We start from the raw sequence: 43,195 nt of genomic DNA on the forward strand, positions 1-43,195 counted from the left end.
CCGATAGCAACCTTCAGCACCCCGAGCGCCGACCGGGACGCGATCGCGTCGACCACCCACCCGTAGTCGACGTCCTCACGCCACCAATCTCGGAGCAACCGCAGACCAACCCGCATGTACTGCCCCCTCGGCGCCGGACGAACCCTCCTGCACTGACGACCTGCACACCGCCGGACACCCCGCTCCAGCCGTGTAATGCAGTCTATTCAGCCATAATGCAGCAACCGCATGGACTGTAATCCATGTCACTCCACCGGCCGGCGCAGCCGGGCCGCCAGCCAGAGCACCACGCCGTAACCGAATGCCGCATCGGCATTCGACACCAGCGCGGAGGACGGGAAGACGATGGCGTGCCGCAGTCCGGCATCGGCCAGCGCGCGCACGCGGGCCAGCACCTCCGCGGGCGTACCGATCACCAGCCATTCGTACAGCACCTCGTCCGGAACCTCTTCGATCGCTTCCAGCACCTCGGCTCTGGTCAGCTGGTGCGGCATCAGATCGATCAGACCCCGAAAGTCCTCTCCGAAAGGATGTTTCGCGCCGCAGCGCGTCCACACCGCAGCGGGAGCCATCAAACCCAGATAGCGAACCGACGGATTGCGCAGCAGCCGCCGGATCCCCGACTGCGTGCGCGCGGTGACGATCGAGAGCATCAGCGCGGGAACGATCGCCTCGGGATCGCGCCCGGCCTCGCGGGCCGAGGTGCGGACCAGACCCAGTCGCCGCTGGTACTCGTCCGGCGACATCGACTCCCACGGATACCACCCGTCGGCATATCGCCCCGTCAGTTCCAGCATGCGCGGCCCGTGCGCGCCGATCCAGATCTGCGGCATCCGGTCGGCGGGCGCCGTCAAATCCATTGGCGCCCTGTCGATTTTGTAGTAGCGACCGGAGAATTCGATGGGCTCCGTCGCCGTCAGCGCCGCGCGCAGCACCTGCAGCGCCTCCTCCAGGCGATCCACCGGACGATTCCAGGTGAACCCGTACGGATCGAGGTTCTCCCGCTCGCCGGACCCGATGCCCAGGATGGGCGGCACTTTCGTCATATGCGCCAGCGTGAGGAACGTCTGCGCCAGCAATACCGGATGTCTGCGATGCGGATCCGTCACGCCGACCCCCAGCTGCACCCGGCCCGCCCCCGCGGCCAGATGCGCCAGCAATGGTGCGTAATCGAACTGCTCGTCGGGACTGTTGATCGCCTTCGCCTGCGCGGTGAAATCGCTGTCCCACACCGAACGTGGGAACACACCGATCAAATGATCCGGCGCCAGTACCGAATCCAGCCGCCCGAGCCGGGCCATCCGCACCACGAAGCGCGCGGCGGCCAAGGGCGGGTTCACACCGGCTAGGGTGCCTACCGCGAATGATTTCTGCTGCGAGTCCGACACGATGGTCTCCTCTCGACGGGCACACCGGAATCGGGCCCACGCCGATTATCGCGTCGAGCCCCGTACCTCGTGCGGTGATTGCGGGCATCGGTCCGGCGCTCGTACTCCGCGAAAAGCCATATGTCCAGCGGTAATCTGGCCTCGGACCGCGACACTCGCTATGGTTCGGCGATGCAGAGCGCAGAGTTCGTCGAACGCGGCAGCACGATCATGGACCGGGTGACGTCCACGCAGTCCGCGCAGCCGTGGCAATTGGTGGTCGGCACCGGAGTTGTCGCGCTGCTGCTGGTGGCCTTCCGCCCGACCTGGCGGATTCTGCGCAATGTGGTGACCATCGCACACGAGGGCGGGCATGCGTTCACGGCGCTGCTGACGGGCCGGCGCCTCAACAGCATCCGATTGCATTCGGACACTTCCGGACTCACCGTCTCGAGCGGAAAGCCGTACGGGCTCGGCATGATTCTCACCAGCGCCGCCGGTTATCCTTCGCCCGCACTGGTGGGTCTGGGCTATGCGGCACTGCTGGGCGCACATCGCATCACGCTCATGCTGTGGCTGACGATCGCACTGCTGGCCGTCCTGCTGCTGAAGGTGCGCAATGGATACGGCCTCCTGACGGTCTTCCTGACCGGCGGGCTGATCTTTCTGGTCTCCTGGTTCGGCACCGACGCCGTTCAGGCGGCAGTGGCCTATCTGGCGGCGTGGTTCCTGCTGCTGGCGGCGGTGCGACCGGTCATCGAGTTGCAGCGTAATCGCCGGAACGAACCCAATTCCGATGCCGATCAACTGGCGCGCCTCACTCGCATACCGGGACTACTGTGGGTATTGGCGTTCGGAGCGGTAGCCCTGTGCTCGCTGGTGCTGGGCGCCCGGCTGTTGCTGAACGACGTGACCGGAGTGTGTGTGCCGCCGCTCACTCACAACACGTGTTCCGTGTCCGCCGAGCGGTGACGATCCTCGTGCGACATCACGAGATCGATGCCGCTACAAGATTTCTGGAGAATGCGGGCTAACATTCGCGGTGCACCGTCCGGGTGATCGGGAACACGGCGAAACCCCTTCATCGATCGTCCGGCCGGGTTCGATCGTGATCGCAGGAGGGTGTGGGATGGAAAGACCGGCATGGGCCCCGGAGGGCGTGGACATGGCGCAGGCGAGCCCCGCTCGCATGTACGACGCGCTACTGGGTGGCTCGCACAATTTCGACATCGATCGCCGCGCCGCCGAAATGGGCAAGGCGCTCGTACCGGATCTGCCGCGGCTGGCCCTGAGCAATCGCGCGTTCCTGCGTCGCTCGGTGCGCTTTCTGGTGGATTCGGGGATCCGGCAGTTCCTGGATATCGGTTCCGGCATTCCGACCGCGGGCAATGTGCACGAGATCGCCCAGGAGATCGACCCGACCTGCCGCGTGCTGTACGCGGATATCGATCCGGTGGCCGTCGCGCACGCCCGGGCCATCCTGCAGGGCAATACCGGCGCCGCCGCCATCGAGGCCGATCTGCGCAAGCCGGTCGATCTGCTCGCGGCGGCCCGCGAGACCGGCATTATCGATTTCGAGCAGCCGGTCGGCGTGCTGCTGTTCGCCGTCCTGCACCTGCTCGGCGACGAGGACCGTCCGGCCGATACCGTCGCCACGCTGCGCGCCGCGGTGCCTTCCGGCAGCTTTGTCGCCATTTCGCACCTCACGTCGGCGAGCCGGCCCGAGGACGCCGCCAAACTCGGCGCGAATGCGGCCGGCAAGAGCAATGTCGGTATCCATTTCCGTTCGCACGAGGCGATCAGCAGCTTCTTCGAGGGCTGGGAGCTGGTCGAGCCTGGAGTGGTCGAGCTGCCGGTGTGGCGGCCCGAATCCGAGCGCGATCAGCACGAAGCACCGGGCCACTCACTCGGTTTGGCCGGTGTGGGGCGCAAAGGCTGAGTAGGCGTAGGACTTTCGGGGCAGGGGGTTAGCGGTGGGTGCGGCACACGAACTGGCGGTGCGGTGGGCAGCCATGCTCGACGGCGCTGTCGCGCCGACGCTCAACCGCACCCAGGTCGAGGAGCTGCTGGATCCCTATGCCGCCGGACTGATCGAGGCGGTGCGCGGGACCGGTGCGACAACGGTGGCGGCCGCGGCGGCCGCGGCGCTGGTCGCGGCCAATTACCGTGACCCACTGGCAGTGCACCGCTCGGTACTGGTGCTCTGCAAGGACCTCGTCGACGCCGTCTGCCCCGATCCCGAATGCCGGGATTTCGTTGCCGTCCGCGACCGCGCCATCGAGGTGGCCGCCGAATTCGCCGCCGCGTTCACCGCGGGCCTGCGTTATGCCGCACTGGCCGAGCAGGAGAGCACCATGGCCGCCGTCCTGACCGCGGCCCGGGAGGCGGAGGCGCGGCGGCAGCTGTCGGAGGCGCGGTTCCAGGCTATTTTCGCGGGCGCGTCGGTGGGCATCGGCACCATCGACATCACCACCGGCCGGGTCGTCGATGTGAACAATGCGATGGCCGAAGTGCTCGGCGTCCCAGCCGAATCCATGCCGGGACGCTCGGTGGCCGACATTCTCGGGCCGATGAATATCGGCGACGCCTTCGCCCGTTTCCAGCAGCTGTTCTCCGGTGAGGTGGACAGCTTCCGCATCGAGTCGGTGCACACCCGCCCGAACGGCACCATCACGATCATCGACCTGTCCATGTCCGTGGTGCGCGACAGCGACGGCAACCCCCGCTTCCTGATCGGGGTCACCGTCGATGTCACCGAGCGCAAACAGCTGGCCGATCAGCTCTGGTACGACGCGCACCACGATTCGCTCACCGGTCTGCCCAACCGGCTGCTGTTCTTCGACCGGCTCGCGGCCGCCGACGGTCAGGTCGGCGTCTGCTATCTGGATCTGGACGGCTTCAAGGAGATCAACGATCGTCGCGGCCATACCGCGGGCGACCGGGTGCTCTGCGATGTGGCGCAGCGATTGCGCGCCGTCCTGCCGGAGAAGGCCGTCGCGGCGCGGCTGGGCGGCGACGAGTTCATTGTGCTGGTCGAACATTGCTCGGGCCGAAGTGAATTGACGGAAGTGGCGGACAGCATCCTCGGGGCGCTGCGCCAGCCGTTCGATGTGGCGGGCCTGTCGGTGACGGTCGGCGCGAGCATCGGCACCGCGCTGGTGGATACCCATTCGACCGCCATCGACGAGCTCATGCATGCCGTGGACACCGCCATGTACCGCGATAAGGCCGCTAGATCACGAAGGGCAGCAAAGCTTTTCGCTCCCCCGGATACTCGCTGAACTTCTCCCGGTACCACTTGTGCGTCGCGAAGGCGCGCGGCACCAGATTGCCGAAGGTGATCAGGAAGATGACCACACCCGGCAGCGCCCAGGTGAGCAGCGCGAAGCCCGCCCAGGCCAGCAGCTCACCGAGATAGGTGGGGCTGGTGACGAATCGGAAACCCAACCCGAACGGGATCTTGTATTCCGTTGCGCCCGGGTTGTTCTTGTCCCGTAGATTGCGAACGATCCACTCGGAGCTGACCAGCAGCCCGAACCCGCAGAGGTACACCACCAGGCCGATGATGAAACGCGGATCGGTCAGCCAGCCGGTGCCGTACTGCCCGAGGTAGTCATGGCTGAACAGCGCACCGTTGAGGTACCCGTGCATGCAGGTCACGAGCATGCCCATGCCGAGCACCGAGACATTGAAACTGCTTGTCTTGCCGGGCACTTGGCGGATGGACAGCGGGAAGAACCAGCCGCGATTGGCGTAGTGCAGAATCCAGATCCCCGCCAGCACCAGTGAGGTGGGCTCGAACCGGTGCGGCCCGGTCAGGTACGCGACCGCGAACACCACGGTGGCCGGAATCTCCATGAGCCACCACCCGAGTTTCGGGTTCAGGTTCAGGCCGAGCTTGGCGGTGGCGAATCGGCCGTAGGGGCTCTGCCCGAACAGCCCGCCCACCAGCACGAACGCGGCGAATGCGAACGCGATCGTGAGTACGGTGTCGTAAACGGTGTTGCCGGTATACCAGTTCATTCACGGTCCTTCGTAGTAAAACTAGAACAGGTTCTACCACGCCGGGCCTACGGTTCGGTACCCATACGCGGGCACGGCACCTAACCGCCCGGTAGGTTGGCGGGAGCCTGGAGGGAGGCGTAGATGGGTGCAGAGGGCTGGGATGTACTGCTGAAATGGATGCCGTCCTTCCTGGAGGAGGACGAGGAAGCGGCCGATCGATTCGGCCTGGAGTGGAATCCGCGATTCATTCAGGTGCGCGACGAAAGCACCGGGCGCCATGCGCATTTCGCGCAGCAGGGCACTGAGATCGAGGTACTGATCACCGTCCCCGACGATCCCGCCGACGCCGAGCGACTACGCACCGCGCTGCGAGCACAGCCGGAGGGCACCTGGGATCCGTGCCCGCTGCCGCTCGAATCCGATACCGCCACACCGGATCCGCAATGGCGAGCGGTGCAGCGAGTTCAGGAGCAACCGGAACTGGCACGCGAATGGGCCGCCGGCTGGCGGCGCGGGTCGCCGCTCGAGCAGCGCAAGCAGATCGCGGAATCGGTGGTGGCGGTGCTGGACCGGGGTCTGGCCATGACACCGGATCGGTTGCGCTTCAGCGCCTGGAGTCTGGACGCGCCCGATACCGTCAGCGATTACGGGCTGCCCGCCGATCGGCCCAGTGAACGCAATGCGACGGCCCAGTGCGCCGACTGGGCCGATTTCGAGACCCGGCTGGCCTGGGCGCTGACCACACTGCCATGGGACGGCGTGATCAATCTGAGCACCCCGCATCCCGGACCCGATCCGTGCTTCGTGCAATTCCTGCACGGGCGGCAGCTGTTCAACGAGGCCAGCGGGTGGGATGTCGCCGGGCTCGGTGCGAGCGAATTCGACCGGCGCATGCGGGATCTGGGCTGGAGCTTCGCACCGCACAGCGTGCCGGGTGGCGCGGCGCTCATCTGGGAGGGCCCGCTCGCCAAGGCCGGGCATAATCCGCGATTACTGAGTGCGCCGCAGCGGACGGTGACGACCTTCCAGGAGGTATTCGCGGTGCAACACCCGCAGGACTTGGTGTTCCGGGCCTTCCGCAACGGCCGGCGGCGCGATCCGGAGCTGCGCTATCTCGATGCGGAGCTCGGGGTGCCACGCGACGTACGCTGAGCCGCACTCCCTTTCAGCCGGATTAGAGCCGTTGCAGGTGGATGGGCAGCCCGTCGGCGGGCTTGGGACCGGTACCGGCGACCAGCGGCACCTCGTAGCCGGCGGGCACGCTCCAGCGATATTCGAGCAGCATGCGGTGCAGGACGGCCTTCACCGTCATGCCGCCGAAGTACCGGCCGATGCACTTGTGCGCACCGCCACCGAACGGCGGCCAGGCGTAGCGATGCGATTTGTCCTCCGCACGTTGCGGATCGAAGCGCTCGGGGTCGAAGACGTCGGGATCGTGCCAGTTCTCCTCGGCGCGCATCATGGTGTACGCCCCGGCGATGACGAGGGTGCCCGCGGGAATGAAGTATCCGCAGATATCGGTGTCGGCGATGGCCTGCCGCACGATCTGGCCGACCGGCGCGTACATGCGCAGCGTCTCCCGGAAAGCCATGTCCAAACCAGTGAGCCGGTCCACATCGCCGTAGTCGAGCGTGGATTTGCCCAGCGCACGGGACTCCTCGCGCAGGCGGTCCTGCCATTCGGGGTGCCGGGCCAGCTCGTAGGCCAGCATGGAGATGGCATTGGTGCTGGTGTCGTGCGCGGCCATCATGGTGAAGATCATGTGGTCGACAATGTCTGCGTCGGTGAAGGATTCACCGTCGTCGGTGGTAGCGCGGCAGAGCACACTGAACAGATCGTCCCCGTCGCCCGCGCGCTTGGCGGGGACTTCCCGGCGGAAGTATTCCTCCAGCGTCTGCCGCCCGCGCAGTCCCCGATTCCACACTCCCCCGGGCATATTGGTGCGAATGGCGGCCTGCCCGCCGCGCACCGCATCCTCGAAGGCGTGCGCCAACTGCGTTCCCTCGAGGCCGAGTTCGGCCCCGGCGAACACCACCGTGGCCTGCTCCAGGAGTAGCTGTTTGACATGGTCGTAGAGCAGAAAAACGGGCCCGGGCTGCCAGCCGTCGACAGCGCGGACGATTCGGGGCGTGGTGAGGTCGAGATAGCCGATCAGGCGCGGGCGAGTGAACGCCTGCTGCAGAATGCGACGGTGGTAGGTGTGCTCGTCGAAGTCGCGCAACAGGATTCCGCCCCGGAAGAACGGTCCGATGAGGAATTCGTAGCCCTGTTGCGCCGAGTACACATGCTTACGGTCCAGGACCAGCTCCTCGACGGCCTCCGGGCTACTCACCCCGACGATGCGGCGGCCGAACGCGCCCGTCCACTGCACCGGGCCGTAGCGGTGCATCCGCCGGCGCGAGAAGGCGAGCGGATCGGCCAGCATGCTCACCATGTGGCCGATGCCCGGCGCACCGTAATCACCCATGACAGGTTTGAGCCCGCTACCGGGCGGCGGGGTGGCCAGGGCCCGGGACGCGGACGGATATCGCTCCAGCACCCCGGCGGCACGACCTTGAATTCGATGGTTCAGCACGGCTTTACGAGGCACCATGCATTCACGTTAGCGGAAACACATGTTTCCGTAAACGTTCGTTTCCCAATATCTGTGCAAAGCTGTGAAGGTGACGCGCGCCTTCAGCGGGACCTATCGCGGAACCTCCACCGATGAACGTCGCGAACAGCGCCGGCGGCGGCTCCTCGAGGCCGCACTCGACATTGTCGGGACCCAGGGTCTGGCCGCGCTGACCGTGCGCGGGGTGTGCGAGCAGGCCCGGGTCGGGCCGCGATTCTTCTACGAATCGTTCCCGGATCTCGATGCGCTGGCGGGCGCCCTGCTCGACGAGGTGCAGCAGGCGGCGTTGGAACAGGCTCAGATCACCATGGCCGAGACGCCCGGCGAACCCGAGGACAAGATTCGGGCCGGTGTGGCCGCGCTGATCATCGCCATGACCGATGATCCGCGGCGCGCGAATATCGCCTTCGCACAGGCCTACGGCAGTGAGGCCCTCATGCGGCGGCGCTTCGCGGGCATGCGGAAGGTGGCCGAGACGATCATCGAGCAGACCCGCATGCTGCTGGACATCCCCGAGGGGCAGGACACCGCGCTCACCGCGCTGGCCCAGCTCATTACCGGCGGCGCGGCCGAGTTGATTCTGGTGTGGCTCGACGGCGGACTGAAGGTGGAGCGGCCGGTGCTCATCGAGATCGTGGCCGATTATGTGGTGGCTATGGTGGATCGGCTACCCGGGACAGCCGCGAAGCTGCGCTGAGAATCTTGTCCACCACGATCTTCGCGGTTTCCGCGCATGCGGTGGTGCCGCCGTGCGCGTATTCCTTCACCGCGTCACCGACATTCCAGAGGTTCGGGATGGGGGTGTCGTGCGGCAGGTCGTAGCCGGAGACGGTGCGCTGTGGCGGCCAGTCGTCACGAGTGACGGCAATGGACAGGATGCGCGCCCGATCGAAGCCGTCGATCTCCCGGCTGAGATCCTGTAGTACCAGGGCGGTTTCGGAGTCGGTATCGAAATCACCGACCGAGGGTTTCGGCACCCCGGTACCCACGTAGAGATGCCAGCCGTCGGGCGCCATTTCGGGGCAGGTGGCGGTGAAATCCGCTACGTAGCAAAGCCGTCGGGTGTTCACGAAGCTCAGCAGCCCCGGCGCGTCGACGAGAGGTTCACGGCTGGCGAAGTTCACCGAGATCATGGCGCTGGGCAGATCACCCTGCAACACCGTGCCGATGTAGCCCGGTGAGAAGTGTTCGGGCCCTACCAGATCCAGAGTGGCCGAGGGACCGATGTCACTGATCGCGAAATCACAAGTGAGCTCGACGGTTTCGCCATTGCGCAGCAGGCTCGCGCCTGCGATGCGGCCGTTTTCGACGCGCAGCCGCGAGACCTCGGTGTCCAGCCAGACCTCTCCCCCATTGCGTTCCACCACTTCGGTGAGTGCGCGCCACAGGCCGATGGTGCCCTCCGGGCAGAAGCCGAAGTTTCCGAACGTCAACTCGGCGAAGTGGGTGAGGAAAACCCGCGCGGGCAGTTCATCCGAACTGACCGCGAAGCCCGCCCCGCACATGGCGCGAAAGACGCCCTGCACCGCAACATTTTTCGTATGCCGCCGCACCCAGTCCGCGGTGGACAGCTCGCGATCCAGAATGCCGTGCGGGCCACCGCCCTCGCGTTCCATGGTGTCGTTCAGCAGAGGTGCGCCCTGCCGGATGAGCTGCGACAGCAGCAGACCCCAGCCGCCGCTGGTGATATCGACGGTGCGGCCGCCGATGCGATAGAGTATCGACGGATTGGCCGGGCGCACTTCGAATTTCGCGCCGACATCGGTGAACGTCTGCTCGGTGCTACCGCCCAGTTCGACGACGATCGCACCGGTATTGATTTTGAATCCGTCGATCTCCTCGGTGGAGGCACGACCACCGACCCGGTCCAGACGCTCGACCACCAGCGTGCGGTAGCCATGGTGCGAGAGCCGGGCAGCGGCGCAGAGCCCGCCTGCCCCCGCTCCGACAACCAGTGCGTCCCAATGGTTCTCGCTCATGGCGAGGCTCCCTAGGAAAGGCTCAACCGGCGGGGTTCACCCCGGGTTGAGCGTCGGCCATATCGGTGATGCGACTCCAATTCTCCCGTACCTCATCGATACTCGGGACATCCGGGAACAACACCGGCTTATTGGCGAACAGCTGTACACGTTGTACAGAACCTCCGCCCACAATCAGTACGACACCGGTGTCGTCACACTCCTGGCTCAGCAGATAGCCGACTACCGGAGCGACATGCGCCGGTGGAAGCCGTTGCAGCAGATCGGCAGGCGCGACATCTGTGGTCATGCGCGTGGCGGCCATCGGGGCGACGGCATTGACGGTGATGTCGTACTTGCCGCCCTCGATGGCGAGGGTATTGAGCAGGCCGACCAGCCCCAGTTTGGCTGCGCCGTAATTGGCTTGGCCGAAGTTCCCGAAGAGGCCGGAGGTGGAGGTCGCCATGACGATCCGGCCGTGACCCTGTTCGCGGAAGTGCCCCCAGGCCGCGTGCGTGACGTGGTACGCGCCGAACAGGTGCACCCGCAGCACAGCCTCCCAATCGTCGCGGTTCATATTGGCGAAGCTGGTATCCCGCAGGATCCCGGCGTTGTTGAGAACGCCGTGTATCGCACCGAATTCGTCGAGCGCGGTGCGGACGAGGGAGGCGGCGCCCTCTTCGGTGGCGACACTGTCGTAGTTGGCGACAGCCGTTCCGCCGGCCGCGCGAATCTCGGCTACCACGGCATCCGCCACGGCAGTGCCGGATCCGGTACCGTCGCGATTGGCCCCTAAATCATTGACGACAACCAGTGCGCCCTCCCGGGCCAGCAGCCGCGCGTACTCGCGACCCAAACCACCGCCGGCTCCGGTGACGATGACAACTCGATCGGTAAGCCCGGGCATGATGCTCCTAGGTGAGCAAGGGCGAAGAACTCCGAACTTCATTCGCCACGTGTACGGTCGCCGCTGCCCGCCACCGTTCATTCTACGCGGCCTAAAGGTGCTGTTGACGGTGCAAATGAGCGAAACGCCTGTGCGCGCCCGCAATTCGGCGTGTGCAGGGGTGCGAAGCGGGCCCACGCTGGTATAGGTACCGGCCGGTCGATACGTTGAGGGTGTGACACCGCACCTCCATCAGCTGTTTCCGGATCTGACCGGCACCGTCCCGCATATCGCGCTGGGGACGAGCCCGACACCCGTGCGGCAGCTGTCCGCGCTCGACACCACCGGCGCGGACCTGTGGGTCAAGGACGACAGCGTCTTCGGGGCGGGCGGCTGGGGCGGCAATAAGGTGCGCAAACTGGAGTGGTTGCTCCCCGATGCCCTGCGGCTCGGGCGCCGCACCATCGTGACCGTGGGCGGACTGGGCACCAACTGGGGGTTGGCAACGGCGCTGTACGGCCGCGAGCACGGGCTGAAAACCGTTCTGGCACTGGTCGATCAGCCGGTCGACGAGCATGTGCGCCGGCAGCTGGAACGCCTGCGCGCGTCCGGGGCGGAACTGCATTTCACGCACACCAAGGCCCGCACGATTCTCGCCGCGCCATTCATTCTGGCCCGCAACTTCTCCGGTCGGCGGCCGCCGTATCTGCTTCCCGCGGGCGGGTCCTCAGCGGTCGGAGTACTCGGCTATGTCGAGGCCGCGCTGGAGCTGGCCGCACAGATCCGGGCCGGTGAGCTGCCCGAGCCGTCGCATATCGTGACCGCCGTAGGCTCCGGTGGCACGGTGGCCGGGCTGTCGCTGGGAATGCGGATGGCGGGGTTGTCGACGCGTGTGGTCGGGGTTGTCGTGAACGACACGCTGCGCCTGGACGAGCCGACATTGACCCGGCTGGCCGATCGCACCGTGCGCCTACTGCGCGACAGGGGTGGCCGCCTGCCCGAGAACGTCTCCCCCACCGGCAATCTCGATATCGTGACCGACTGGATCGGCCCCGGCTACGGCTTTCCGACCCCGGAAGCCACTACCGCCCAAACACTTTCGGCGAATCTGGAGCACCTGAATCTGGAGCCGGTCTACACCGCCAAGGCCATGGCCGCCTTGATGGACATGAACGCGCACGGCCGGTTCGGGCGCGGCCCGGTCGTCTTCCTCAATACCAACGGTCCACGCTGACACGGTCCCGAAGCCGGGCGGCGACCTCGTCCGCGGTAACGGCCTGAGATGCGCCGGTGGGGGCCACTGCCTCCGAAACGGTACGTGCGGGCGCACACCACAGCCCGCCTCGTACGCTGTCCTCATGTCGGATTCCTCAGTGGAGCGGCTGCTGGAGCTGCTCGCCGGCCGCCGAGTAGCGGTGCTGACAGGTGCGGGCATCTCCACCGACAGCGGTATCCCGGACTACCGCGGCCCGAACACACCGCCACGCAACCCCATGACCTATCAGCAGTTCGTCGGCGATCCGGTGTTCCGGCAACGCTATTGGGCGCGCAATCACGTCGGCTGGCGGTATATGGATTCGGCACGGCCGAATGCCGGGCACCGCGCGCTGGCCAGGCTCGAACGCAGCGGCGCGGTGACCGGTCTGATCACCCAGAATGTGGACCTGCTGCACACCAAGGCGGGACAGCGTGCGGTCATCGATCTGCACGGGGTCTACGCCCGGGTGCGATGCCTGGAGTGCGCGGGGCTCACCTCGCGCATGACCCTGGCCGAACGATTGGAAGCAGCGAATCCAGGATTCGCGGAGGCGTCCACCCTCAGTGGCCTGGAGGTCGCGCCCGATGCCGATGCGGTAGTCACCGAGACCGCGAGCTTCCGTATGGTCGACTGCGACCGGTGTGGCGGGATGTTGAAGCCGGACATCGTCTACTTCGGGGAAACCGTGCCGAGGGATCGGGTGGACGAGGCCTTCGAGATGGTCGAGGAGGCGGAGGCCCTCCTGGTGGTCGGGTCGTCGCTGACCGTCATGTCAGGGCTGCGATTCGCGCGGCGCGCTGCGAAATCCGGCCGCGATGTCGTGATCGTGAATCGGGGCGCGACCCGCGGCGATGAGCTGGCCACACTCACCGTCGACGCGAATTGCTCAACGGTGCTCACCGCACTGGCCGATGCTCTAGCGCCGCGTCAAGTAACTGCAGGTAGTGGGCTACCGGTTCCAGGGTGATCAGACCGGTGCCCGCGCCCGCGAGTTCGGCCGCAGCAGGCAGCAATCGGTCGTGGACGCTGCGGATCAAGGACTCCTCGTCGAGTTCGAGGGCGGCACGAGCGATCAGGCAGAGCCGCAGCTCCAGCAGGAGGTCGGGAGGCGGCGCGGGCAGTGTCAGCAGGGCCTTACGCGCTTCGTCGCGGCGGTTCTGCTCCAGCAGCAGCAGCGGCCGTACCCATGGCTCGTGCGAACCCCAGTCGGTACCGCTGTCGAAACCGAGCGGCTTGCCGTGGCGCAGGCGCACGCACAGCAGTGCCATCGAGAGCAGGCCGCGTTCCAGTCCGGGCATATCCGTACCGCGCAGGGCTGCGGCGACGGTCCGGTAGGCGGCTTCGGACTCGGCGTGGGATGCGGAAAGCGATTGCCGTAGTACGGAATACCACTGTGTGAAGACGGCGACGAGTGGGAGTCCGTAACGCTGGGCCAGAGCATCCACCGCAGCCGCGTGCTCGTCCGCCTTGTCGAAATCGGCGGCGGCGCTGTGGGCCTGGATGAGTATCAGGTGACCGAGCACCTCGAAAGTCACCAGGCCGGCGCCGCGAGACAGGGTGGTCAGGTCGAGGCCGAGGCGGGCGCGCTCGGGGGCGAGACCAGCGCGGTAGAACGTCTGCATGAACCGCGCATCGAGCGCGAGTGCCAGCAATGCCGGGTCATCCAATTGCCGCGCGGTCGCTTCGGCCTCCGCGGCGGCCGCACGACCACGTTCGCCATCGGCATTACGCAGTTCCAAGGCGATGGTGGCCAGCAGTCGGCAGCGCAGTTCCCGCTCATCGCCGGGCAGTCGGCGCAGGGCGAGTTCGGCGGCCTGCGCGATCCGGCGAGCCGACTCCGGGTCGTCATTGTCCGTCCATACGGCAGGTACATCGAAGGCCACGATCAACCGGGCCGATAGCTCCGGGTCGTCCAGTTCCATTGCGGTCCTGAGGGTTTCCGACCGGAGCAATCTGGCCTCCGCGAGCCGCCCGGTCACCGCCAGCGCCCGCACCAGACCCATGGTCGCTTCGAGCCGGTCCCGCACCGCGCCGACACGTTCGCAGGCCACCACGGCCTGCTGCCACAGCCGAGCGGCTTCGTGCGGCGCGAACTCCCGCTCGGCCGCCAGAGCCGCGTCACGCGCGTACTTCCCCGCACGCGCCGCCGTGGCCCGCGTTCCCGCGCGACCGAAATGGTAGGCCAGCACGGCGGAGTCGACACCGGCCGCGTCCAGCAGCTCACCGACCGCCGCATGCCAGGTGGAGCGGCGGGGTGCGGAAATCTCGCCGTAGACCACATCGCGCACCACGGCGTGTGTGAAAACCACACCGGCGGAGTCCGACTCGTACAGGAACCCGGCCCGCAGCGCGGCATCCAGTGCCGACAGCACCAGGTGCTCATCCCCTGCCAGCTCCACCAGCAGCTCACGGTCCACCTCGCCGCCGATCACCGACGCCTGTTGCAGGACAGTCTGTTCGGACAGCGGCAGCGCGCCGAGCCGGTGCCGCACCACATCCCGCACACCGGCCGGAACGGCGTCGAGCGCCGCCTCACCTTCCTCGCGCAGCAGCCGGGCGAGTTCGCGGGTGAAGAAGGGATTTCCGTTCCCGCGCCGATGAATTCGGTCGATGGCGGTACTGCCGACATCGGCCCCGGCGAGTATCCGGACCAGCTCGCCCGTCTCGGATTCGTCGAGCCCGCCGAGGTGCACTCGCACCGGCTCCCGGTGCGCCATTCGCGCCAATGCGGCGGTCAGATCCGTGTTCAGGTCGGTACTCCGATAGGTGCCCACCAGCAGCACCGGCCCGGCCACCGGCGCGATGACGAACGCGGTCAGCAGCTCCAGCGTCTCCTCCCCCGCCCAGTGCAGGTCGTCGAAGACCAGTGCCACCGGTCCGCTGCGCGCTACTTCGGCGAGGTAGCCCACCGCAGCCTGCCGCGCCAGGAACCGTGCCACCGCCGGATCACCATTCATGCTCTCCGACAACAGTTCCGGCTCCACCTCGCGACCACCGGCGGCGAGCCCAGCCACCATCCGGGACCACGGCCAACTCGGCGGTGTACCTCGATCCGCCGGACTCGCACCCCACGCAATCGTCCACCCCTGTTCGGCGAGCGTGGCGGTGAATGTTTCAGCGAGAGCACTCTTCCCGGCGCCCTCAACCCCCGAAATCAAGACCAGCCGCGCCCTGCCCAACTCCACGCACTCCTGCACGGCCCGCTCGAGCCGACTCAACTCACCTGTCCGCCCCACGAACAGACCTCGGCCCGGGCGCGCGCCTTCCACCCCTGCCCACCGGCCCGGAATCGGCTCGCCCGCAGCTGAATTGCCGCGCTGACCAGCACCGCGCGCAGACTGTGCGGTAAGGGGACTCGCAGGCGCCAGCTGCCCGGAAATCCGCCCCGGGATCCGTGCGGTGCCTCCCGCCGGGTCCGCCGAATCAATGCCAGCGGGCACGATTGCGTGCCGGATCGATTGTCCAAGGACAGAATTCCCCTGTCGCGCGGGCATGAGGTGCGGTGCGTGTGCGAGCATGGCGCTTTCGATCGCACGCAGCTCCGCGCCCGGGTCCACGCCGAGTTCGGTGCGCAGGGTTGCACGTACGGAGCGCAGCGCTGCGAGTGCGTCGGCCTGGCGGCCGGAGCGGTACAGGGCCAGCGCCCGAAGTTGCCACGCCTGTTCGCGCAGCGGATGGTCATGCAGGTGTGCCTCGAGCATCGTGGCCGCCTCGGCGTCGCGGCCGAGCTCCAACAGCACCCGAGCTCGCTGTTCCATTGCCAGGAGCCGCAATTCACCGAGGCGGACGATCTCACCGCGAGCCCAGCGCGCGCCCTCGAATTCGGCATAGGCGGGGCCGTGCCACAGCACCAGCGCGCTGTCGATCATGCGCAAGGCCGTGCCGAGGTCATGTCCGGCCCCGGTGTTCGTCGGCGCCGCATTGTTCGTCGCGCTCCGACCTGCCTCCAAATGATCTCCCGCATTCCGGACGAGCGCCTCGAAACGTTCCGCGTCCACCTGTTCCGCATCGACCCGCAGTGCATAGCCGGGTGCGGCGGTCACGAGTATTCGGGCCGGTTGCCTGGGCGCACGATCGGGTTCGAGCGCGCGGCGCAGTGCCGCGACGAAGGTCTGGATCGTTCCCACCGCATCGCGGGGCGGCTCGTCCCAAAGATCATCGACAAGCTGGTGCACCGGCACCACCCGGCCGCGCGCGGCCAGCAGCCGGGCCAGTACCGCGCGGTGACGCGGCCCCTTCAAGGCCACGGGACCGTGCTCGTCCGCGGCCCACAGCGGGCCGAGAACTCCCAGGGTCAGCATGTCCGGATCACGATGATCGATGCTAGCGCTCAGTCGCTGCTGATCGATTGCTCAGTGCCTCGGGTGAAGCTCATCTGGTTCGACGAGCACCCGGTTCGACGAGCACTCGAGAGGAACATCATGGCTGCGCGTATCCCCGGTTTCGACTATCAGCGTGTCGCCGTCGCGGAGGGCGTCACCCTCAATGTCGCGGTCGCCGGTTCCGGCAGCCCGATCGTGCTGCTGCACGGCTTCCCGCAGACCCACCTGATGTGGCGGCACGTGGCCGCGGATCTGGCCGCCGATCACACCGTCATCTGCCCGGATCTGCGCGGCTACGGTGACAGCGACAAACCCGCCGACACCGATGGCGAGACGTACTCCAAACGCACGATGGGCAACGATATCGTCGCTCTCGCAGCGGCTTTCGGCCACGAGCGTTTTATGCTGGCCGGGCACGACCGCGGAGCGCTGGTCGCCATCCGCACGGCCTTGGACCACCCGGAGCGCGTGACCCGCCTAGCGTCACTCGACGTCCTGCCGACCCTCGACATGTGGGATGTCATGCACGGAGCCAGCGCGGCAATCGGCTTCCACCTGTATCTCATGGCCCAGCCGGTGGGCCTGCCCGAACAACTCATCGGTGCGAGCCCCGACGCCTTCTTCGGACATTTCCTGGATATCTGGACCCGCGATCCACAGGCCATCCCCGCCGATATCCGGGACGCATACCTGCGGGCCTGCCGGGAGGCGGTTCCGTCGATCGTCGCCGACTACCGCGCCTCGGCCGGGATCGATGTGGATCACGACCGTATCGACCGGGCAGCGGGCAATACCCTGCCCATGCCCGTGACTGTCCTGCAGCAGGATTGGGGATCCTTCCTCGGCTTCGACGCCGGCGCGCTGTGGAGTGCGTGGGCCCCCGATCTCACACACGAGACGGTCACCTGTGGTCACTTCATGGCCGAAGAGTCTCCCGCCGAAATCGTCCGCGCGCTGCGGGAACTGGCGCAGCGCTAGTCGCGCAGTTCGAGGCGCCGGACCATCGTGACCAAGCCCGATCGCATAGCCGCCGGGTCTTCGGCGTCGGCTCCCAGCAGCATTCGGACCACCTGGGGTACGGAGAACCACCAGGCGGCGAGGGCAGCCACCGCGTACAGCAGATAGCCCGCCGGCACGTCATCGGGAAGTGCGCCCGCGCGCTGGGCGGCCGCCAGCGACGCCACCTTCTCGGCGTAGTGGGAGGCGCGAGCAGACTCCGCCGGTAGCTCGCCGCCCTGCGCCTGCAGCCCCTCCCAGTGCAGCAGCCGCAGGAATTGGGGGTGGGTGCGGTGGTAGTCGAAGACGTGCCCCGCGTACTCGGCAAGGTCTCCCGCCTTGTCCGCGGAGAGTGGGCTGGCGGCGGCGAGCTGGGCCAGCTGGTCGGTGAGCACGGCCTCGAACAGGCCCTGCTTATCGCCGAAGTACTGGTAGATGCGCTCCTTGTTGATGCCTGCGCGGGCCGCGATCGCCGCGACACGGGCGCCGTCGGGCCCGCGCTCGGCGAACTCCTGCACCGCGGCCTCCAGCAGCCGCCGCTTGGTTCCTTCGGTATCCCACGCCATGGGGTCTATCCAACCATCTCCAACCGTGCGGTTGCGGATTAGCCATCCGGTGTGGCAAACTCCAACCGCACGGTTGCAATTACTGCGGGAGGTGGCGTCATGCCGGAATTGCGTTCACGCACGGTCACGCACGGCCGGAATATGGCAGGAGCTCGCGCGCTCATGCGGGCCAGCGGAGTGCCGTCAGCGGATATCGGCCGCAAACCGGTGATCGCGATCGCCAATAGCTTCACCGAGTTCGTGCCCGGGCACACCCACCTGCAACCGGTCGGGCGAATCGTCTCCGAGGCCGTGCGCGCGGCCGGGGGAATTCCGCGCGAGTTCAATACGATTGCCGTCGACGACGGAATCGCCATGGGGCACGGCGGAATGCTGTACTCACTGCCGTCCCGGGACCTGATCGCGGACTCCATCGAGTACATGGTGAACGCGCACTGCGCGGACGCTCTGGTGTGTATCTCCAACTGCGACAAGATCACTCCTGGCATGCTCATGGCCGCCATGCGGCTCAATATCCCGACGGTCTTCGTCTCCGGCGGCCCGATGGAAGGCGGCAAAGCCGTGCTCGTGGACGGGACCGTGCGCAGCCGGCTGGATCTCATCGTCACCATGTCCGAGGCCGTGTCACCGCTGGTGTCGGACGAGGATATGGAGCTCATCGAGGAGAACGCCTGTCCCACCTGCGGTTCCTGCGCCGGGATGTTCACCGCGAACTCGATGAACTGCCTCGCCGAAGCACTGGGGCTGGCCTTGCCCGGCAATGGCACCACCCTGGCCACCCACACCGCGCGCCGCGATCTGTACGAAGCAGCCGGGCGCACGGTGATGGAAGTGACCCGCCGCTACTACGACGAGGACGACGCCCGCGTGCTGCCGCGTAACCTCGCTTCCCGCAAGGCATTCGACAACGCCATGGCGCTGGACCTGGCGATGGGCGGGTCCACCAATACGGTGCTGCATCTGCTCGCCGCCGCCCAGGAGGCCGGGCTGGACTACACCCTCGTCGATATGGAGAAGATGTCACTGCAGGTGCCGTGCCTCTGCAAGGTCGCACCGAACGGCGACTACCTGATCGAGGATGTGCACCGCGCGGGCGGCATCCCCGCGATCCTCGGCGAGCTGGATCGCGCCGGGCTGCTGCACCGCGATGTGTTTGCGGTGCACGCGGATTCGCTCAGCGAGTGGCTGGCCGAATGGGATGTCCGCAGCGGCACCGCTTCCCCTCAGGCTATGGAACTGTTCCACGCCGCACCGGGCGGAAAGCGCTCCGCCACAGCATTTTCGCAGTCGGAGCGATGGCATTCACTCGACACCGACGCGGCCGAGGGCTGCATCCGCGATCACGCCCACGCACATTCGACCGACGGCGGCCTGGCAGTGCTGCGCGGCAACCTCTCCCCCGACGGCGCGGTGGTGAAATCCGCCGGAGTGGCAGCGCACATGCATACGTTCACCGGGCCGGCGGTGGTGGTCGAATCACAGGAGGACGCGGTCGACGCCATCCTCTCGAAGCGATTGCAGCCCGGCGATGTGCTAGTGATTCGATACGAAGGGCCGCGTGGCGGGCCGGGAATGCAGGAGATGCTCTATCCCACTTCGTATCTCAAGGGACGCGGGCTGGCCGGGCAGTGCGCACTGGTGACCGATGGGCGGTTCTCCGGTGGGTCATCCGGGCTGTCGGTCGGGCATGTGTCGCCGGAGGCCGCTGCAGCTGGGCCATTGGCGCTGGTTCAGGATGGCGACGCTGTGACCATCGATATCCCTTCCCGGAGTATCACGCTGCATGTCGATGAGGGCGAGTTGACTGAGCGACGAAAGGCATTGGAGGCCGGGAGTGGGTACCGGCCGAAGGCTCGGGAACGGCAAGTGTCGGTCGCCCTTCGGACGTACGCATTGCTGGCTACATCTGCTGACCGTGGTGCGGTTCGGGATGTGGAGAAGCTCGCGGGGTAGCGAGAAGGCAAGTAGACAAAGAGAACCGCACAGCCGGTGTCTGTGCGGCACAGACCTGATAACCGTTGTGCCGCCCAGACACCCGCTGTGCGATCCCCGGCACCTGACGGTTTCTATGCCGAAACGGTCGGTGCACCGGGGCTTCTTGCATCCGAAGCAGAGTTGGTCCGGTTCTTGAGAACAAGACACGAAAGACGAAGACTCGGTTTGGTTTTTCGGTGTTAGGTGCTGCGTTTCTCGACGATGAATCCGGCCACTGTTGTTGTGCTACCGCCGATATTCAGTGTTGCCACTCTCGACGCGCCATCAACCTGGTACTCCCCTGCCTGTCCGGTGACTTGCTTGTATCCATCGAAAAGCATCCGAGTTCCTGTGGCCCCCACAGGATGACCGATGCCTATCAATCCACCGCCGGGGTTGATGGGTAGACTGCCGCTGCGCGCTATGTCGCCTGATTCGATCGCCTTCCAGCTCTCACCCGGCGGGGTGAGGCCCAGATGGTCGATGGCCACGTACTCCGACATGGAGAAGCAATCATGCACCTCTACCGCATCCACGTCGGTGATATCTCCGAACCCGGCACGGCCTAAGGCGTCGTGGATTGCGCCGCGGATATGAGGGAAGACGTAGGGCTCCTCGGCGGACATACTCAGCTTCTGTGCGAGCGACAGCCCAACGGTTCGATGTCCCCAGCCGGAGATGGTCGCCCGGCGACTCTCCTGGAAGTCGTTATGGCGCTCCAGGAATCGGTCCGAAACCAGAACCACCGCGGCGGCGCCGTCGGTCATCTGACTGCAATCCTGACGCCGCAACGGGCCTGCTACCAGCGGGTTGGCGGTGTCGTCGGAGGTGAAACTTTCTGGCGTGTACTTCCATTCGCGGGTCTGGGCCAGTGGGTTCAGGCGGGCGTTGGTGATATTGAGCTCGCTGATGGCGTGCAGGTGGGCGGGGTCCAGGCCGTAGCGCCGGTCGTATTCCTCGGCAATGGCCGCGAACATGGTGGGCCAGACCAGGTCCGTGTCCTGGGCCTCGTGGCCGGTCCATGCGGCTGCGCCCATGTAGGCGGCGGCCTGGTTGCCGGGGACAGTTTTCTCCAGCTCGGCGCCGATGACCAGGGCGCAGTCGTAGCGGCCCGATTCGAGGTCGGACATTGCTGCCAGTATCGCCATGCTCCCGGAGGCGCACGCGGCCTCGTGGCGGGTGGACGGGATGCCCCAGAGCTCGGGGAGGACGGTGGCGGGCATACCGCCCAGGTGTCCCTGGCCGGTGAAGAGCTGGCCGAAGGCGTTGCCTACGTGGATCACTTCGATATCGGCCGGGTTGATGTGGGTGGATTCCAGGGTTTGTTCGATGACGGTGCGGATCAGTGCGTCGAAGCCGAGGCCCGCGCGATGCCAGTTGACGGCGAAATCCGTTTGGCTGCCGCCGAGGATGTGGACGGACATTAGGACTCCTGAATGATGTTGTGACGGTTCATAGTTGGTCGCGCAGTTCGCGGCGGAGCAATTTGCCGACCGGGTTGCGTGGGAGGGTTTCGACGATTTCGAGGCGCTCCGGGAGCTTGAACGAGGCCACTTCGCGGGAACGCAGATGTGTGACCAGGTCTGCGAGGGTGACGGTGGTTCCGGGCTTGGGAACTACGAAGGCGCAGCACTTTTCGCCGAGCACCTCGTCCGGGTAGCCGACTATGGCGATATCGGCGACGGCCGGGTGGTCGGAGAGCAGGCCTTCGATTTCTGCGGGGGCGATGTTCATCCCGCCTCGAATGATGATCTCTTTCACGCGATCCACGAAGCGCAGGTATCGGCCGCCTTCACCGCACAGTTCGAAAACGTCTCCGCTGCACAGGTATCCCTCCTCATCGAAGGGCTCGGTGGTTGCGGTGCCCGGTAGGTAGCCGCCGAACACAGCAGGGCCGCGCATGCGGAGTTCTCCTCGGTCGCCCAGCGTCGTGACTGTCTCTCCCGTGATGACGTCGACCAGCTTCACGGCCGTGCGCTCGGCCAGCCGGGTTGACCACTGCACGCCGGGAGCACCGTAGTGCGGCAGATGTTGCGCTCGCACAGTCGGATCCGGGATATCCGCCGGTGCGCCGAGCAGGCTCACGCCCTCATTCGAGCCGAAGAAGTTGAGGACGTGGATGCCGAGTTCCTCCTGCCAGCGGCGGACTACGGGCGGCGGTAGCGGCGCGCCTCCTGAGCCGACGGTAAGCAGGGACGACAGGTCCGCTCGGGCACGCAGGGTCTCGTTCTGCAACAGCATGGTCAACAGGGCGGGCGGCATGCTGGTGTGCGTGACCCGGTGTTCGGCGATCTGCCGGAAGAAGACGGACAGGTCCAGGGGGTGGTGCTGGACCAGATGGCCGCCGGCGAGCAGCCAGGGCAGGAAGGCTCCGGCGAATCCGGCCATGTTCACCATGGGAAAGGGGTTGAGTACCACTGAGTCCGGGGTGATGCCGAGGCCGTCCTGGACGCTCCGGGCCACTGCCAGCCAGTCGCCGTGACAGCGTGGGATGCCCTTGGGCGCGGCCTCGGTGCCGCTGGTCCAGCAGACGGTGATCCGGTCGTTCACGGTCACTTTCAGCGCGAGTTCGTAGTCACGCATGCGGGTGCGGGCCGGCAGGTCCGCGGGATCGCCCAGTGCCACAGACTCTTCCGGGATGCCGGGACCGAAGGCGAAGACGGTGGCATCGCTGTCCATTACCGCGAGTGCCTCCCGCGCCAGCTCACGGCCGGAGAGTGCACCGGCGGTGATGATCGCATCGGCCTCTGTAGCAGCGACAATGCCGGAGATTTCATGCCTGCGGTAGGAGGCGGGCATGGGTGTGGCCACCGCGCCCAGCCGCCACAGCGCGAGGTAGGTGGCTGTCAGTGCGACCGAGTTGGGTAGCAGGACCGCCACCGTGTCACCCTGGCGGATGCCATTGGCGAACAGGACTGTCGCGATATCGATTACGTGGTCGTCGAGGCCCTGCCAGGTCAGGGTGCGCGGTTGGGCGCCGGACAGTTCTTCCAGGTTCGCCGGGTCGGTGATCGCGGGGTCATCGGGGGCTGAGACGACGCGGCGGCGGAAGATTTCCGGGATCGTCTCGCCCTCCCACCAGCCGCGCTCGAGGTACCCGCGGACGGTGCCCTCCGGGTGGCAGGGGCGTACCGGGTGGCGGGTGCGGCCCGCACGGCGGGTGCTGGCAATCGGTGCGGGAGCGGATGATTCGGCCATGTGGTTCCCTAGGACTCGTAGTTCTCAGGACAGACGACGCAGGACCACAGCGGAACCCAGGCCCAGTGCGGCGGGGATCGTCACCAGCGCATATTCGCCGTCGCAGCGCCGCAGGGCATCCAGCGCTTGCGCGATGAGAATGCCGCCCGACGCACCGAGTGGATGACCTACCGCGACCGCACCACCCGACGGATTCACCCGTGCTGGATCGAGATTCAGTGCACGGGTCAGCAGTAGGGGTGTTACCGCGAAGGATTCGTTGACCTCCACCACATCGAGGTCGGCGGCGGTGATTCCGGCTCGGCGCAGAGCGGTGCGGGCAGCCGTCACAGGTGCGGTCAGCAGGGGTGAGCGAACAGCCGTTTGAGCGGTTCCGGCGATGGCGGCCACCGGACTTCGGCCAAGTGTGCGAGCCGCCTGGGCATTGCCCAGCAGTACTGCTGACGCGCCGTCCGCGAGCTGAGGTGCGGTGCCAAGCGTGTGCAGCCCGGCGGCCGGACGAGGTGCGTCGGGTAAGCGGCGAGCAACTCGCTCCCAGGAGGGGTCTTCACCGAACAGCGCGGGTAATGCGGCGAAGGCTTCGACAGTGGCGTCCGGGCGTGCGCCCTCATCAGCAGCGAGCAACAATGTTCCGCCCTTGCGAACCGGGATCACCCGATCGGAAATGGCTGCGACACTGGCTCTTCGGTGTGATTGCACGGCGTAAGCGTCGAGTTCCGCGCGGGTAATGCCGTGCGCGGCGGCTGTGAGATCCGCTGAGACACCGATGGTGACAAAACCGGTGCGCTCCCCCAGGTCATTGTCGGCGGCAATGGCGGGCCGGTCGGACAGCATCGGCACACGTGACATCGATTCCACGCCACCGGCAATCATGATGTCCGCATATCCGGCGGCAATGCGCGCTGCAGCGCTCTCCACCGCGTCCAATCCCGAGCAACACAGCCGAGACACCACTCCGCCGGGGACCGAATCCGGCCAGCCCGCCCACAATCCGGCGGCACGGGCGACATCACCGCCCTGCTCTCCGACGGCCGTGCTCACCCCGACGATGATGTCGTCGACGGATTCCGGTGGGCACGAACGCTTCTCCAAAGCGGAGAGCAACTGGCCGAACAGTTCATAGGGCGGCACGTCGGCGAGGATGCCGCCGGCTTTGCGCACTCGGCCACGAGGTAGTCGGACAGCGTCGTAGATGTAGGCCTCAGTCATGGTCGATCCTTGCGAGCGTCTGCAGGGTGCGATAGGCGGCAGGATCCGCTGCCGAGGTCACGGGAACCACCACGATTTCGTCGGCCCCGGCCGCTCGGTACGCGGTCAACCGTGCGGCCAAGGTGGCCTCGTCGCCGAACATGCCTACTGTGGCGGCCAATTCGTCGGGTACAGCCGCCAGTACTTCTCGTGGATGGCCGCCCGCTTGTGCCGAACGGACCACATCGCCGAACCCGGCCTCGGTGAACATGGCGTCATATCCGGGTGCGCGCAGGTACCCGACCACTCCACGCCGCACCGTGGTGAGCATTTCAGCGGAGGGGTCGGCCGCCGCTGTTACCCATACGGAGATTGCCGGTGCCGGGCGACCCGCTTCAGCGGCGAATTCCTTGACCGCCGTGGTACATCGGGCCACCTGTGCGGGTGTCACCAGGTTCAGCACCACCCGATCGGCGGTACGTGCGGCGGCGGCCAATGCCCGCTCCCCGAAAGCCGCCACCACCAGTTCATAGCGCGGAACAGCTGTTGCAGATTCGGCAGGCAGGGAGACCACCGGATATCCCGCGTCCACCTGGATGGTGGCGGACACCTGCGCCGCCCCGGAACGCGCCGTGCTCAAACGCTGTTCAGCAGCGGAGGCCGAGGGCACCTGGGATTCAGCCTGCGCGGCGCCGAGGCCGGGCAGGCGTAGCCGGTAGCCGCGTATGCGTTCCACTGTCCCGTCGAAGTCGGCCTTCTCACCGTCAAGTAGACGACGGACGATACGAGCCGACTCCTCCAAATGCACTGCGGTGCGTTGTCTTTCCCGGCCATGCCAGTCCCTCACCACCACCGTGCTGGAGGTGCCGAGCGCTATATCGACGGGACGGCCGGTGAGGGCGGCAACGCTGGCGACCCCCATAGCGATCGTCGCCGGGCTGCGCACGGCCACCGCCAGCGGGCCGATACACAGCGGAATACGGCCGGGCGCTTGCCCGATGGCGGTCGCCAGCGCGAAGGCGTCGAACGTCGCCATCTCGCCGATCCAGAGCCGGTCGAAGCCGAGTTTGTCGGCGGCTTCGGCAACCAGGAGCGCGTCCAGGGGATCGCGGTCCTGCCAGTACGGCAGGCTGACGCTCAAACGTGGATTATGCACGGGCGCAACCCGTTCAGGCGATGGGCTCGGAGGCGGCGCGCATGCGGTCTCCACTCACCCAGGTCGCGTGGAAGCCGAGCGGGATGCGGGTGGGCAGGCCCAGGCGGCAGACCGGCCCGGTGCTGAGGTCGGCCGCATCGTAGATCCATACCTCACCGAGCCCGGTGTGGTTGTTGTGGGCGAACATGGTCAGCCAGGCGTCGTCCTCGCGGTCGCCGTCGGGGCGTGGCACCACGGTCAGCTCACTGCCGAACATGCCGTCGCCGAAGGGCGCGGTTTCCTTCGCGCCGGTGAGCAAGTCGTACTTGATGACGGCATCGAAGATCATGGTGCTGTCCACCGAGAGCTGCATCTGGTACGAGTAGCGGCCGCGCTGTCCGGTGATGCCCAGGTCGATGGCCGGGAATTCGGTGTTCACATCGTCCATGGGGGTTTCGATGGTGGCGCCGGTGCGCAGGTTGAAGCGGTACTTGTGCAGCTTCGCCTCCGGGCGCAGGTAGGCGAGCAACTGTGCGAGGGGGTGTGCGCGATCGGAGACCGGGCTCGGTTCCGTGACCCGGCAGACCACCAGCACGATTTCGTCGCCCTCCTCCCAGGAGTTGACGGTGTGATAGATGTAGCCGGGCGCGGCCTCGAACCACTTCGCTTCTGTGCCAGCGCCGTAGCGCGGCAGGACTGCGAACCGGCTGGGCAGGTTGCGGTCGAAGAAGATCTTGAACCGGCCGGCCGCGGCGGCGCGTGGGTCGTTGTAGAGCGGCAGATCCATGAGGATCGAGTAGTTCTCGGTGATCGCCATATCGTGCGGCAGGCGCGGGCCGGGCAGTTCGAGACCGGTGAAGTGCGTGACGGTGCCCGCCGCGTCCGCGACGCCGTAGCGCAGGTACGGGGCATTGATGCCGTAGTCGAAGAAGAGCAGTTCCTCGGTGCGCTCGTCCACCTTGGCGTGTGCCGAAACCTCGCCCGGCAGGGTGCCATTGAAGTCGTCGACGCCGCGGGTCTCGAGGCTCACCGGGTCCAGTGCGTACGGCTTGCCCGCGCGGTACCAGAGGGCCAGCAGATTGCCATGGTGGTACACGACATCGGTATTGGCGGAGTTGCGTTCACGGCGATCACCTGCCGGGTTGTCGTCCCAGGGCTCGATGACGCCGCGCCACAGCGCGGTACCGGCGGCCTTCTCGGCATCGAACTCGGCGGTGCGAATGTACCGATTGCGGTAGGTCGCCCGGCCGTTGTCGAAGTGCACCGCGTGCAACATGCCGTCACCGTCGAACCAGTGGTAGCGGCCCATCGGCGCGAATTGCGGGTTCGGCCCGTTGCGGACGTACACGCCGTCCAGATCCACCGGCAGCTCGCCGTACAGGACCGTGAGGTCGGTGGCCGTGATCTCGTCGGCCGTGGCGGCGTACGGACCCTCCAGGTACGGATTGGTCAGGGCCGCGGCGGCCGGGGCGATGAGTTCTTCATTGAGCGGCATGAGAGGCGCCTCCAGTGGCTGGGCACAGACGGCCCGGCGAATTTCACTACAGTTAATGAAGTGATACGCGTCTCAGCGAGAGCTGTCAAGAGCCGTCAGGGTCGTTCGAACCGCACGTCGGTGCGCCCGAGCACCGCATCGCAGCCCCGGCACCGCAGTGCGGGAATCAGTACGGCACCGCAATCGCGGTGATGAATGCGCAGACCGGGTTCCGGATTCTGCGGGTGCGCCTGATTGGACCAGGCGAGCAGAAAGGCGAAGACGCCGAACAAGGCTCGGCCGCGCGGAGTCAGGCGGTATTCGCGCGCATCGGTTTCCGGGCGATCCAGAATCCCGGCTTCGACCAGGCGGGTCAGCCGCTCGGTCAAGGTGGTCGGCGACATGTGCAGGGCCACACGGAATTCCGAGAACCGGCGGACGCCGGCCAGTGCCAGACCGGTGACGGCGGCACTCCAGCGGTCGCCGATGGCTTCCATGATCTCGTCGAATCGGGCGTCTACCCGCGCAGGCGGGGCCGACCGGGCAGCGGAGCGGCGGCGACCCGAAGTGATATGCCACAGCGCATCGCGGTCCAGCTCCACATCGGTGTCGTGGGGGGTTACCGTGCGACCGCAACCGCGGCACATGAGCACCGGCGGGCCGCGGTGGCCACAGTCCGTATGCACGAATTCCGGGAGCAGCGCCCACTCCGGCGTCCACTCCCGCTGCCAGGACCAGACGCAGACCAGGATTTCCCAGGTGTCCAATCCGAGCGGGGTGAGCCGGTATTCGGCACGGTCACGCACCAGCACCCCGGCATCGACGAGCGCCGCCAGCCGCGCGGTGAGCACGGCCGGCGGGGCCCCGGTGCGGTCGCTCCACTGACTGAAGCGGCGGGAGTGTTCGACGAAGGCCAAGCGCAGGATGGTCAAAGTCAAACGGTCGCCGAGCAGATCGAAGGTGGCGGCAACGGAGTTCGACAACACTTCACTAACTGTACTGGATTGGCGGGCTTGGGTGCCCTTCGACACGGCCAAGCCCACCGGGATCAGAGCGCAGCCGTCACAGCGACAGCGACTCCATCTCGCGTTCGACAGCCACCTCGTGTTCGGCCGCCGCCTCCGCAGCCTTCCTCGGGCTCCAGTAGCCGGACATGGCGAATACGAACGGCAGGAAGATGACCTGCGCGATCAGGCAGATCCACCACCAGGTCCGCCACTGCTTCGGCGAATCGACCTGCGCCTGTTGCACCTCCTTGGCATGATCGGACAAATACTGCTGATCAGCCGTCGGGATAGCGCTCACCGCCTTCAATTGTTCACTCGCAGTGGTCAATTGCGGTCCCACCTGCGAGGCCACGGCCAGATCGTTGACCGGCACCACCTTCGCAGCGGTAATGCGCGCGGTGGCCTGATCCGGTGGAATATTGAACTTCTTCGCCACCTGTCCGACCGCTGTCGCGGCCGACTGCTGATCATTGGGATTGATCAGCAGTTTGGTGAGCACCGCCGGGTCGATCGACTGCAGTGTGGCCAATTCCTGCGGGTATTTGGCATTGAGGGCGAGGGTGGTCTGGACATCCGCGGGTGCGGCGCCCGTCAGTTTCACCAGTGCCGCAACCTGTGCCGCCGCATCGTTCGGATTGGCTCCGAGCGCTGCCATGGTGTCGGTGCCGACCGTCTGGATGGTGGCGATCTCGGTGTGATACTTGGCCGCGATCTCCTGCAGCCGTGGACCGTAATTCACCAGCGTTCCCGCCGCGGTGACCACGAGGAGCAGGCCCAGCAGGACGAAAGTGACCACCGTCCGCAGAGTTCCACCCCAGACGGCGAGCCCGGCAACCGTGGCCGCGGGATTGCGGTTCTCCACGGTCTCGGTGAAGCTGGCCATCCAGGTGGCGTAGGCAATGCCGCTGCCGACCGCGATGAGACTCAGCACTATCGCGAAGGTGTAGTAATCGGTGCCGGGTTTATCGGTGTATCCCAGGAAGGCGTAGACACCGATGATGCTGATTATCGCCCCGAAAATCATGAAGGGCTTCCGCACCTTCAGATAGTCGGAGACGATGCCCGTCAGCACCAGGCTCACCGCATTGGCGATCCAATACCAGTTACCGAGCGCATTGGACTGCGCCGAGGTGAATCCGAAGTTGGTCGCCAGGTAGACCGGTAGGAAAGACACGATGGTGTAGAAGAACGCCAGGAATATCGAGATGGCGAAGGCGGAGCCGACAATATTGAAGGTCAGCATCTGTTTCCACTGATCGCGCTCGAGACTGCCCACGTCCAGCCCGCGCGCGCGGGCCTCGACGAGTGCCCTGTCCTTGATCGACACCATGATCTGATCACGCAGCGCGGGACTCAGCTCACGCAGGCCGACCAGGCCTATCAGCGAGATCAGCACGCAGATCGCACCGCACAGCCGGTAGTGGAACTGCCAGTCCGGGTGGGCGTCGAGGGTGTGGGTGGAGATCTCGGTGGTCACCAGCGCGCCGAGTACCGGGCCCAGCGTCCAGAAGCCCATGGCCGAGGCACGGCCCAGCTGTGGTGAGAAGTCACGAACCAGGGCCGGGGTGGCCACCAGGACAGCGCCTTCCACAATGCCGACCAGGCAGTAGACCGCCAGGTACTGCTCTTTGGTGGTACATGCCGGTACCGCCAGGAAGGTGAGGAGCGAGCAGATCACCGTGCCGTAGGCGACCATATTGGCCCGCCCCCACCGGTCGAGCAGGCCCGCAATGACCGAGGCCACCGCACCGAATGCGGCGCCGATGATGAAGATTCCGACGAAGTACCGGAACGAGAGATGGAAGTAGGCAATGAGCTGATTGCCCACCGCGCCCGATACGAAGAGCTGGTAGTACAGGGCGACCGAGGTGATCACCACGAGGAACAGGTACCAGGACCGGGCCGGGGTATCCGGATAATGCGGAATCTTGCGCTGCCAGAGGCCGGTGAGCAGCGTGGGCGGCTGCAGGCCCGGGGCTGCGGACGGGACAGCGGTCGGAGTGGAACTCATGATCGAGATGCCTTTCTATCCCAGGCATTTCGTGCGACTGGAAGACCCTTGTGATTCGCCACGAGCAGCCGAGGTGATCACAGGGTAGCGGTCACGAGTGATCCGTATCACTGTTACCGCGAATCAAGATCTATTTCAAGATCTCCGCAGACCCGAGATCTACGCGTCGCCGTCGCGGAAGTACAGGATGTTCGAACCGTGGCCGGACAGCGGGCCGGATTCGGCGGCCTGCCGGATACCACTGCCCGGAAGCATGGTGAGTTTGGTGAACATCGTGGTGTTGCCGAACGCGGAACGCACCTGTGTTTCGGAGGCATAGTCCGCGCCGTGTTCCGCGAGGGCCTTGAAGTCCAGCGGGGCGAGCGGCTTTTCCAGCGGTATCTGCCCGGCCGGCAGCCCGAGCGCCGCGTACTGGACGGCCGAACCGCCCTCGTACCAGCACAGTTCGTAGGACATGTGCTCGGTGGTGGTCACGCTGACCACGGGCCATTCGTGGGAAAGCCGCAGTGCCAGTGGATGTTTACCGACCGGCGCCACCTCCCAGTTCAGGCTCTTCACGGAAACCCAGTGCTCGGAGACCTTTTCGATGAGCACCACGTCCTGGCCCAGCCGCTCGGCGCGATTGGCCTCGGGGTCCGGTGTGCTCCAGTGCTTTTCGTCCACTCCGAGGTAGGCGGTGGCGGGCACGGTCTGCGCGCCGTCCACGCTGTAGGCGGCGAGCACGGCGGCCCGCACCAGGGTGACGGCATTGCGGGAGGAGCAGCGCACGCCCAGCGCACCGAAGGAGGTGCTGATCTCCATCGGCTTGGAGGGCTGATCGGGCATGGCGCCGGCGGCGAGGGGCTTGAGACCCACCAGCGCCAGCTGCCAGTTGACCTCTTCGATGGTCGAGAGGTCACCGGCGCTCTGGTACAGAATCTGCTGCTGGGTGAGATATCCGGCGCGCTCCAGCGTCGCGCATTCCAGCTTGCGCAGGGCGGTGAGCGTCTTGCTGGTGAAGCCGATGTCCTCAACCTTGATATCCCGCAGCTGCTGAGCCATCACTGGGGAGGTGACCAGCGCATAGTGTTCGCGGTACAGGGCGATGGCGGGCTTGCGCTGCTGTCCCACCATGAGCGTGCGCAACAGGGTATTGAGACTCGAGAGATACCGCGCGGCCTGCTCCGGATCCGCGGCGAACAACGCGGCGCGAATGCTGACGGCGTCCCGGCCCGCGGCGACGGCCGCGGTGGGGTCGAGGCGGCACAGCCACACGCCGCACTTGGCCAGTGCGTCCGCACAGACGGCCGCGGCATTCGGATAGTTGTGCGCTACCTGGCGATACGCATTACACGCATTACGGATGGTGGCGGTGGCGAGCTCACGATGACCGATGAGGCGAGCGGCCTCCTCGAACAGCCGCAGCGCCTCCTGCACCTCGTTCGCGAAGATCGCATTCACATGGCCGGCGGTGAGCCAGCGCAGCCGCAGCAGCACCGCTTCCTGCGCGGGTTCGAGCGCCGAGGCCGACCGATCGCGCTGCGCCGGATCGTTTTTCGTGGCCATGAGGCCCCGCGCGAATGCGCATAGCGTGGTGGCGAGCTGCAGCTCGGTTTGAGGCGAACGGTCCTGGGCGGCTCCGCGATCCGAAGCTACCTGGCGCTCGATGGCGCTGAGATCCATTGCGACCTTCAAACTCCCGCATCACCGTGCACGTGCGACCTCGGTACGGCCGCCTCGCATGTTTGCGCCGAGTCTGCCATATATCCCGCGCCCGGGTCAGCCGAGTGTCGGTATGCCCCAATTCTCCTGACGGAGGAACAGGGGGCTACGCCAGGCGGCCCACGGTTCCTATGGTGAATCCACCACGCCATTCCAGATCGCGAACCCGTCATGCGTACTGATCAGCCCGCCGGAAGCTCGTCCAAATACAGGTTCACCGGCGGCGCCCGGGTGCTGCGCGCACTACTGCCACCGGCCCAGCTGCTGGTCGATTTGCCATGGGCGGCAGCCACAATCGCGATCATCCGCTCCTGCTACCTGTGGGCGGGGCTGTGGCTGAGCATCACGCTGCTCTCGGTGTCGCTGTTGCCCTGGCTGCTCACCCAGTTCACTTCCCTGACCAGGCTGGACGAGGATGCGCGGCGGCGGCGGGCCGCCGGATCTTCGGGCCGAGTGCGATATCCGCACACCCGGGCCGTGGCGGCTGCTGTCCTGACCGCGGTATGGAAGGACGTATCGCGGGCAGCGGGGATCCCCGCATCCCGGTACCGGCTGACGCTGATCGACTCACCCCTGGTGAACGCGTACGCCTACCCGAGAAGGCTTATCGCCGTGACAGAGGCCGCGGTACGGCAGTTGACATCACGGGAGCTGCGCGGGGTCGTCGCTCATGAACTCGGACATGAGCTGATCGGTGGCTGGGGCTACCGCGCGCTGAGATCACTGTGCATCGGGCCCATGGGAACTGTGTTCTACATGTCGATCCTCCCGCTGCTCGATTTCATCAACAGCGGCTATAGGTCGTTCCCGCCGCTAGGACTACGAACGGCGTGGACCGCACTCGTCAGAACAATCCTGCTGCTGTGCCCCGTATCCGCCGGCGTAGTCGCGCTCGTCGCCGCTATGACGCCGGCCTTGGGCACTTCTGCGGCAATAGGCCTAGCTGCCGCCTGCGCTGTACAACCACTCGCGCGAATGTGGCTGGCATGGCGCGAGGAGTACCTCGCCGATCGGGTAGCCGCCGACCTCGGGTACGGGGCAGGGCTCGCCAGTCACCTCTCGAACAGCGCGAAGTTCCTCGATCCATTGATCCTCACCCACCCGCCCTTTGCGGCGCGAATTCGCAAGATCCTGGTTCGGACGAACGAACTTCGCTACTACCCACGGCCGGCGTAGCGCAGTTGCTGCGGCTTCTGGCGATCGTGGGCCTCGCGACCCGAGAGATGCTGCGGCACACCCACTTCCCACCAGGCACCGGCTTCGGTCCAGGACGAGGGCTGGGTGCGCACCACCACTACGGCGGGCCGGCGTTCGGTGACGGCGGCATTGCGGGCGCGGGCGTAGGCGTCCCGGAACTCCACCGATTCGCCGACGGTGAACACCACGCAGCCGAGGGAGCGGGCGTGGGCGGCGAAATCGACGCGCGGGGGTTCGGTGTGGTGGGTGCGGCAGTTGGCATAGAAGTTGTTGAACGGCTCGCCGCCCTGGCCCTCCTGCAATCGGGCGATCACCGCATAGCCGTCGTTGTCGCAGACGACCGCGACCATGGGGTGCCCGGCGAAGGCCGCGGAGAAGAGTTCGGAGTTGAGCATGAGGTAGGAGCCGTCGCCGAGCAGGGTGGTGACCAGGCCGCTCGTATAGGAGCGCGCCTCGTCGGAGACGACCATGGCCGCGCCCCAGGCACCGGAGAGCTCGTATCCCATGCAGGAGAAGCCGTATTCGACGTCCATGGCCGGTTCGCCGCCGGTGGCACGCCAGCCGCCGACGAGTTCGCCGGGCAGGCCGCCCGACGCCGTCATGACGTAATCGTGGGGGCCGCTGAGGTCATTGACGACGCCGACGATCTGAGCGTAGGTGGGTGCGCCGAGGGCTGGACTGCGGAGCTTGTCGATGTGTGAGTCCCAGTCGGTGCGGACCGCGAGTGCGCGGGCAGTCCAGGCCGGATCCGCTTGCCACTGTCCCAGTTGCGGCGCGAGGTCTTCCAGTGCGCCGTCGGCGTCACCTACCACCGCGAGCGCGCCGTGCTTCACCGCGTCGAATCGGGCGGCATTGATATGCACCAGGCGCACTTCGGGGTCGAAGACTGTCCACGAGGCGGTGGTGAAATCTTGCAGGCGAGTGCCGATGGCGAGCACCACATCGGCTGCAGCGGCGAGAGCATTGGCCGACGCTGCGCCGGTGACGCCCAGCGGGCCCGCGTACAGGGGGTGATCATGCGGCACGAGGGTGCGGCCCGCGGTCGTCTCCGTCACCGGAATACCGTGCTGCTCAGCGAATTCCAGTGCGCGGGTAGCGGCACCGGAGTAGCGGACACCGCCACCGAGGATCAATAGTGGACGATCTGCCGTGCCCAGGACGTCGGCCGCCTCGGCCAGACTGCGGCGGTCGGGGCGCGGACGCGGGATGCGGTGCAGCACGGGCTCGAACAGCGCGTCCGGGAAGTCGTAGGTCTCGACCTGAATATCCTGTGGCAGTGCGAGAGTCACCGGACCCGCATCGGCCGGATCGGTGAGAACGCGTGCCACCTGAGGAAGGGTCGCGATGAGTTGCTCGGGCCGGGTGATGCGGTCGAAGTAGCGGCTCACCGGGCGGAAGGCATCATTCACCGTGATGGTGGGGTCGCCGAAGTGCTCCACCTGCTGCAGCACCGGATCGGGTGCGCGACTGACAAATGTATCGCCGGGCAGCAGGAGCAGGGGCAGCCGATTGGCATGTGCCACACCGGCGGCCGTGACCATATTGAGCGCCCCGGGACCGATGGAGGAGGTCGCTATGCCGACCTGGCGGCGCTGCGCCGCCTTGGCGAGACCGACTGCGGCCAGGGCCATGCCCTGTTCGGTGTGCCCGCGCCAGACCGGGAGTTCGTCGAGCCGCTCCTGAAGCGCCGTGCCGAGTCCGAGCACATTGCCGTGCCCGAAGATGGCGAAAACCGCTGGGAATAACGGCACTTCAGCACCGTCGAGGGTTTCGGACCGCTGGGCGACCAGCCAGGCCACCAGGGCTTGTGCGGTCGTGAGTCTCATACGAGTCGTCCTTCGTGCGAGGTGACCGGGCAGCGCGGGTCGAGCGGTTCATCGGCCCACTGCGAGCGGACCCAGGCGTGCGCGGGGTCGTCACAGAAGGCCATGGACCGTACGGGGGCGGGACCGGCCAGCACATTCAGGTAGTACATGGGGTAGCCGGGCGCGGCGATGCAGGGGCCGTGATAGCCGTGCGGGATCAGGAAGACGTCGCCGTCGCGTATGGCGACGTTCTCGTCCAGCGCGCCGTCGGCGGTGTAGGTGCGGTGCATGCCGAAACCTGTCGCGGAGGGAGTTATTCCATCCGATCCGGCAATGCGGAAGTAGTAGATCTCCTCATTGACAACCTCGCAGTCGCTCGCCTCGTCGTGCTTGTGCGGCGGATAGGAGGACCAATTGCCATCGGGTGTGATGAGTTCGCAGACATTGAGCTTGTCGGCGTGGTCCCAGACGCCGGGAACTCCGAACCCGGTGACCTGCCGTGTCGCCGGGCCCGCCCCGCGGACCTCCACCGGGACCTGTTCGGCCGGACCGTATTTCGGAGTCAGGCGGCGGGTACAGCGGGCCATCGGCAGCGCGAGCTCCAGACCGTCCACGGTGGACAGCTCGACCTCGGCGTCACGAGGGACGTAGGCGAAATCGGTCACCCGGGTGAAAACTGTTTCGCGGCCGGTCAGTTCGAATACCTCGCCGTCGACGCGGACCGTGCACGACCCGGACAGCGGCAGTACGAAGGCTTCGAAGTCGCCGGTGTGCACCGTGCGTGATTCGCCCGCGGCCAGCCGAAGCACTCGCAGCCCGGTGTAGGTCCAGCCCGCGTCGGCAGGCGTGAGAACTACGGGATCTGCTCCATCGCAAAGGGTTCCGCTCGGGTGGTGGAGTTTGCTCACGAGGCTGCCTCCAGCACCCGGGCAGCTTTGTCCACCGCGCCCGCCACATCGCCGTCGGGCGGGTAGAGCAGGCTGCGGCCGACTACCAGGCCGCGCACCACATCGTGGGTGAGCGCCGCGCCCCAGGAAGCGAGGTCTGCGGCCGGGTCGCCAGAAGGCGCGCCGCCGAGGACCACCACGGGCAGAGTTGTCGCATCCAGTGCCGAAATATCCTGGGGTGCTGGGATCTTCAGCCAGGTATACGCCGAGGTGACGCCGAGGCCCGACGCCACGGTCATGGCGCGCTGGAGTGCGGCGGCATCGCGGTGCATGACCAGCGCCCCGGACGGATCGCGGCCGTAGGGCAGCGGCTCGACCATCGCCATGAGTCCGTGCTCGGCCAATTCCGAGACCGCGCGGGCACAGGCTTCCAGCGTCGGCACTGTACCGGGATCCGAATCCACCAGGCGCAACAGCATTTTGCCGCCGTCCAGACGGTATTTCACCAGTGATTCCGCGTCGTATCCGGTGAAGCGGTCGTCGATCTCCCAGTCGGCCCCGGCCAGACCGCCACGGTTCATGGAGCCGATGACGATCTTGTCGTGCACGGCGTCCAGGAGCAGTAGCTCCTCCACGATGTCCGGCGACCCGAGCACACCGTCCACGGCGGGATTGTCGAGCGCGATGAGCAGCCGCTCCAGCAGCGTGCGCCGACCGGCCATGGCGGTACTGTCGGTACGCACGCCCAGTGCCCCGCGGGCCGGATGATCGGCGGCGACCAGGAACAGTGTGCCTTTGTCCGACAGCAGATTCGGCCGGCGGCGACGGTCGGCGTAGGCGGCGCGAATCGCCTCGGGTTCGGTGGCTCGGGCGCGCAGTAGTCGATACCATCGTTCATCGGTCAGGTGCACAGCAACTCCTCGATCTCGGCGGCGGTCGGCATGGCGTCGGCGCAGGCCAATCGCGAAGCCACCAATGCCCCGGCGGCATTGGCATAGGTGGCGATGCGGTGCGGGTCCCAGTCCGAGAGCAGGCCGTGGATGAGGGCCCCGCCGAAGCCGTCGCCCGCACCCAGACCGCAGACCACCTCGATGCGGCAGGGCTCGACCGTCCAGCGTTCGTGCTCGGTGGCGACCAGCACGCCGTCGGCGCCGCGTTTGATGACGGCCAGGCGCACGCCGCGGGCCAGCAGCCGATCGGCCGCCTCGTCCGGATCGGCGGAACCGGTGGCCACCTGCACTTCGGTTCTATTGCCCACCACCACATTCACGTGGTCGACCATCCAGCCGATCTCGGTGCGGGCGGTCTCGACATCGGGCCAGAACATAGGCCGGTAGTCGAGGTCCAGCACCGTGTGGCCGCGGCGGGCGCGGCGCTCGAGGATCGCGCGCTGGGTGGTGCGGCCGGGCTCGGCACTGACGCCGGTACCGGTCACCCACAGCAGTGGGACGGAATCGACCACATCCCAGGGGATCTCGTCCGCGGTGAGGGTGAGATCCGGTGCGATGGGTGCGCGGTAGAACAGCAGCGGCGGGTCGGCGGGCGGATTGAGCTCGCAGAACACCACGGGGGTATGGAGATTCGGTGCGGTGGCGACAAAATCGTTCACCACATCGAAGTCCTCGAGCGCCGTGCGCACGAAGTCGCCGAATCCGTCGGGCCCGACCTTGGTGAGGATGGCGGTCCGGCGGCCCAGGCGGGCCGCCGCCACCGCGACATTGGTGGCGGTGCCGCCGAGGAATTTGGCGAAGGTGGTGACCTCCGCCAGCGATACTCCGCTCTGCTCTGGGTACAGGTCGACGCCGACCCGTCCGATGGTCAGCACCTCCAGATCGGTCACGGCGTCACCACTCGCTGCAATTCGTGCTGCAGCGCTTCCAGTTCCGCGCCGCCGGACATCTGCCGGGTCAGTTCCGACAGATCGATCTCGGACTTCTCGTAGCAGCCGAGCATGCCGCCGCGCTGCAGCAGCAAGAAGCGATCACCCACCGGGTAGGCGTGGTGCGGATTGTGGGTGATGAGCACAACGCCCAGGCCGCGTTCGCGGGCCTGCACCACGTAGCGCAGCACCACGCCCGCCTGCTTGACACCCAGTGCGGCGGTGGGCTCGTCGAGAATCAGCACCTTGGCCCCGTAGTGCACGGCGCGGGCGATGGCGACGCTCTGCCGCTGACCACCGGAGAGGGTCCCGACCGGCTGTTCCAGATCGTTGAGCTCGATTCCCATATCCGACAGGGCTTTACGGGTGATGTCCTGGGAGGTGCGCCGATCCAGCAGCTCGATCGGGCCATAGCGCTTGACGGGTTCGGAGCCGAGCACAAAATTGCGCCATACGCTCATGAGCGGGACCACCGCGAGATCCTGGTACACGGTGGCGATGCCGAGATCCAAAGCCGCACGGGGCGAGGAGAATCGGGTTGTCTCGCCCTCGATGCGCAATTCGCCGGTGTCGTACTGGTGCACGCCGGACAGGATCTTGATGAGCGTGGATTTGCCCGCGCCATTGTCGCCCAGCACACAGGTGACCTCGCCCGCGTTCACCACCATCGAGACATCGTGCAGCGCAACGACACCGCCGTAGCTCTTGCCGATATCCACTGCTTCTATGAGTGGCACAGTCATCGGCGTACCCTTTCCGCTCGCTTCTTGAATGCGGTATTGACCAGCACGGCCGCGAGCAGCAGGACGCCGAGGAACAGCATGAACCAGTCGCTGTTCCAGCCCGCGAACACAATGCCCTGCCGCGCCATGCCGAAGGTGAGCGCGCCCAGCGCCGCACCGACCACCGAGCCGAAGCCGCCGGTCAGCAGGCAGCCGCCGATCACCGCGGCAATGATGTACTGAAATTCCAGTCCCACACCCTGATTGGCCTGCACGCTGGAGAAGCGCAGCAGATTGCACGCGCCCACCACCCAGCCGGCGAAGGCCGTGGTCATGAAGAGCAAGATCTTGGTGCGGGCGGCGGGCACACCCACCGCGCGGGCACTCGGCAGCGAACCGCCGACGGCGAAGATCCAGTTGCCGAATCTGGTGCGCACCAGCACGATTCCGGCCAGTGCGGTGAGCACGATCCACCACACCACCGACGCCTGAATATGGGCATCGCCGATATTCGTGGTGGAGGCGAACACCCAGCCCGCGGACTGGTAGCCGCCCGATGCGCGAATGCCGGATACCTGCACGGTGCCGGTAATCCATCGGGTCACACCGAGATTCAGGCCCTGCAGCGCGAGGAAGGTGCCCAGGGTGACGATGAAGCTCGGCAGGCCGGTCCGCATGACCACCCAGCCGTTGAGCGCTCCGACCGCCAGCGCGAATACCAGCGAAACCGCCAGCGCCAGCCAGACATTCCAGCCCGCGTTGACCGCGAGCAGTCCGGTGACCAGTGCCGTGGACGCAGTCATCACACCGGCGGAGAGATCGAATTCGCCGCCGATCATGAGCAGCGCCACCGCCACGGCCATAATGCCGAGTGTCGAGGCATCGTCCAGCCAGTTGGAAACGCCCAGGGCGCTGAAGAACTTGTCGGTAATGATGGAGAAGAACAGGAACACCACCAGCGCGCCGATGAACGCGCCGAGTTCGGGCCGCACGATCAGCCGCTGCAGTATCGAGGCCCGGAGTCCGGTGGGCTCCGTGGCCGACTCGGAAGCCGTTGTGGCAACACTCATGTCATTCACTCCCGACACTCACCGCGTGCCCTGGGCGACGAGCCCGGCGACGACATCGACATTGGTCTTGTCCACGAAGGCGGGACCGGTCTGCACCGGAACGCCGCCACCGACGCTATTGAGGTTGGACCGGTACAGCTTCAGCATGACCACCGGCAGATAGCCCTGTTCGTACTGCTGCTGATCGATCGCGAACAACAGGGTGCCGGCCCGAATGGCAGCCACCACATCATCATTGAGATCGAAGGTGGCAATGGCGGCCTTCGACTTGGACTCGCGCACCGCATCGACCGCTCGGGCGGCGATCTGCGAATTCAGCGTCAGCACCGCGTCGATGGACGGATCCGATTCCAGCGCACCGCGGATGCGCGCCTGCACATCGGTGGGATTGTTGATATCGACCTGCAGGGTGACCGCGGTGCCGAAGCCCTGGGTCGCACCCGCGCAGCGTTCGTTCGCGCCGATATTCCCGGCCTCATGGATCACGCACAGCATCTTGTGTTTTCCGGCGGCCGCGAGGCGCTTGCCCGCTGAGGCACCGGCCAGCCGTTCGCTCTGACCCACATGCCCGATGGCGCCGAACTGGACGCTTTCTTCTTCACCGGAATTGATGGTCACCACCGGAATGCCGGCCGAGATCGCTTTTTCGACGGAGGTGCGCAGCGCATCCGGATTGGCCATGGAGACCACCAGGCCGTCCACGCCCTGTGCCACCGCATTGTCGATGAGCTTGGCCTGCTGACCCGGATCGCCGGCGGAGTTGTATTCGACGCGCACACCGAGCTGCTTGCCCGCCGCCTCCGCGCCGTTCTTGACCACATTCCAGAAGGCGTCACCGGGTGAACCGTGGGTGACCACGGCGACCGTATTCAGCTTGCCGACCTCGACGGGCGCCTGCGCGGGCGTGGTCTGATCGGAACCCGGACCACTGCAGGCCGCCAGGACCGCGGCGGCCGCGATCCAGGGCGCCAGTCGACGCCAGCGCTTCCCGCGGCTTCGTAAAGATGGGGACCTCATTGTCATCACCTCCCCACTAAATCCGGGTCGGGGTCGATTGGACCCCGATTTCGACCAGGTGTCGCAGACTTCGTGCCGTATCTCGGGTCGGACCGTCCGCGGAGTCACCGGGGAGCAGCGCCGTGTCCTGCTCGAGGACGTACCAGCCGTCGTAGCCCGCCGACTGCACCGCATGCACCAGAGCGGCGATATCGACGTCGCCGTCACCCAGCGGGACATAAAGCCCGTCGCGCACCGCGTCGCTGTATTCCATTCGGCCGCAACGCACTTCGTTCGCGATCTCGAGGCGCACGTCCTTGAGGTGGATATGCCCGATGCGTTCGGGGTACTGCCGGGCCAGCGCGACCGGATCGGTACCGCCGATGGCCAGGTGCCCGGTGTCCAGGCACAGATCGAGCTCCGAGTCGGCGAGAAAGCGCTGCACCTCGGCTTGGTCCTCGACGTGCGTACCGGCGTGCGGGTGCAGGGTGACGCGTAGACCGTATTCGGCCGCGATATCGCCGATGGCGGCGGCCGTCTCGATCAGGGTCCGCCACTCGTCGTCGGTGAGCGGCATCCGGGAGTTGTAACCGTTCGCGCCGGTGGCAGCGGCGAGTATCAGCACCTCCGCGCCGGTGGCCGCGAACAGTTCGGCGGTCACGCGGGCAGCGGTGAGAGCGACGTCCGGTTCCCGGTGCAGGGCCAGGGCCAGGAAACCGCCGACCGGTGCGATGCCGTGCGCGGCAAGTTGATTGCGCAGCTCGACCGGATCGCTCGGTAGATAACCGGGTGGTCCGAATTCGGTGGCGGTCAGACCCAGGCCCGCCATGGCCGACAGGACGGTGCCTGAATCGAGGACGTGACCCCAGCCCGGAACTTCGCACACGCCCCAGGAGATGGGTGCGGCGGCAATACGCAGTGGGGTGGAACGCAGGGGATGGAGCGGTTCGGTCATCGGCACTTCCCAGACCCGTCGGTAGCCATCATGTACAAGCGCTCGATTGGAGCGCTCCAACAATGTAACCCCAATCACAACGGTGTCAAGAGCCGGTACTGACTCGCAAAGTGGTGTTCCACCTTGCATATTCGGTTTCACCTGCGCTGTTGTACGGGAGAAAGAATGTCCGAATCACGCGATTAGAGCGCTCTATTGCTGAGGGCACTTCAGCACGGTAGCGTCAGGCAGCATGACAGGACCGACCATGGAGGACGTCGCCGCCCGAGCGGGTGTCTCCCGCGCACTGGTCTCACTGGTCATGCGCAATTCCCCCAAGGTGAGCGAGCATCGCCGGCGTGCGGTGCTGCAGGCCGCGCAGGATCTCGGGTATCAGCCGCACCTCATGGCCCGGTCACTGGCCAGCCGCACCTCGAACATTGTCGGCGTCATGGTGTCCGATCTGCGCAATGCCTTCTTCGCCGATGTGGTGGAGGGTATGGACGAGGCCGCGCAGGACAATGGTCTCGAACTCATTCTCACCACCGGGCGGCGCAGCGCGGAGCGGGAAGGCACGGCGCTGGCCAGTCTGCTGGCGTTCCGGCCGGGCGGGATCATCCTGCTCTCACCGGTACTGCCGACCTCCTCGATTCGCGATGCGGCACAACGGTGTCCGATGGTGCTGGTATCGCGCGGATCCAGCATTCCCGAGGTGGACACCGTCAATGACGATGGCGAACTGGGGGCCGCGCTCGCGGTTGATCACCTGGTCGCACTGGGGCATCGGCGGATCGTGCATCTGGACGGCGGCGGCGCCTTCACCGCCGCACCCCGGCGCCAGGGGTACACCGCGGCCATGGTCCGGCACGGGCTGGAACCGATGGTCATTGCCAGCGAGCACACCGATGAAGCCGGTGCGGCGGCGGTACGCAGCCTGTTGAATCTCTTCTCCCCCAGCAACTTTCCCACCGCCCTGATCTGCGGCAATGACTTCAACGCCGTGGGCGCCATGTCCGCACTGACCGAGGCCGGACTGCGGGTGCCCGAGGATGTCTCGGTCGTCGGTTACGACAACACCTCGCTGGCGGCACTGCGCCATGTCGCCCTGACCACCATCGACCAGCCCCGCAATCGCATCGGGCAGTTGGCCGTCGCGGCTCTCACCGAACGATTGCGCGACGGTCGGACCGAACCGGTCCGCCAGCGCCTGGAACCCAGCCTGGTCGTCCGCTCGACCACGGCCGCACCCCGCGACTGACCGGGGACACCACCGATTTCGAAGGAGCACACATGTCCACGATCAGACTGGGCCTCGCGGGCACCGGCCGTATCGGCAGCTCCCACGCCGAAACCCTGACCACCCTGCCCGGCGTCGATGCGGTGATCGTCGCCGATGCCGACGCCGAGCGCGCCCGGGCCACCGCCGACAAACTCGATATCGAATACGCACCCGATATCGACGCACTGCTCGCCGCCGGCCTCACCGGGCTGGTGATCACCACGGCCACCGACTCGCATCCCGAGCTCATTACCGCCGCCGTGGATCGCGGCATCCCCGTCTTCTGCGAAAAGCCTATTGCCGCAGACATTCTCGGCACCCTCGCCGTGGTCGAACGCGTCGCCGGATCGACGGTGCCGGTGCAGATCGGCTTCCAGCGCCGCTTCGACGCCGGATATCGCGCCGCCCGCGCGGCGGTCGCGTCCGGGGAGCTCGGCTGGGTGCACACGCTGCGCGCCACCACCCTCGATCCGGCTCCCCCACCGGCGGAATACATTCCGCGCTCGGGCGGGGTATTCCGCGATTGCGGCGTCCACGATTTCGACATCATCCGCTGGGTGACCGGACGGGAGGTGACCGAGGTATATGCCACCGGTGCCAATCGCGGCGAGCAGATGTTCACCGACGCCGGCGATGTGGATACCGCCGCGGTGATACTGCGCCTGGACGACGGTGCGCTGGCGACGGTTTCGCTGAGCCGCTACAACGGGGCCGGATACGACGTGCGACTGGAAGTCCTCGGCTCCCAGGGCAATGCCATTGTGGG

General features: G+C 66.5%; 35 protein-coding genes. 12 read left to right on the forward strand and 23 right to left on the reverse strand.

From position 1 onward, the window contains the following. Positions 1-245: 245 nt before the first annotated feature. Positions 246-1,388: an LLM class flavin-dependent oxidoreductase gene (locus tag JWN03_RS00940; protein ID WP_297608195.1), complete on the reverse strand. Its 1,143-nt coding sequence runs from the start codon at positions 1,386-1,388 to the stop codon at positions 246-248. Positions 1,389-1,559: 171 nt separating this feature from the next. Between JWN03_RS00940 and JWN03_RS00945 the strand changes: the two genes are divergently transcribed. The 3 genes from JWN03_RS00945 (at position 1,560) to JWN03_RS00955 (ending at position 4,648) form a co-directional block, all read left to right on the forward strand. Continuing rightward, a complete protein-coding gene (locus tag JWN03_RS00945) occupies positions 1,560-2,339 on the forward strand; it encodes a M50 family metallopeptidase (protein ID WP_297608198.1) in 780 nt (259 codons plus the stop codon). Positions 2,340-2,496: 157 nt separating this feature from the next. After that, the gene (locus JWN03_RS00950) at positions 2,497-3,306 is read left to right on the forward strand and encodes an SAM-dependent methyltransferase (protein WP_297608201.1); all 810 of its coding nucleotides are present in this window, start codon (positions 2,497-2,499) and stop codon (positions 3,304-3,306) included. Positions 3,307-3,340: 34 nt separating this feature from the next. Then, positions 3,341-4,648: a sensor domain-containing diguanylate cyclase gene (locus JWN03_RS00955; RefSeq protein WP_297608204.1), complete on the forward strand. Its 1,308-nt coding sequence runs from the start codon at positions 3,341-3,343 to the stop codon at positions 4,646-4,648. Here the strand turns inward: JWN03_RS00955 and JWN03_RS00960 are convergent. After that, positions 4,599-5,390, reverse strand: a complete 792-nt coding sequence (locus tag JWN03_RS00960; RefSeq protein ID WP_297608207.1) for a 3-oxo-5-alpha-steroid 4-dehydrogenase — start codon at positions 5,388-5,390, stop codon at positions 4,599-4,601. The two genes, JWN03_RS00955 and JWN03_RS00960, sit on opposite strands and share 50 nt — an antisense overlap. 123 nt (positions 5,391-5,513) lie before the next feature. Between JWN03_RS00960 and JWN03_RS00965 the strand changes: the two genes are divergently transcribed. Then, positions 5,514-6,524 (forward strand): TY-Chap domain-containing protein, encoded by a 1,011-nt coding sequence (locus tag JWN03_RS00965; RefSeq protein ID WP_297608210.1) that lies wholly within the window; start codon positions 5,514-5,516, stop codon positions 6,522-6,524. 22 nt (positions 6,525-6,546) lie between these two features. Here JWN03_RS00965 and JWN03_RS00970 read toward each other — a convergent pair whose 3' ends face one another. Further along, positions 6,547-7,965: a cytochrome P450 gene (locus JWN03_RS00970; RefSeq protein ID WP_297608213.1), complete on the reverse strand. Its 1,419-nt coding sequence runs from the start codon at positions 7,963-7,965 to the stop codon at positions 6,547-6,549. Between the two features lie 70 nt (positions 7,966-8,035). Here JWN03_RS00970 and JWN03_RS00975 point away from each other — a divergent pair, with 70 nt between their 5' ends. Next, positions 8,036-8,683: a TetR/AcrR family transcriptional regulator gene (locus JWN03_RS00975; protein WP_297608216.1), complete on the forward strand. Its 648-nt coding sequence runs from the start codon at positions 8,036-8,038 to the stop codon at positions 8,681-8,683. On the opposite strand, the gene JWN03_RS00980 is transcribed toward JWN03_RS00975, so the two are convergent. Continuing rightward, complete coding sequence (locus JWN03_RS00980) at positions 8,640-9,965, reverse strand: phytoene desaturase family protein (protein ID WP_297608219.1); 1,326 nt, start codon at positions 9,963-9,965, stop codon at positions 8,640-8,642. The genes JWN03_RS00975 and JWN03_RS00980 overlap by 44 nt on opposite strands. Positions 9,966-9,987: 22 nt before the next feature. Continuing rightward, the gene (locus tag JWN03_RS00985) at positions 9,988-10,851 is read right to left on the reverse strand and encodes an SDR family oxidoreductase (protein WP_297608221.1); all 864 of its coding nucleotides are present in this window, start codon (positions 10,849-10,851) and stop codon (positions 9,988-9,990) included. Between the two features lie 214 nt (positions 10,852-11,065). On the opposite strand from JWN03_RS00985, the gene JWN03_RS00990 reads away from it, so the two are divergent. Together JWN03_RS00990 and JWN03_RS00995 are read left to right on the forward strand one after the other, a co-directional pair. Next, positions 11,066-12,064 carry a 1-aminocyclopropane-1-carboxylate deaminase/D-cysteine desulfhydrase gene (locus tag JWN03_RS00990; RefSeq protein WP_297608223.1) on the forward strand — a complete coding sequence of 333 codons (999 nt, stop codon included), beginning with the start codon at positions 11,066-11,068 and terminating at the stop codon, positions 12,062-12,064. A gap of 124 nt (positions 12,065-12,188) precedes the next feature. Continuing rightward, positions 12,189-13,055, forward strand: coding sequence for an NAD-dependent protein deacetylase (locus JWN03_RS00995; RefSeq protein ID WP_297608226.1), 867 nt, complete (start codon positions 12,189-12,191; stop codon positions 13,053-13,055). Here JWN03_RS00995 and JWN03_RS01000 read toward each other — a convergent pair. Continuing rightward, entirely contained in the window at positions 12,985-16,389 is a 3,405-nt protein-coding gene (locus JWN03_RS01000) for a BTAD domain-containing putative transcriptional regulator (protein WP_297608228.1), read from the reverse strand. The genes JWN03_RS00995 and JWN03_RS01000 overlap by 71 nt on opposite strands. A gap of 120 nt (positions 16,390-16,509) precedes the next feature. Here JWN03_RS01000 and JWN03_RS01005 point away from each other — a divergent pair, with 120 nt between their 5' ends. Then, the gene (locus JWN03_RS01005; protein ID WP_297608230.1) at positions 16,510-17,388 is read left to right on the forward strand and encodes an alpha/beta fold hydrolase; all 879 of its coding nucleotides are present in this window, start codon (positions 16,510-16,512) and stop codon (positions 17,386-17,388) included. Here JWN03_RS01005 and JWN03_RS01010 read toward each other — a convergent pair. Further along, positions 17,385-17,972, reverse strand: a complete 588-nt coding sequence (locus tag JWN03_RS01010) for a TetR/AcrR family transcriptional regulator (protein ID WP_297608233.1) — start codon at positions 17,970-17,972, stop codon at positions 17,385-17,387. The two genes, JWN03_RS01005 and JWN03_RS01010, sit on opposite strands and share 4 nt — an antisense overlap. Positions 17,973-18,071: 99 nt before the next feature. On the opposite strand from JWN03_RS01010, the gene ilvD reads away from it, so the two are divergent. Continuing rightward, positions 18,072-19,925, forward strand: coding sequence for a dihydroxy-acid dehydratase (gene ilvD / locus JWN03_RS01015; RefSeq protein ID WP_297608236.1), 1,854 nt, complete (start codon positions 18,072-18,074; stop codon positions 19,923-19,925). A gap of 221 nt (positions 19,926-20,146) precedes the next feature. Here the strand turns inward: ilvD and JWN03_RS01020 are convergent, their stop codons facing one another. The 8 genes from JWN03_RS01020 to JWN03_RS01055 all read right to left on the reverse strand — a co-directional run bounded on the left by JWN03_RS01020 (position 20,147) and on the right by JWN03_RS01055 (position 31,504). Continuing rightward, positions 20,147-21,370 carry an acetyl-CoA acetyltransferase gene (locus tag JWN03_RS01020; RefSeq protein WP_297608239.1) on the reverse strand — a complete coding sequence of 408 codons (1,224 nt, stop codon included), beginning with the start codon at positions 21,368-21,370 and terminating at the stop codon, positions 20,147-20,149. 28 nt (positions 21,371-21,398) lie between these two features. Further along, positions 21,399-23,144: a class I adenylate-forming enzyme family protein gene (locus JWN03_RS01025; protein ID WP_297608242.1), complete on the reverse strand. Its 1,746-nt coding sequence runs from the start codon at positions 23,142-23,144 to the stop codon at positions 21,399-21,401. A gap of 24 nt (positions 23,145-23,168) precedes the next feature. After that, entirely contained in the window at positions 23,169-24,353 is a 1,185-nt protein-coding gene (locus tag JWN03_RS01030; RefSeq protein WP_297608244.1) for a thiolase family protein, read from the reverse strand. After that, positions 24,346-25,473: an LLM class flavin-dependent oxidoreductase gene (locus JWN03_RS01035; RefSeq protein ID WP_297608247.1), complete on the reverse strand. Its 1,128-nt coding sequence runs from the start codon at positions 25,471-25,473 to the stop codon at positions 24,346-24,348. The genes JWN03_RS01030 and JWN03_RS01035 overlap by 8 nt, the downstream gene beginning before the upstream one ends. 28 nt (positions 25,474-25,501) lie before the next feature. Continuing rightward, positions 25,502-26,962 (reverse strand): carotenoid oxygenase family protein, encoded by a 1,461-nt coding sequence (locus tag JWN03_RS01040; protein WP_297608250.1) that lies wholly within the window; start codon positions 26,960-26,962, stop codon positions 25,502-25,504. Between the two features lie 95 nt (positions 26,963-27,057). Continuing rightward, positions 27,058-27,927: a winged helix-turn-helix transcriptional regulator gene (locus JWN03_RS01045; protein ID WP_297608253.1), complete on the reverse strand. Its 870-nt coding sequence runs from the start codon at positions 27,925-27,927 to the stop codon at positions 27,058-27,060. Between the two features lie 76 nt (positions 27,928-28,003). After that, positions 28,004-29,959, reverse strand: a complete 1,956-nt coding sequence (locus JWN03_RS01050) for an MFS transporter (protein ID WP_297608256.1) — start codon at positions 29,957-29,959, stop codon at positions 28,004-28,006. A gap of 159 nt (positions 29,960-30,118) precedes the next feature. Beyond that, the gene (locus JWN03_RS01055) at positions 30,119-31,504 is read right to left on the reverse strand and encodes a hypothetical protein (RefSeq protein WP_297608259.1); all 1,386 of its coding nucleotides are present in this window, start codon (positions 31,502-31,504) and stop codon (positions 30,119-30,121) included. 327 nt (positions 31,505-31,831) lie between these two features. Here JWN03_RS01055 and JWN03_RS01060 point away from each other — a divergent pair, with 327 nt between their 5' ends. After that, positions 31,832-32,836, forward strand: a complete 1,005-nt coding sequence (locus JWN03_RS01060) for a M48 family metalloprotease (RefSeq protein ID WP_297608262.1) — start codon at positions 31,832-31,834, stop codon at positions 32,834-32,836. On the opposite strand, the gene iolD is transcribed toward JWN03_RS01060, so the two are convergent. The 8 genes from iolD to JWN03_RS01100 are packed head-to-tail and all read right to left on the reverse strand — an operon-like array spanning position 32,818 to position 41,171. After that, positions 32,818-34,683: a 3D-(3,5/4)-trihydroxycyclohexane-1,2-dione acylhydrolase (decyclizing) gene (gene iolD / locus JWN03_RS01065; protein WP_297608264.1), complete on the reverse strand. Its 1,866-nt coding sequence runs from the start codon at positions 34,681-34,683 to the stop codon at positions 32,818-32,820. The two genes, JWN03_RS01060 and iolD, sit on opposite strands and share 19 nt — an antisense overlap. Further along, positions 34,680-35,570 (reverse strand): 5-deoxy-glucuronate isomerase, encoded by an 891-nt coding sequence (iolB, locus tag JWN03_RS01070; RefSeq protein WP_297608267.1) that lies wholly within the window; start codon positions 35,568-35,570, stop codon positions 34,680-34,682. The genes iolD and iolB overlap by 4 nt, the downstream gene beginning before the upstream one ends. Further along, on the reverse strand, positions 35,567-36,460 hold the full coding sequence (locus JWN03_RS01075) for a Cgl0159 family (beta/alpha)8-fold protein (RefSeq protein WP_297608270.1): 894 nt from the start codon (positions 36,458-36,460) through the stop codon (positions 35,567-35,569). The genes iolB and JWN03_RS01075 overlap by 4 nt, the downstream gene beginning before the upstream one ends. Then, positions 36,451-37,389 (reverse strand): 5-dehydro-2-deoxygluconokinase, encoded by a 939-nt coding sequence (iolC, locus tag JWN03_RS01080; RefSeq protein ID WP_297608273.1) that lies wholly within the window; start codon positions 37,387-37,389, stop codon positions 36,451-36,453. The genes JWN03_RS01075 and iolC overlap by 10 nt, the downstream gene beginning before the upstream one ends. Continuing rightward, complete coding sequence (locus JWN03_RS01085) at positions 37,386-38,171, reverse strand: ATP-binding cassette domain-containing protein (protein WP_297608276.1); 786 nt, start codon at positions 38,169-38,171, stop codon at positions 37,386-37,388. Before JWN03_RS01085 ends, iolC begins: the two co-directional genes overlap by 4 nt. Beyond that, positions 38,168-39,220, reverse strand: coding sequence for an ABC transporter permease (locus JWN03_RS01090; RefSeq protein ID WP_297608279.1), 1,053 nt, complete (start codon positions 39,218-39,220; stop codon positions 38,168-38,170). Before JWN03_RS01090 ends, JWN03_RS01085 begins: the two co-directional genes overlap by 4 nt. Before the next feature lie 18 nt (positions 39,221-39,238). Then, positions 39,239-40,237 (reverse strand): sugar ABC transporter substrate-binding protein, encoded by a 999-nt coding sequence (locus JWN03_RS01095; RefSeq protein WP_297608282.1) that lies wholly within the window; start codon positions 40,235-40,237, stop codon positions 39,239-39,241. A gap of 16 nt (positions 40,238-40,253) precedes the next feature. After that, positions 40,254-41,171 (reverse strand): TIM barrel protein, encoded by a 918-nt coding sequence (locus JWN03_RS01100; protein ID WP_297608285.1) that lies wholly within the window; start codon positions 41,169-41,171, stop codon positions 40,254-40,256. Between the two features lie 232 nt (positions 41,172-41,403). On the opposite strand from JWN03_RS01100, the gene JWN03_RS01105 reads away from it, so the two are divergent. After that, complete coding sequence (locus JWN03_RS01105; protein ID WP_297608287.1) at positions 41,404-42,408, forward strand: LacI family DNA-binding transcriptional regulator; 1,005 nt, start codon at positions 41,404-41,406, stop codon at positions 42,406-42,408. 32 nt (positions 42,409-42,440) lie between these two features. Further along, on the forward strand, positions 42,441-43,195 hold a 755-nt coding region (locus JWN03_RS01110), incomplete at its 3' end, for a Gfo/Idh/MocA family protein (protein ID WP_297608290.1).

The organism is Nocardia sp., from assembly GCF_025465275.1.
In the GTDB taxonomy this organism is placed as follows: domain Bacteria; phylum Actinomycetota; class Actinomycetes; order Mycobacteriales; family Mycobacteriaceae; genus Nocardia.

Coding starts and splice junctions, on each gene's coding strand:
- JWN03_RS00945 (WP_297608198.1), top strand. CDS start 1,560: ATGCAGAGCGCAGAGTTCGTCGAACGCGGCAGCACGATCATGGACCGG.
- JWN03_RS00950 (WP_297608201.1), top strand. CDS start 2,497: ATGGAAAGACCGGCATGGGCCCCGGAGGGCGTGGACATGGCGCAGGCG.
- JWN03_RS00960 (WP_297608207.1), bottom strand. CDS start 5,390: ATGAACTGGTATACCGGCAACACCGTTTACGACACCGTACTCACGATC.
- JWN03_RS00965 (WP_297608210.1), top strand. CDS start 5,514: ATGGGTGCAGAGGGCTGGGATGTACTGCTGAAATGGATGCCGTCCTTC.
- JWN03_RS00970 (WP_297608213.1), bottom strand. CDS start 7,965: ATGGTGCCTCGTAAAGCCGTGCTGAACCATCGAATTCAAGGTCGTGCC.
- JWN03_RS00980 (WP_297608219.1), bottom strand. CDS start 9,965: ATGAGCGAGAACCATTGGGACGCACTGGTTGTCGGAGCGGGGGCAGGC.
- JWN03_RS00985 (WP_297608221.1), bottom strand. CDS start 10,851: ATGCCCGGGCTTACCGATCGAGTTGTCATCGTCACCGGAGCCGGCGGT.
- JWN03_RS00995 (WP_297608226.1), top strand. CDS start 12,189: ATGTCGGATTCCTCAGTGGAGCGGCTGCTGGAGCTGCTCGCCGGCCGC.
- JWN03_RS01000 (WP_297608228.1), bottom strand. CDS start 16,389: ATGCTGACCCTGGGAGTTCTCGGCCCGCTGTGGGCCGCGGACGAGCAC.
- JWN03_RS01005 (WP_297608230.1), top strand. CDS start 16,510: ATGGCTGCGCGTATCCCCGGTTTCGACTATCAGCGTGTCGCCGTCGCG.
- JWN03_RS01010 (WP_297608233.1), bottom strand. CDS start 17,972: ATGGCGTGGGATACCGAAGGAACCAAGCGGCGGCTGCTGGAGGCCGCG.
- ilvD (WP_297608236.1), top strand. CDS start 18,072: ATGCCGGAATTGCGTTCACGCACGGTCACGCACGGCCGGAATATGGCA.
- JWN03_RS01020 (WP_297608239.1), bottom strand. CDS start 21,370: ATGTCCGTCCACATCCTCGGCGGCAGCCAAACGGATTTCGCCGTCAAC.
- JWN03_RS01025 (WP_297608242.1), bottom strand. CDS start 23,144: ATGGCCGAATCATCCGCTCCCGCACCGATTGCCAGCACCCGCCGTGCG.
- JWN03_RS01030 (WP_297608244.1), bottom strand. CDS start 24,353: ATGACTGAGGCCTACATCTACGACGCTGTCCGACTACCTCGTGGCCGA.
- JWN03_RS01040 (WP_297608250.1), bottom strand. CDS start 26,962: ATGCCGCTCAATGAAGAACTCATCGCCCCGGCCGCCGCGGCCCTGACC.
- JWN03_RS01050 (WP_297608256.1), bottom strand. CDS start 29,959: ATGAGTTCCACTCCGACCGCTGTCCCGTCCGCAGCCCCGGGCCTGCAG.
- JWN03_RS01055 (WP_297608259.1), bottom strand. CDS start 31,504: ATGGCCACGAAAAACGATCCGGCGCAGCGCGATCGGTCGGCCTCGGCG.
- JWN03_RS01060 (WP_297608262.1), top strand. CDS start 31,832: ATGCGTACTGATCAGCCCGCCGGAAGCTCGTCCAAATACAGGTTCACC.
- iolD (WP_297608264.1), bottom strand. CDS start 34,683: ATGAGACTCACGACCGCACAAGCCCTGGTGGCCTGGCTGGTCGCCCAG.
- JWN03_RS01085 (WP_297608276.1), bottom strand. CDS start 38,171: ATGACTGTGCCACTCATAGAAGCAGTGGATATCGGCAAGAGCTACGGC.
- JWN03_RS01090 (WP_297608279.1), bottom strand. CDS start 39,220: ATGAGTGTTGCCACAACGGCTTCCGAGTCGGCCACGGAGCCCACCGGA.
- JWN03_RS01095 (WP_297608282.1), bottom strand. CDS start 40,237: ATGAGGTCCCCATCTTTACGAAGCCGCGGGAAGCGCTGGCGTCGACTG.
- JWN03_RS01100 (WP_297608285.1), bottom strand. CDS start 41,171: ATGACCGAACCGCTCCATCCCCTGCGTTCCACCCCACTGCGTATTGCC.
- JWN03_RS01105 (WP_297608287.1), top strand. CDS start 41,404: ATGACAGGACCGACCATGGAGGACGTCGCCGCCCGAGCGGGTGTCTCC.